This is a genomic window from Streptococcus sp. DD13, from assembly GCF_001578875.1.
Lineage (GTDB): Bacteria > Bacillota > Bacilli > Lactobacillales > Streptococcaceae > Streptococcus.
The window spans coordinates 1,058,777-1,103,579 of record NZ_KQ969506.1 but is presented as its reverse complement, the minus strand read 5'-3'; the positions used below and the strand labels follow the sequence as shown (position 1 = coordinate 1,103,579).

Sequence of the window (44,803 nt, the reverse complement as noted above, 5' to 3'; positions counted from 1 at the left end):
ACCGTCAAAGCTAACTCTCTCTACAAGCTGGTCTATGACAAGGACCAAGCGACTCCACCTACACCAGGGGAGACACCAAGTCCGAACCAACCAAACCAACCAAAGAAACCTCAGTCAGGCACACCAGCTCGTTCTCTTCCTGAGACAGGAGCGGAATGGCTCAATACCAGTCTTAGCTTGCTTGGGGTCCTCTTCTTTGCCGGAGCTAGCTGGTTGATCCTTAGCAAAAAAGGGAGAAAAGCAGGCAAGACCCTCTTGCTAGTCCTAGTCGGCTCAAGCCTCTTGGGTTATGGCTCAACAGCCGTTTCTGCTTACTCAGGGACAGCCCTGCAAGCCACTAGCCATTTGACCAAGGATACGGTCCTTACACCAGCAGAGATCGCAGGTTATCACTATGTTGGGGTCATCGAAGTGACAGAAGAGACACCAGCTCCAAGTCCAACCCCAGAAGCTAAAAAGGGTTCTGTCGTGGTCAACTATGTGACGACAGACGGGACGACTCTAGAGAGCGTCAAACTCTTGACAGATGTGGCTGTAGGCACAGACTATAGGACAGAAGAAAAGACCTTTGATGGCTATGTTTTCAAAGAAATGCAGGCTGACTCAGCAGCGACCAGTGGCCAAGTAGTCGAAGGTACGACTACTGTGACCTATGTCTACAGAAAGCTGAAGTATGGTGGCTTAGCGCTTCACATGACGATTGCCTTTGACTTTAATGCCAGGGCAATGTCGGGTCATTATGTACCGGCGGGTACAACGGTTAATTATCTCTCTGAAATCTCCAATGAGCAGACCCCGTTCTATGTGACCTTCCAAGGCAAGGTCATCGAGCCCACCTCAGTTAAAGATGGCCGGATTGAGTATAAGGATGTTACCCTCTTCAAAGTAGAAGGAGTGGAGGGAACTCCAATTCCGACTTATGATGTTCAAAAGGACCTGGTCTTCCACCATGGCGACAAGGAGATTCCAGCCAACAAAATCTACGACTACTTACTACCGATTCAAGATAAAATTCGCGATCGGATAAGAGCGCAGTACAATGGGGCAGGCTTTAACAACGTCTATTTGAGTAATATAGAGAACCAGGATAAGGGAGGCGGAGGAGTCATCAATTGGGATGGCACAGTGGCGACAACATTTACCACTCCTATTGCAGTGGCTCCTGTAGATGAACTGTAAGCGTTGGAAATAGATTAAAAAGAGGACGAGAAGTTCCTCTTTTTTGCTTAGGGAACCCTTTTGCAATGGCAATGCCTTATCCTGAATGATAAAAAAAGAGAGGTTGGGACCAAAGTCCTAGCCTCTCCATTGTTTTTGGAAGGTCGAGCAAGACGCAGTGGTTGAGTGGTCTCTACTAGGCTGATTTCATCCGCTTTTACAGCCCTACTCAACGGTGCGGAGACGACGAAATCGAATTCTAAGGAATGACCGATTTCTGTCCCCCTCTCTTGTGTGATGTGTTTTATTGACATTGTGGGCATCGTCCAAGGACGGTATACTGTTCTTTGGTCACGAGAAAACCAGTTTCTTCCGTGATTTCAGAGGCAATGGAGGGGTAAGGGATATCTACATCCACGATTTTTCCACAGGATTCACAGATCAAGTTGATATGGTGATGCCCCATATAATCAAAGTAAGTGATAGGATCATTGACCCGTTTCAATTCTGTGACAAACCCTTCTTCTACTAGAAGACGCAAGTTGTTATAGACAGTGGCGAGACTTAATGTGGGATAATCAACTAGTAAGCTTTTATAGATCATTTCAGCACTAGGGTGTTCATCGCTTGTGATGATGTAGGCGATGACTGCTCTTCGAGTTTCCGTCATTCGAATATTTTTTTCTTCAGGTGATCCACGATTTCTTGGAAATCCGATTCCTGGTGGGGATGGAGAGGATGGAGACGGCCCATTGCCGGCCTCCTTTCTATGGAGATGTATTTTTCTTTATTATACCTTATTTTGAAGAGATTGTCTTATAGATCTCTTGAGCGGATTTATCTCTAAGAACTGTACCCGTACAGATAGCCTTTTCTGTCCTTGTGACTTCATTTTTTTCTTGCTAAAATATTCCTATGACACGATATAAAGCAATTATTTCTTATGATGGGTTTGGATTTTCTGGTTTTCAACGACAACCTCATGCCCGCAGCGTGCAAGAAGAAATCGAAAAAACCTTAACTCGACTCAATCAGGGACGGCCTATCTCCATCCATGGGGCGGGTCGGACAGATAGTGGAGTACATGCTTTGGGACAGGTGATTCATTTTGACTTGCCCCAGGCGAGAGATGAGGAAAAACTTCGCTTTGCTCTCGACACACAGACTCCAGAAGATATTGACTTTATCAGCGTCGAAGAGGTATCAGAAGATTTTCACGCCCGTTATCACAAGCACCATAAGACCTATGAGTTTTTGGTAGATTACGGACGTCCTAAAAATCCTATGATGCGGCGGTACGCCACCCATTATCCCTATCCTTTGGAGATCGACCGTATGCAAGAAGCCATCAAAAAGTTAGTGGGAAAACATGACTTTACAGGGTTCACTGCGTCGGGAACGAGTGTAGAGGACAAGATACGCACCATCAGGGAAGCAGTCTTGACAGTCGATGAAAACAGGCATCTGCTGACATTTACCTTTACAGGAAATGGCTTTCTCTACAAGCAGATTCGCAACATGGTGGGGACTCTATTGAAAATTGGAAATGGTCGCATGCCAGTGAGCCAAATAGACCTGATCTTAGAGAAAAAGGATCGCAGTCTGGCTGGTCCTACGGCGGCACCAAATGGACTTTACTTAAAGGAGATACGATATGAGCAATGAGTTGATCTTAGCGATTTCAGGAAATGACATCTTCAGTGGTGGAGGACTCCATGCTGATTTGGCGACGTATACGACAAATAAACAACATGGATTTGTTGCAGTGACCTGTTTGACAGCGATGACTGAAAAAGGATTTGAGGTCATCCCTGTTGAGGACACGGTCTTTTCTCAGCAGCTCAACTCCCTTAAGGATGTGCCGTTTGCAGGGATAAAACTGGGACTTTTACCCAATGTCGAGGTGGCGGAGCATGCGTTAGATTTTGTGAAGGCGCATCCTGGGATCCCAGTGGTATTAGATCCCGTATTGGTCTGCAAGGAAAGTCATGATGTGGAAGTATCGGCCCTACGGGATGAGTTAATCAAGTTCTTCCCTTATGTCACGATTGTTACGCCAAACCTTCCGGAAGCGGAATTGTTGACCCAATCTAGTATCCAGACAGTAGAGGAGATGAAGGCTGCTGCGCAAAAACTTCATGCTTTAGGCGCGCCGTACGTGGTCGTCAAGGGAGGCAATCGCCTGAACAAAGAAAAGGCAATCGATGTTTTTTATGATGGAAAAGACTTCACTGTCTTTGAAGAAGCTGTCTTGGAAAAGAATAACACAGGAGCAGGATGTACCTTTGCCTCTAGCATCTCTAGTCAGTTGGTCGCTGGTCAAACAGCTTTAGATGCTGTTCGTCTCTCGAAGGACTTCGTCTATCATGCGATTCAGCAGTCCGATTCTTATGGGGTGGTGCAATATGACTAAATACAATACACAGGATGTAGCCCGCTTAGCGATCCTTGGGGCTTTATCAGCAGTGCTAGGCTTCCTTCTCAAGTTGCCGACACCGACAGGTCTCTTGACCTTGTTGGATGTGGGAATTTTCTTCACCGCCTTTCGTTATGGGAAACGAGATGCGGCCATTGTGGGAGGCTTGGCTGGATTTCTGATTGATTTGTTGTCTGGGTATCCTCAGTGGATGTTCTTTAGTCTTTTGATTCACGGGACGCAGGGATATTTGGCAGGATTTAAAGGGAAATCACGTCTTGTCGGCCTGACGCTGGCTAGTCTTGTCATGGTAGCTGGCTATGCCCTCGTATCCGCCCTCCTCTTAGGAGATGGTTGGCGCGCGGCACTGACAGAAGTTCTTCCCAATCTCTCCCAGAATCTAGTTGGTCTGGTAGTTGGTTATATCCTTCACCGGACTCTTCCTGAGAAATGGTAAACAAAATGAGAATGGAACAGATCAAACAAGAGACCCAGACGATTCTACTGGATGTCCTTGAGAAATCTCAACTTCGGTCGGGCCAGGTCTTGGTTTTGGGTTTGTCCTCTAGCGAGGTTGCTGGAGGTCAGATCGGGAAAAACTCTAGCTTAGAAATTGGGCAAGTCATTGTCAAAACAATTTTAGATCAGCTCGAGCAACGAGGGATTTACCTTGCTGTCCAGGGCTGTGAGCATTTAAATCGCGCCCTGGTAGTAGAAAGGGAGTTGGCAGAAAAAAAGGAATTAGAAATCGTCAATGTTCTGCCGACCTTGCATGCGGGCGGTTCTGGACAGTTAGCAGCCTTTCGCTATATGAAAGATCCAGTGGAAGTAGAATATATCACGGCACAAGCTGGCATCGATATTGGAGAGACAGCTATCGGGATGCACATCAAACATGTCCAAGTCCCACTTAGACCCTGTCTACGAGTGCTAGGAGGCGCCCGTGTGACAGCTCTGGCCAGTCGTCCCAAACTCATCGGGGGAGAAAGAGCGAGTTACCAACCGGATCCTATCCGCAAGCAATAAAAAAGAGGAAGTCAGTGAGAGCTGGCTTTTTTTGGAAAATCGGGTAACGAAGGACGCTCCTACAGTGACGTAGGGCTCAGATATGAAGCAGTCTGAAAGCGACAACCAGTCATTTTGGGCGGAACAAGTAGACAAGAAGAGGATGGACAGGCGGAGAAAAAGCGGTCCTATCCGGATGAAAGATGAAAAATCGAGAAATCAAGAGGGAATCGGAGCCGAACGGAATATCCATCTGGTAAGAGACTTTGAAAGAAAGGCGGAAAAACTTTCCTTTTTTGGGTTGTTATGGTAAAATTGATAGGATAATTAATTTATTTTAAGGAGAGACATACATGTCTGTATCATTTGAAACAAAAGAAACAAATCATGGCGTATTGACCTTTACCATTGCTCAAGATGCTATCCAACCAGAATTAACGCGCGTTTTTAACCGTGTCAAAAAAGATATCAACCTTCCAGGTTTCCGTAAAGGAAAAGTTTCCCGTTCTGTCTTTGACCAACGTTTCGGAGAAGAAGCGCTCTATCAAGATGCCTTGAATGCCTTGCTTCCAGAAGCTTATGAAGCAGCTGTAAAAGAAGCGGGTATTGCAGTTGTGGCGCAACCTTCTTTTGATGCTCAGTCATTGGAAAAAGGTCAAGATTGGGTGATTACAGCGTCAGTTGTCACAAAACCAGAAGTAAAATTGGGAGACTATAAAAACCTCACCGTTTCTGTAGATCTAACAAAAGAAGTGAGCGATGAAGAAGTAGAAGAACGCCTCAATCGCGAGCGCAACAATTTAGCAGAATTGACCATCAAAGATGGTGCTGCTGAAAACGGGGATACAGTGGTGATTGACTTCGTCGGTTCAGTAGATGGAGTTGAATTCGACGGTGGTAAAGGTGATAACTTCTCTCTTGAACTGGGTTCAGGACAATTTATCCCTGGTTTCGAAGATCAATTGGTCGGATCTAAAGCCGGTGATCAAGTAGAAGTAAACGTAACCTTCCCAGAAGATTACCAAGCAACAGACCTTGCAGGAAAAGCGGCTGTATTTGCGACAACCGTTCATGAAGTAAAGGCAAAAGAAGTTCCTGCACTAGATGATGAATTGGCAAAAGACCTGGATGAAGAAGTAGAAACTCTCGATGAGTTGAAGGCCAAATATCGTAAAGAGCTGGAAGAACGTAAAGAATTGGCTTATGATGAAGCAGTGGAAGCTGCAGCGATTGACTTGGCTGTAGATAATGCAGAAATCGTAGAATTGCCAGAAGAAATGGTACACGAAGAAGTTCACCGTGCGATCAATGAGTTCCTCGGAAACATGCAACAACAAGGGATTTCTCCTGAAATGTACTACCAAATTACCGGAACTACCGAAGAAGATCTTCACAAGCAATATGCGGAAGATGCTGAAAAACGCACTCGGACAAACCTTGTTGTAGAAGCGATTGCTGCTGCAGAAGGGTTTGAAGCAACTCCAGATGAAATCACTGCAGAAATCGAAGAACTTGCAACTACTTATAACATGGAAGTTCAACAAGTACGTGCTCTTCTTTCAGAGGACATGTTGCAACATGATATCACTGTGAAAAAAGCAGTTGAGTTGATTACAGAATCTGCATCTGTAAAATAAATCGAGATAGTAAAGAGTTGAAGGAGCTGGGAGAAACCCCAACTCCTTCGCTTTTCTTCTTTTCGATACCTGGCAGGAAGGGGGGTGCCGGAGGCAAAACCCTCACCTAGAGCTAGAAACAAACTATTTTTTGACTAATTCCCAAAATTGTCATACAATAAGAGGGAATGAGAAAAAGAGGAGAACGACTTTGGAATTTAAAGAATTTGCTGGTCAAGAAAAAAGTGAATTGTCCATGATTGAGGTGGCGCGTGCCATTTTGGAAGCGCGTGGACGCGATCATGAGATGTATTTCAATGATTTGGTAAACGAGATTCAAAACTATCTCGAAAAGGAAAACGAAGAAATTCGCGCCGCCTTGCCAAATTTCTATTCCGATCTCAATGTGGATGGAAGCTTTATTCCGCTTGGGGACAACAAATGGGGTCTACGTTCATGGTATGCCATTGATGAAATTGATGAAGAAGTGATTACCCTCGAAGAGTCGGATGAAGATGCACCGAAACGGAAGAAAAAACGTGTCAATGCCTTTATGGATGGGGATGAGGATGCAATCGACTATGGGAATGATGATCCTGAAGATGAGGACAACTACGATTCATCAGCAGATGACCAGTCCTATGATGAAGAAAACCCGGATGACGAAAAAGAGGAAGTGGAATCTTATGATTCTGAAATCAATGAAATTATCCCAGACGAAGATCTAGGAGATGAAGAAGTTGAACTGAACGAAGAAGACGATGACTACTCTGACGATGAGGATAATCTGGAAGTCTAATCAATTTGTCATTGACAAATCTGTATAAATACGTTAATCTATTTATCGGGCACCTCTTTTGAGGTCAGATAAGGGCTCCCTTGAAGAAGGGAGCTTTTTTGCTTTTAGAAGGAGAAATTATGACAAAATATATCTTTGTAACAGGGGGAGTCGTATCTTCCATCGGAAAAGGGATTGTGGCAGCCAGTTTGGGCCGTCTTTTGAAAAATCGTGGACTCAAAGTAACCATTCAAAAGTTCGATCCCTATATCAATATTGATCCAGGCACCATGAGCCCTTACCAGCACGGGGAAGTCTTCGTGACGGATGATGGTGCAGAGACAGACTTGGACTTGGGTCATTATGAGCGCTTCATCGATATCAATCTTAACAAATATTCCAATGTGACGACTGGAAAAATCTACAGTGAAGTCCTTCGCAAAGAACGTCGAGGTGAATACCTTGGAGCAACTGTCCAGGTAATTCCTCACATTACAGATGCCTTAAAAGAAAAAATCAAGCGTGCTGCAGTGACGACGGATTCTGACGTCATTATCACAGAAGTCGGAGGAACTGTTGGAGATATCGAATCTCTTCCTTTCCTAGAAGCGCTTCGTCAGATGAAAGCGGATGTAGGCTCTGACAATGTCATGTATATCCATACGACCCTTTTACCTTATCTCAAAGCAGCTGGGGAGATGAAGACCAAACCCACTCAACATTCTGTAAAGGAATTGCGTGGCCTAGGCATCCAGCCTAATATGCTTGTGATTCGAACAGAGGAACCAGCTGGTCAAGGGATTAAAAATAAACTAGCTCAGTTTTGTGATGTGGCCCCCGAAGCCGTGATTGAGTCGCTCGATGTGGAACACCTCTATCAGATCCCTCTGAACTTGCAGGCGCAGAATATGGATCAAATCGTGTGTGATCACTTAAAACTGGATGCGCCAGCAGCAGACATGACCGAATGGTCTGCCATGGTGGACAAGGTCATGAACCTTAAAAACAAGTCAAGATTTCCCTTGTTGGGAAGTATGTGGAGTTGCAAGATGCCTACATTTCAGTAGTCGAAGCCTTGAAGCACTCGGGCTATGCCAATGACGCGGAAGTGAAGATCAACTGGGTCAATGCCAATGATGTGACAGCGGAGACTGTCTCTGATCTCTTATCTGGGTCAGATGGGATCATCGTGCCAGGTGGCTTTGGCCAGCGTGGGACAGAAGGGAAAATCCAAGCGATCCAATTTGCACGGGAGAAGAATATCCCAATGTTAGGGGTTTGCTTGGGCATGCAGCTAACCTGCGTGGAGTTTGCTCGAAATGTACTAGGTCTTGAAGGAGCCAACTCAGCAGAGCTGGACCCATCAACTTCGTATCCAATTATCGACCTGATGCGGGATCAGGTAGACGTCGAAGACATGGGAGGGACCCTGCGCCTTGGTCTCTATCCTTGTAAACTAAAAACGGGATCTAAGGCTGCCCAAGCCTACGACCATCAAGAAGTTGTTCAAAAACGCCATCGTCACCGTTATGAGTTTAATAATGATTTCCGCGAACAGTTTGAAGCAGCCGGTTTTGTCTTTTCAGGGGTGTCGCCGGATAATCGTCTGGTAGAAATCGTGGAAATCCCAGAGAATAAATTCTTTGTCGCTTGCCAATACCACCCAGAATTGCAATCCCGTCCAAATCGACCAGAGGGGCTTTATACTGCCTTTGTGACGGCTGCGATTGAAAACGCCCGGTAAATCAAGGAATGGCTGGTAGAACGTTGCCTCTACGAGCTTAGGAAGATGTGAGGAGACTCGTTCCTTTGGGAACAGTCTCTTCTTGATTGGGACACCTCTTGGCCACAAAATAAAAAGTGCTTGTCAAGAACCAAAAAATTTGATAATATAGTACAGTATGTGGTGCTAGCACATCCGTTATATTAGATCTAATAGGAGGAAAACAGAAATGGCTAAAGTATGTTATTTTACAGGTCGTAAGACAGTATCTGGAAATAATCGTTCTCATGCGATGAACAAAACAAAACGTGCCGTTAAACCAAATCTTCAAAAAGTAACTGTTTTGATTGATGGTAAACCTAAAAAAGTTTGGGCTTCAGCTCGTGCACTTAAATCAGGTAAAGTTGAACGCGTTTAATGAAAAGCCGAAAGGCTTTTTTTTTTGAATCCGCAGGACTACTATAATTTTTTACAGGCTTAGAAAAATGTGATAAAATATAGTGATTAAAAAATTTGAGGTAGCAAAATATGACTGTAAAAATCAATACCAAGGATGGCCAAATTGAACTAACAGATGATGTGATTGCCACAGTTGTGGGCGGAGCAACGACTGAGATTTTTGGTGTTGTTGGCATGGCGAGTAAATCAGCCATAAAGGACAATTTCCAAGCGCTTTTGGGGAAAGAAAACTATTCAAAAGGAGTTGTGGTTAAAACAACTGCAGAAGGAAGCATAGCAGTGGATGTCTATACTGTCATGAGCTATGGGGTCAAGATTAGTGAGGTTTCTCGTAATATTCAAGAGCGCGTGAAATTCAACTTAGAAAACCAATTGGGCATACAAGCTGAGACGGTCAATGTCTACATTCAAAATATCAAAGTGGTGGGAGAATAATTGTGGGAAAGATTACAACCAGTTTATTTCAAGAAATGGTTCAGGCAGCCTCTACTCGCTTGAATAATCAAGCAGAGTACGTGAACTCTCTGAACGTTTTTCCGGTTCCGGATGGGGATACTGGGACCAATATGGGAATGACAATCACAAATGGTGCCAAGGAAGTGGCAGATAAGCCTGCTGCAACGGTTGGTGAAGTAGCCCAAATCTTATCAAAGGGACTCTTGATGGGGGCTCGTGGTAACTCTGGTGTGATTACATCCCAGCTCTTCCGTGGATTTTCCCAAGCCATCAAGGAGGAAGTGGAGCTAGACGGGAAAATGCTGGCACATGCCTTCCAAGGTGGGGTTGAAGTGGCTTATAAAGCCGTTATGAAGCCTGTTGAAGGGACGATCCTGACGGTATCTCGTGGCGCAGCGACTGCAGCCTTAAAAAAAGCGGAAGAAACGGACGACGCTGTAGAAGTTATGCGAGCTGCTTTGGACGGGGCGAATCGTGCTTTGAAGAAAACACCAGATCTTCTGCCTGTTTTAAAGGAAGTTGGAGTTGTCGATTCTGGTGGTCAAGGTCTCGTATACATTTATGAAGGTTTCTTGGCTGCCCTGACAGGAGAATACATCCAGTCCGAAGAATTCCAAGCAACACCTGCTGTGATGAGTGAGATGATCAAAGCAGAGCATCATATGTCAGTTGCTGGACATGTCGCAACCGAAGACATCCGCTATGGGTATTGTACGGAAATTATGGTAGCACTCGGTCAAGGGCCGACAGCTGTCAAAGAATTTGACTATGAAGATTTTTCAACATATCTCGGTGCACTCGGAGATTCCTTGATCGTGGTGAATGATGATGAAATCGCCAAGGTCCATGTCCATACGGAAGATCCTGGATTGGTTCTTCAAGAAGGTTTGAAATACGGGAAACTTGTTAAGGTTAAAGTGGATAACATGCGGGAACAGCATGATGCTGAGGTAGAAAAAGCTTCAGCTACGGCAAGCTTCCAAAAACCAACTGAACAAAAAGAGTATGCGATCATTGCTGTTTGTGCAGGTCAAGGCTTGACAGACATCTTTCAATCTCAGGGAGTGGATTATGTCATCTCGGGTGGACAGACCATGAATCCTTCAACCGAAGATTTTGTCAAGGCGATTGACTTTGTCAATGCCCGCAATGTCATTATCTTGCCTAACAATAAAAACATTTTTATGGCGGCACAATCTGCTGCTGAAGTGGCTGAAGTAGCGGTTCGAGTGGTAGAAACCCGGACCATTCCTCAAGGCTTTACGAGCCTCCTATCCTTCGAGCCATCTCAAGATTTGGATACCAACTTTGAAGCGATGAAGGCTTCTCTCAGTGAAGTCAAATCTGGAAGTGTGACGAATGCCGTTCGGGATACTACGATTGATGGCCTCGAAATTCACGAGCAAGATATCTTGGGGATGGTAGATGGGAAGATCGTTGCTTCCACACCAGACATGACAGAGAGCTTGCAACAAGCCTTTGCGGCTATGCTGGATGAGGATAGTGAAATCGTTACCATTTACGTTGGCGAAGAGGGAGACCAAGACTTTATTCAATCCTTCGCAGAAGCGTTAGAAGAAGAAAATGAAGAGATCGAAGTTGAAATCTATCAAGGAGATCAACCTGTCTACCCTTACCTCTTTAGTGTAGAGTAGTCTCCTGTCATCTAGTAAGTGCAAAAATAAATTCAACTAAGGGGAAAGAGCTCGGTTTCAGCCGGGCTCTTTTTCATATTTTGGCTTCTCATGAGAAAATGTTAGAAAAAGGAGATGAAAGACTTGACAAAAGAAAGCGATTACATTATACTATAAGTGTAAAGAAAAAGTAGTCAAAGGAGGTAAAAGTTCGATGATTCACTTTAACAAAGGAAGATATAAAAACGGAGACTAAGGTCTTGTCGTAAGCGAGTGTTGATATCAGGAGGTAGCGCCTATGTTACAATTTGATATTGGTCGCTATAAAAATGGTGACTAGAAAAGATAGACAGTAAACCTATTATCTTTACAAGTTGGTCCCTAAGGACAAGCAATCGGCTCATTGATACAGACGAATGAGCCAACATGAAGTACTTCATCTATTAACAATCCATAGAACTTTCCAGACGTGGAAGGCTACATTCCTTAAGGAATCTATCGGTTAGAAAAATAGAAACACACTAAGTAAAAGTAAAAAAGTACAATTGAATAGTAGATTCGGCCACCTACGAAGATGTAGGTGGTCTGTTTTTTGAAAAAAAGAAATATTTTTTAGAATTAGGCCGAAAATCCTGTATCAGCCCTTGCCAAATGATGTGAAAAAGAGTCATTATCCTAACTTTCAAAAAGGTCTTAAAACAGTTTGAAAAAGTCATTACATAAGAGTAAAAGAGAGTTTTTTAAGACTCTCTTTATTCGTCTAGCGTGACGGAAAAAGTAGACAACAACAGCTTTTATTATTGATTTTATAGTGATACTGTTAAATGTGTTTTAGTAACGTTTCACTGCCTTTTAATTAAGCGAATTTCTATCAAATTGCTTCATAATTTGGGTTCGAAGACGATTCATTCATTTACTTTGGAGTTGAAAATATTTACATGATAAAGGATATTACGGAAATAATGAAAGATCACAGCTTTTTCTAGTGTAGGTTCTCCTTGCTATCTTGTCAGAGTTTTGATATAATAAATTCTTGTGAGAAACCCTCACTTACTCATGGCGAACTGTCATGAGTCATTAGACCAAAAGGAGGAAATATCAATGGCTAAATACGAAATTCTTTATATTATTCGTCCAAACATTGAAGAAGAAGCGAAAAACGCTTTGGTAGCACGTTTTGACTCTATCTTGACAGACAACGGTGCAACTGTTGTTGAATCAAAAGATTGGGAAAAACGCCGTCTTGCATACGAAATCCAAGATTTCCGTGAAGGACTTTACCATATCGTGAACGTTGAAGCAAGTGACGCTGTCGCTCTGAATGAGTTTGACCGTTTGTCAAAAATCAACGGAGATATTCTTCGTCATATGATCGTGAAAGTAGACGCGTAAGATGATTAATAATGTCGTACTAGTTGGTCGGATGACCAAAGATGCAGAACTTCGGTATACAGCGTCCAACCAAGCAGTTGCGACCTTTACCCTAGCGGTTAACCGTACCTTTAAAAATCAAAACGGTGACCGGGAAACTGATTTTATAAACGTTGTTATTTGGCGCCAGCAAGCTGAAAATTTGGCAAACTGGGCGAAAAAGGGGGCTTTGATTGGGATTACCGGTCGGATCCAAACCCGGAACTACGAAAATCAGCAAGGGCAACGCGTCTATGTGACGGAAATTGTGGCAGACAATTTCCAATTATTGGAAAGTCGCACTGCGAGAGAAGGACAAGGTGGAGGTAGTCAATTTGCTACTGGCAATGATTCCTCTTATCAAGCTCCTGCTCAACCAACAAGACAACCTAATTTCGGTCGCGATGAGAGTCCGTTTGGGGCAACCAACCCCATGGATATCTCAGATGACGATCTACCTTTCTAAGGATAGGAACGAATTAAAACTATAAAGGAGAAATACACATGGCTCAACAACGTCGTGGCGGATTTAAACGCCGTAAAAAAGTTGATTACATCGCAGCTAACAAAATCGAATATGTTGATTACAAAGATACTGAGCTTCTAAGCCGTTTCATCTCAGAACGTGGTAAAATCTTGCCACGTCGTGTGACTGGAACTTCCGCGAAGAACCAACGTAAAGTAACAACTGCGATCAAACGCGCTCGCGTAATGGCTCTTCTACCATTTGTAAACGAAGATTAAAAAAAAGACCCCGACGGGTCTTTTTTTCATGAGCATAGAAATCAGAGAGCGAATTAAGACCCCGACGGGTCTTTTTTTCACGAGCTAGGAAACGTGAGAGCGAGGCAGGTCCGGTGGACCTTTTCACCCCGAGCCTAGGAATAGGAGAGCGAGTTGGGGTTCAGTGGACCTCTTTTTCAGACCCCGACGGATTTTTTTTTCACGAGTATGAAATCCAGGGGCGATTTGAGCTAGGTTTGGTCCTCTTTTCCTGGGAGAAAAATGTAAGAGTGAGTGGATCGCCTGTGTTATAACAATATTCGTATAAGTCTCTTGAAAGCCAATGGGACAAAACGTCAAAAATATTAGGGATTTGAGTCTATTTTCTCAAGTCCTTTTTGTTGGGTAAATTCTATATATAGTTTTAAACTATATCAAATCCTTGTTTTTTACAATTATACAAAATGTCGTTTCTTTGATACCATAATCTCAAGAAAAACTTTGGAGGACGCTTATGTCAACGACGATTATTGGTTTCCCACGTTTGGGTGAATTCCGCGAATTAAAATTTACAACTGAAAAATACTTTAGAAATGAAATTGCTGCAGACGAGCTTTTGGCAGCTGCCAAAGACTTGCGTGCCAAACACTGGAACATTGTGAAAGAAAAAGGCATTACGGAGATTCCTTCAAATGACTTTTCTCACTATGACAACTTCCTAGATGCAGCTTTCCTCTTCAACGTGGTGCCTGCATCTGTTCAAAACTTGGAGTTGACAGACCTTGAGCGCTACTTTGCCTTGGCGCGTGGTTACCAGGGAGAAAAAGGGGATGTGCGTGCCCTTCCGATGAAAAAATGGTTCAATACCAACTACCATTACATCGTTCCTAAATTTGAAAAAACAACAGAAGTTAAACTTTCTGGTCACAAGATCTTTGATGAGTTCCAAGAAGCCAAAGACTTGGGCTTGAACACACGCCCAGTTGTGGTTGGACCATTTACCTTCCTTCAATTGTCAGACTTTGAAGATGGTGTGAAAGCAGAAGACTTCGTAGACAGCTTTGTGGCTGCTTATCAAGAAGTGTTTGCCAAATTGGCTGAACTGGGTGCGACTCGTATCCAACTGGATGAAGCAGCTCTTGTCAAAGATTTGTCAGCAGAAGAAAAAGCTCTCTTCTTGAACCTCTATAACAAACTCTTGGCGGACAAGAAAGGTCTGGAAGTCTTGATCCAAACCTACTTTGGTGACGTGCGTGATATCTACGCTGACCTTGTCAATTTGCCAGTAGATGCGATTGGACTTGACTTTGTAGAAGGGAAGAAAACTCTTGAACTCGTTAAAGGTGGCTTCCCAGCTGACAAGACGCTTTATGCAGGGATTGTCAATGGGAAAAACATCTGGCGCAACAACTACGAAAAGAGCTTGGAAATTTTGAAACAAGTATCAGCTGAAAACCTTGTTTTGACAACTTCTTGTTCACTGCTTCATGTGCCATTTACAACGGCTAACGAAGAATTTGAACCAGCTATCCTCAACCACTTTGCCTTTGCAGTTGAAAAATTGGAAGAACTTCGTGACTTGGATGCGATCCGCAAGGGTCAAGGGGAAGAAGCTCTTGCAGCAAACAAAGAACTCTTTGCGACTGAGCGTGTGGGTGAAAATGCTGAACTTCGTGCCCGTATTGCAGGATTGACTGAAGCAGACTACACTCGTTTGCCAGCCTTCGCAGAACGGGAAGCCATCCAAGAAGAAGCCTTCAAACTTCCAGCTCTTCCAACAACAACGATTGGTTCCTTCCCTCAAACCAAGGAAGTGCGTGCCAAACGTTTGGCCTTCCGTAAGGGTGAATTGTCTCAAGAAGACTACGATGCCTTCCTTGCTGAGACTATCGACGAATGGATCAAATGGCAAGAAGAAGTTGGATTTGACGTTCTTGTACACGGAGAATTTGAGCGGAATGACATGGTGGAGTACTTCGGTCAAAACTTGTCCGGTTACCTCTTCTCTAAAAATGGTTGGGTACAATCCTACGGTATGCGTGGGGTGAAACCACCAATCATCTGGGGTGATGTGACTCGTCTCAACCCTATCACTGTCAAATGGTCTAGCTACGCACAAAGCCGTACTAATAAACCTGTTAAAGGGATGTTGACTGGACCAGTGACTATCCTTAACTGGTCATTCCCACGTGAAGATATCTCTATCAAGGATTCTACACTTCAAATTGCTCTTGCCATCAAGGATGAAGTTCTTGACCTTGAAGCTGCAGGCGTGAAGATTATCCAAATCGACGAGGCTGCTCTTCGTGAAAAATTGCCACTCCGTCGTAGCGACTGGTACGAAGACTACCTTGACTGGGCAATTCCTGCTTTCCGCTTGGTACACTCAACAGTAGCCCCAGACACGCAAATCCACACCCACATGTGTTACTCAGAATTTACCGATATCATCCCAGCGATCGACAACATGGATGCGGACGTGATTTCCTTTGAAGCGAGCCGTTCAAATCTTGAAATCTTGGACGAACTCAAAGCACAAAACTTCCAAACAGAAGTGGGACCTGGAGTTTACGATATCCACTCTCCTCGTGTGCCAAATGAAGGCGAAATCGACCACACGATCGAAGCCATTCTTGCTAAAGTACCAAGCAAGAAAGTTTGGATCAATCCTGACTGTGGTTTGAAAACACGGGGCATCAAAGAAACCAAAGAAAGCTTGATCAAGCTTGTTGAAGCTGCGAAAGCAGCGCGTGAAGCACTTTAAGAGGGAGCGACCTGACTACTGGGCTTGATCAGTTGGGACTCACCTCAGAGTTAAAAAAGAAAGGACCATTCACTCTATGAGCCAACATACACCAAGTCTATCCTTTGAGGTTTTTCCTCCCAATCCAGCAGTAGGCAATGAAAAAATCCTGCGTGCCCTGGATGACATGCAGGGCTTAGCACCACACTTTATCAGTGTGACGGCTAGCAATAATAAATACAATATCAAAGAGACGACGGTAGCTTTGGCCAATCATATCCAAAACGAGCTAGAGGTACCAACAATAGCTCACTTGCCAGCAATCTATCTCACCAAGGAATCCGTTGCAGAGACCTTACAAGAGTTAGATGAGGTAGGCGTTCACCGGATTTTAGCCTTACGTGGGGATATCATCCCAGATGTGGCGCCACAAAAGGACTTCCGCTACGCAACTGATTTGATTTCTTTTATCAAGGAGGAGCAACCTCACTTTGAGATTGTCGGAGCCTGCTATCCGGAAGGGCATCCCGATTCACCGAATCAGATTATAGATATTCAAAACCTCAAAAAGAAGGTGGATGCTGGCTGCTCCAGTTTGGTGACGCAACTCTTCTTTGACAATGAGCGTTTCTATGATTTCCGGGATAAGTGTATCTTGGCAGGGATTGATGCGCCCATTCATGCTGGAGTGATGCCCATCCTAAATCGCAATCAGGCCCTTCGTCTGCTCAAGACCTGTGAAAACATCCATCTCCCACGGAAGTTTAAGGCCATCCTGGATAAGTATGAACATGATCCAGAATCCCTCAGAGCTGCAGGACTTGCTTATGCTATCGATCAAATTGTGGACTTGGTCACTCAGGATGTGGCAGGGGTTCACCTCTACACCATGAACAATGCGGAAACAGCGCGCTATATCAGCGATGCCACTCGCTCCCTCTTTTACCATAGAAGAGATTTCGTTCTCTAATGTCAGAAGAGAGTGGGACAGAAATCGGTTATTCGTTAGCATTCGATTTTTGTCCCACCTCCGCACCGTTGACTAGGGCTATAAAAGCGGATGAAATCAGCCTAGTAGAACTCACCCAACCACTGCGTCTTGCTCGACAATCCAAAAACCATTGAGAGGCTAGGACTTTTGTCCCAGCCTCTTTTTGAATGCAATGATAAACGATGGAGTTGTCTGCCTTGGGGACCTGTAAAGGGATCGGATGGGTCTGTCTTTTTAGCTGTAGAACGGAACGTTCGGTCAAACTGTTTACTTTCGGTAAAATGCTTGAAAAAAACAAACTTTTGTTTTATAGTAAAGAAAGAGAGAATGGAGGCGTTTACAATGAAGGGAAAACTACGATTCAAGTTGTTTGGGCAACCCAAGGTTTATAAAAAAGATGTTGAAATTAGGTTTTCCTATTTAAAAATTGAGGCGCTTTTGTACTATGTGGCCGTCATGGGGGAGGTCAATCGTGATGAAATTGCAGGTCTCCTATGGGCGGATAAGAATAATCAGGTAGCGCGGAAGAACTTGCGCAATACGGTCTACCAAGCAAATAAAATACTGGGAGCGGATTATCTGATTTCTCCCAGCCGAAGTAGTCTAGCCTTAAATCCCCAGTATCAGGTCGAAGTAGATGTGGACGTCTTTGTCAGCGATCCTCTCAACAAACTAGCCGTCTATCAGGGGGATTTTTTAGAAGGTTTTTATGTCAAGGATGACTCGGAATATGAAAATTGGGTTATGAAGAAGCGTCTGGCCTTCCGCCAACTCTATATCGATTCTTCCTATCAAAAGTTAGAAGAGCCAGAACTAGATCGCTCAGATGTCGAACATCTCTTGATGCGGCTAATCGATCTAGATGAATTTGAAGAAAAGAACTACCAGCTCTTATTGCTCCACTATCAACAGGAGGAGCAATTCGGGAAATTTTTTGAGACCTATTATTCTCTAGTTGATTTGTTGGATCGGGAGTTGGGTGTGCGTCCAAATGATGCCATTGAGTCGCTTTATCAAGTTGTCTTGAAAGAAAGAAGGGCCGAACGTTACCATACATCCTCTAAAAGCCGACGACTTGGCTTTTGGGGACGCAAGGAAGAAATGGCTGTCTTAGAAGATTTTTTGAGCTCCATTGAAGAAGGGCGTGATCCGGGACGACTCTTGCTCTTGCAAGGTGATTTTGGGGCTGGCAAGCATCGCTTGCTGCACCAAGCCCTCTTGGGACGGCGCTATGCTTTTCAGACAGTGAAAGTCGATTGTCAAGCAGAAAAAAACCGGTCAGATCTTTCGCTGAGTCTCGTGGAAAGTTTGATGCGCCGAGAGGAAATGTCTTCGTTTGAAACGACGGATCCCCTCTTTCACCTCTTACAAGGGACTGCTGGCCTTCCCCTGCTCTTAATCTTTGAACAGATTGATCTGCTTGAAGAGGCCTCGATTTTATTTTTGGAGAGATTGCTAGATCAAGCCTTATCCGAGCGAGTGAGTGTCATCTTGAGTTTTCGCCAGAAATTACCAGCAAAATTGGCATCGCTTCTAGCGAAACTAAGAGTTGAAGAAGGGGTTGTGGAGCTAGATCTGAATGGGTTCACGGATCAGGATAGTCTGGGACTTATCCGTAGAGAATTGGGGGATATCGTCCCAGAAGCCTTGCAGTCGATGCTGGTGTGGAGCCAGGGGAATTTGTTTTTCCTGACAGAGTATATCCGGTTTTACCAAGAAAATGCACGATTTGATCCCCTTCCACCAGCCATTCGCTCTTATCTATCGGAATGCTGGGTCGGTTTAGAAGGTCAGGAAAGTGAACTTTTGTTTGTCTTGTCCTGTTTCCGAAAGGCAGTCCCTTTTAGGCTCTTGCTCGATTTGTTAGAGCTGGATCGGGTTTCCTTATCTCAGCTGGTTGATCGGCTCGTTGAAAGTAGAATACTAGAGGTCAGGGAAGAACACGATCACTTGCTGATCCAATTTCATCAAAAGGTCCTGGGGGAGTTTGCTTATCAGTCTTTGACCCTCACGAAAAAACGGATCCTCCATCAACAGATTGCGCTGAAATTAGAGGAGCAATTGAAAGAGCACGGGCAACTTTCTCTTCACAAGGAGATCGCCTATCAGTACAAGCAGTCAAAGGAAAATCTACAATCCTTGACTTATGAGCTCAACTATCTGGAAGGAATTCTTCAGTTTCATCAGGAACTCTTTCCTATCTATTATAAGGGAAGAGATGGGATGGAACGGTCAGGAGGCTATCGGACGGTGGATATCCTGGATCAATTGTCCTATATTCGCCATGAGTTGGGGGAGTTACAGGCTCACCATCAGCGGGAAAAGGAGTTTCGACTCTTGCGGATGCGCTTTTTGTATCTAGAGGGGCGTTATTATATCCGATTGGGAGATTACCAAAAGGGGATCCATGCTATTCAACAAGTCATTCAGATGGCTAAGGAGCTGGATCGTCTGGACTATTTGTTAGAAGCCTATCGACAGATGATTTATTACTGTATCCAGACGGAGAACCTGTCGGAGTTGGATTATTATTCGGATCTGGCTTTGGAAGATTCTGTTCGCGCCAATAACCATGAGGCGATTGCCCTGCATTTGCGGTTGAGAGGGGTCTATTTCCTCATCAAAGGGGACGAAGAGCAAGCGACTCGACACTTCTATCAGTCCCTGGATTGCTTCAGTTTGACTCGTTCGTTGCAACAGCACTATCCGATCCAGATCGCGGCGGCCTTGGATTATTTGGCAGAAATCGAGCAAATTCGGGGAAACTATACGGTGGCCTTGGCACACCAAGAAGAGGCCTTGCAGCTTGTCCAGAGGGAAAATATGGAATCCATCGCTATTGTATTTGAAATCGGACGAGGGATTAGTCACTATTTGATGGGAGATTTCAAACGCTCCAAAGAAGTGTTGGACCAAGCCCATCACGTCTTATCGCGGCTGAGCTTTCCCTGGAAGGAGGCCCAGCTAGAACTCTATCTGGCTCTTCTAGCCTTGGAGGAGAAAAATGAGGAGAAACTTCGAAGCTTTCTGGCGAAAAAAGAGCACCTTATGAACCGCTATGGGAATCCTAGGGATCGGGGACTGGTAAACTATTTTCTGGCCTTGCTCGCCTTTAAAAAGCAAAGAAATGAAGGAGATTTTCCTTCTCTCTTAGAGGAAGTGACGGGAGACTTCTCAGCTTACGCCAAGGTCGCACGGCAGTATTTGAATCCTTACAGGGACAAGTATTTTGTAGAAGAGCTCGATGCGATGGAGATAGATCTGAAGTCTAGATAAATAACAGGAAGTTCAAACCATCCCAGTTGCCTCAAAGTCATCCGTCAAAGAGACTAAGGGCAAAAGATGTCTTATGTGGGATATTTTATTGATTCCATTTTTTAAGGTGAGGAATAAAAAAAGCGAACAAGCTAGGGTTCTGTTGTCAGAGAACGTCAGCTGTTCGCTTTTTATCATGGAGGGTGGAATTTGATTCCGGCCTCTTTTGGGATTAGCAGTCGATTTTATCTTTGTGCTAAGACTTGACTGATATAAAAGATCAAGGTGGCCGCTAGATTGGCTGTATGGTTGTCGATGTCATGGGGCGGAGAAACTTCTACTAGGTCAAAGCCAATGAGTTTTCCGGACGCGGCGAGGTGTTGGAGTAGGACCAAGGCTAACTTGGGGTCCACTCCGAGAGACTGGATCGCACTGACACCAGGGGAAGATCCGACTGCAAAGCAGTCCATATCGATGGTCAGATAAAAGGCAGTCTGGTCTTCCAAGAAATCATCTAGTTGCTCACAGATCGCGGGATAGCGCATCTGGTAAAGATCCTGTCCTGTAAGGAACTGGATAGATGGATGCTTGGCGACGTAATCAAAGAGAAAGAGATTGTTGCAATGCTCCTGAATCCCCAGGGCGAGATAGGAGAAATCTTGACCAGACGTCTTTGCATGATCGGACATTTGGCGAAAGCCTGTTCCAGAATTTGGTCCGGTTTCCTCATAGGGTCTTAGGTCGAAATGAGCATCAAAATTGATGACAGCCAGCTCTTGCTCCTTTGGGAGGGACTGCTTGAGTCCAAGATAGTGGCCATAGGCGGTGCCATGTCCACCTCCTAAAACAACGGGAAAGAGGTGTAAGCTTCGCATACGCTGGACGGCTTGAGCAAGACTAGTTTGCAACTCGTCCAGTGAGCGGTTGGGGCCATCGATATTTCCAACGTCATAGACGGCTACATTGTCCGCCCAGTGCCAGGGCAGTTTGGCGATTTGGCTACGGATAGACGTTGGCCCCTCGACCGCCCCGACACGACCGTTGTTGATGTAGACTCCTTTGTCACTTTTGAAGCCCAAGATCCCAAAGGCGACCCCTTCAAAGGGGGTCAAGCGGTCATCTGTCAAATCCAGAAACTGCATGCGCATGCCCCATTTGGCGGTATAGGGGTTGTCCTCGATGCTTCCTTGGTAGTAGGGGTAAGTCAGGGGGAAGTAATCTGCTAATTTCATAGGGCCTCCTTATCTGTGGGTCTTTCCTGGCCTGTCTCAGCGTGTGTAGACAGGTGGAATTCTCTTTTATGGCCTGCTTCCATTGTAGCAAAATAGAGGATGAATAGGGAAGGAATTTCAAAAAATCCTGCAAGAAAAAGGGAGCGCCGGATCGTCTGTTTACGATCGCAGGCTCTCCCTTTTTGAAGTTGACCATGTTTGGGACTTCGTCTTTGTCTCCCTAGTACTGGATACTAAGATCGACTTCTTTTTCGATGCTGTCTAGGAAGCTAGGGTCTTCAATCACGGCAGACACCTTGTTGAGTTCATCGTAGATTTCGATGTCCTTGTCAAACTCGATGAAGGATACAGCAGCCCGTACCTTTTCATAGGCTGGTTTGGTTCCCTTACCAAGGGCATGGTTTTCAGGCTTGAGGTCTAGAGCTTGGCAGGCAGCCATGATTTCAGTTGCGACGATCCGACGAGAGTTTTGGAGAATTTCTGCGGCTTTGCGCGCTGCAATCGTTCCCATGCTGACAAAGTCTTCCTGGTTTTCACACGATGGGATGGAGTCTACACTAGCTGGATGTGCCAATACCTTGTTTTCAGATGCAAGGGCTGCGCAGGCATACTGGGTAATCATGAATCCAGAGTTGAGACCAGGGTGTTTGACTAAGAAGGATGGGAGTTTGCTCAATTGGCTATTCACGAGGCGTTCCACCCGACGTTCGGAGACATTGCCGATTTCGGAAAGAGCGATACCGAGGAAGTCAAATGGCTGTGCCATAGGTTCTCCGTGGAAGTTTCCTCCGGAGATGACATGACCTTCTTTAGTGATGATTGGATTGTCCGTGACAGAGTTGATTTCGATTTCAACTTTTGATTTCACATAAGCAATCGAATCCTTGCTGGCGCCGTGGATTTGTGGGATACAGCGTAGGGTATAAGGGTCTTGGACCCGTTGTTGGGTGGCTACGGTTGTGTTGCCACTGCCTTCTAGGAGATTGCGGATGTTTCGTGCGGTTGCTAACTGTCCACTTTGAGGACGAATGGTATGGAGGTCTTCTTCAAATGGACTAGTGATGCCATTGTGGACTTCCATAGAAAGGGCACCAGCCACGTCTGACAGCTTGAGCAACTGGATACCATCGTAGGTCGCAAGAGCTCCGATTGCTGTCAAAACGGTAGTCCCGTTAATCAAGGCCAGGCCTTCTTTAGCAGCAAGTTTGATGGGCTCGATACCAGCTTTTTCAAGAGCTTCACGACCTGGGAGCAATTCTCCCTTGTAGTAGGCTTGACCCAATCCCAACATTGGAAGAACCATGTGAGCGAGGGGAGCTAGGTCACCCGATGCTCCGAGCGATCCTTTTTCAGGGATGAATGGAACGACTCCTTTGTTGAGCAATTCAAGCAGTTTTTCAACTGTGGAGAGACGGATACCAGAGTAGCCTTTGAGTAGGGAGTTGATCCGGATGAGCATGATGGCACGAACCGCATCTTCTGGAAGAGGATCACCAAAACCTGAAGCGTGTGTACGGATAAGGTTTTCTTGGAGTTGCATGGTGTCTTCTGGGGAGATGCTGACATTACAGAGAGAGCCAAATCCTGTGGTCACCCCATAGACTACGCGTTTTTCACGAACGATGTCATCTACAATCTTGCGGGATGCGATGACGGCTTCTTTTGCTTCTGAGTCCAATTCGCATTGAACACCGTGGCGAGCAACAGCAATGACGTCTTCTAATGTTAAGCTATTGCCGTCTAGATGGATTTGAGTTGTCATAAAAGACCTCCTAGTCTTAGACGTGTGAGTGTGTATGGTGATGGGTGTGGGTTTTGTTACCATGTAAGATGTAGTAAACCGAGCTAGAGATCACTAAACCTGCAGCACCATAGACAAAGTTCATGAGATTATCCCCTGCAATCATAAGCAGACTAACCAAGACTGCTAAGACAGGGATGACAGGGCCAAATGGCACACGGAAGGTGACTTTCTTTTCTGGATACATCTTTCTCAGCTTGATTACAGCGAGTGCAGTTGGGATGTATTGGAAGAAACGGAAGACGACACTAAAGGCGGCGAGAATCTCGAAGGATCCGGAGAAGAGTAAGACGATGGCGATCGCTCCAGAAATCAGAATAGCAATCACTGGGGCCCCTTTACTGTTGGTTTCACCTAGTTTCTTTGGTAGCATGTTTTCGTCCGCTAGGGCCGCACCGAAACGAGGGACCATGATGGATTCACCGATATTCAAGCCGGTAATGGAGATGAGAGCACCGTAGGTAACAAGAGGAGCGCCAACAGGGCCGATCATTTCGACAAAAGCATCTTGAACGGGAGCCCCTGTCTGCATAATCCGGCCACCAATCATGGCGATGGTTCCTGCGATGATCAACATGTAGAGAATGGAGACGATACTAATCGAACCTAGAATCGCACGAGGGACATTCTTTTCAGGATTGCGCATTTCCCCTGCTACGATTGATAGGGTTTCAAATCCGATAAAGCCATAGAAGATATAGATGGCGGTACTAGCGACAGAGTTGAAGAGATTGCCACCTGCTTCGAGTTGTAGAAATGGTGTGAAGTTGCCCCGGCTGATCCCTCCTGAGATAAAGAAGATCGCGCAAAGGGAGAAGGTAACGATCGGAATGAGTTTTGCGACAGTTGCGGTGAGGGTGAAGATCTTAGAGGTCTTAATCCCTGCGATGTTCATGAGACTGAGCAAAATCACCATGCTAATACTGATGATGAGCTCATTTCCAGCGAGTGCAGGGAAGGTAATCACCACCATCTTTGCAAAACCAGCTAGCATGGCAGCCCAAGCGATGATCGTAACTGCCCAGCCTAAAAGACCGACGTTAAAAGCGGCGAAATCTCCAAAAGCGGCCTTGGTATATTGCATGGCACCACCGTTTTTACCGACATAACCCGCTGTTTCAGCCAGACAGGCGGATAACAGCATGACTAAGATGGCAACGCCGAGCATGACCGCAAGAGAGGCAGGGCCTAGGCCAGTATAGATTTTTTGTGGCAGGAGGAAAATTCCTGAGCCAATGACAGCATTGATCCCGTAGAGGGTTGCACCAGCAAAGCTAAATTTGGCTTTTTCTTGCTCCTGCACCGATTGTTTGTGTGCATCTTTCATCATTGTTCTCCTTTAAGAGAGTGTACGAAGTGCAGTCCAAATCGCACAAGGCTGATTAGAAGACTGCAGGGGTAGAAACAATAACGGAATGATCTGCTGGCAAGAGTCCTGTTCAATGACAAGAAGCTCTTGAGCATGTAGTAAATAGGTCTCGTCCTCTACCTTGAGATGCAGGTCCTCCAAGGCATAAATCAACTGAAAACGAGCCTTGCTGTCGACCCTATCTTGGGGAGCAATGCTTTTCATCTCTCCAAGATAGTTTGGCCGATAAATGAGATTAAAGTCGTGACACTGTCCCTTGCTACTCATCGGATCACCCCCATCAAAATGATAGGTTTGATAGGCTGGGAGACGGGTGTATTGACTGGTTTTTCTATTTTCCAGTAGGATTTCTTGGTCAAGCGTCATGAGAATCCGCTGAAATCCATGGAGTGGTGTGAAGTGACTTTCAGCTACTTCGATCGAAGCAGTGGATAAGCGGAAGTCAAACTGACGTTCTTTATAATCGCCATCTGGAGGATAGAGGTAGAGTTCTCGCGTCTTGCCACCAGACCAATTGGACTCGTGGTAGTCACGAGGGATAAGGTGTTGAATCGTTCCCATGGTGCTTCCTAGAATAGGCCGGTGATATTTCCTTCGGCATCGATATCAATTCGTTCACTTGCTGGAGTTTTTGGTAAACCAGGCATGGTCATGATATCGCCTGTCAAGGCTACGATGAATCCAGCTCCGGCAGAGACTTTGAGTTTGGAGATGGTCACAGTAAAGTCTTTTGGTGCTCCCAAAGCTTTTGCCTGGTCGGAGAAGGAGTACTGAGTCTTCGCCATACAAATTGGCAAGTTAGAAAAGCCTAAGTTTTCTAGTTCTTTCAACTCCCGTTGTGCAGCTGGAGTCAGCTTGACAGCTCGTCCTCCATAGACCTTGGTGACGATCTTTTCGATCTTCGTCAGGATACTGTCTGAATCTTCATAGACAAATTGGAAATGATTGTCTTTGGAACTGAGTTCGATAACCTTTTCTGCCAAGTCCTTGCCACCAGCGCCTCCGTTTGCCCAGACATCTGAGATGACGACATCGACTTGACGTTTTTCACAAGCAGCGTAAACGGCAGCCAGCTCAGCTTCTGTATCCAATGGGAACTTGTTGATCGCCACAACCACCGGTAAGCCATACACTTCCTGGATATTTTCCAGATGCTTGTCCAGATTGGTCAATCCTTCAACGACAGCCGGTACATTTTCTTGGCCCAGATCTTGTTTGCTGACTCCACCGTGCATCTTGAGGGCGCGAATGGTAGCCACCAGGACAACGGCGTCTGGTTTGAGCCCTGACATCCGGCATTTGATGTCAATGAACTTTTCGGCTCCTAGGTCCGCACCAAATCCTGCTTCTGTCACTGTATAGTCCGCATATTTGAGGGCTAATTTTGTCGCCAGAACACTGTTGCAACCGTGGGCGATATTGGCAAATGGACCGCCATGGATGATGGCTGGATTGTGTTCCAAGGTTTGTACCAGGTTTGGATGGATCGCATCTTTTAGGACAGCAGCCATCGCACCACCCGCTTTGAGATCTCCCGCTGTAATCGGCTCACCAGAGAAGCTATATCCGATAATAATCCGGTTTAAGCGCTCTTTGAGGTCCAGGATATTTTCAGAGAGACAAAGGATGGCCATGATTTCTGACGCCACCGTAATGTCAAATCCGTCTTCACGAGGGACTCCGTTGACCTTTCCTTGCAGGCCATCTACGATGTGACGCAGTTGACGGTCATTCATATCCACTACCCGTTTCCAGGTAATCCGTCTGCTGTCAATCCCCAGCGCATTGCCGTGGTGGATATGGTTGTCGATGAGTGCGGCTAAGAGGTTGTTGGCAATGCCGATCGCGTGGAAGTCCCCCGTGAAATGGAGGTTGATATCTTCCATCGGTACGACCTGAGCACGTCCCCCACCAGCTGCACCGCCTTTGATCCCAAAGACTGGCCCTAATGAAGGTTCCCGCAGGGCGATGATGGCTTTCTTACCCAGAGCACTCAAGGCATCGACCAGTCCGACAGATGTCGTGGTTTTTCCTTCGCCAGCAGGGGTTGGGGAAATAGCGGTGACCAGGATCAGCTTTCCATTTGGTCGGTCTTTCAGACTTTCAAGCTGGTTGGCGTCAATTTTGGCTTTGTAATTGCCATAAAGAGAAAGGTGTTCTTCTTCGATACCGAGCTGGGCCGCCACTTCCTTGATGGGTTTTAATGGGACAGAGTTGGCAATTTCAATATCTGTTAACACGTTAGCATCCCTTCTTTCTTTTGAATGGTATTAGGTGAGACTAGATAAGATGGTTTGGTAGATATGATCAGCGAGTTGCCCTCCTTCATCCAGCAGGGCTTGTCCTTTTTCTTGGTGGTCTTGGACAAAGTCTGTATCTTTGATGCTGGACAGGTTGATGAGGACATTGAGCCAAGCTCCTTGTAGTCCTGCTTTGAGGTTGAGGGCTGCGACTCCAAGGTCACTGGCTGCATTGGTATTGGACTTACCGATTGCCTTTTGGGTGACGAGGAGGCTTTCGTGGATCAATTCCATCATGTGATAAGGCGAAAGCGTCGCATTTTTTAGAGCTTCCTGTAGGGCCTGGCTTCTTTTTGCCTTGTCTTCCTCTGTTTCCTTGGGAAGGCTAAAGACGGCTGAGACCTGATTGAAGGCTTCTGTATCTTTGTCAATGGCCTCTAAGAGTTCGTCTTGAAGCTGCTGGCTTCGGTCTCGGATGGCTGTGATTTCTTCTTCAAATTCGGCGTATTTTTTCTTTCCGATGGTTAATTCACAGACCATCTTGGTAAGGGAGATCCCATTTGCCGCAGAAAGAGCGGCTGCAGAGCCCCCGCCAGGTGCGGGAGCGCTGGAGCCTAGGACTTGAGCAAATTCGGTAACGCTGAGTTCAGTTAGTAACATCGTGACCTCCTAGCCCAAGAGATGGTTTTCAAGAACTTGCTTACCATAGTCGAAATCTTCGATTTGCAAGTAGTATTCTGCTGTGTCGATCAAGGCCTTTGCTGGGGTCAAGCCGATGACTTCAGATCCTAAGATGCCGACACCATAGCGTTTGGCTTCGAAACGAACGGTCTCAAAGACACGATAGAGAGGGAATTTTTCGAGATTCACCATGTTGATGGAGACTTGAGCGATATTGCGGTCTTCTAGCATGACCCCGATAGCCTTACAGTAAGTGTAGCCACCGCTCGATCCACGGATGATTTTCGCGATCTTACTTGCGATTTCGAGATTATCCGTATCGAGGTTGATATTGTAGGCCACGAGGGGCATCCGAACTCCGATCGCAGTGACGCCAGCAGTTGGGTGAATCTTGCGTTCTCCAAAGTCAGGGGCCCAATCTTCTTCCAAGAGTTTTTCAGGCATACCTTCAAATTGCCCCTTGCGGACTTTGGCGAGATTTTTGCGTTCAGGACGGGTCGCTGCGTCTTCGTAGAGGAAGATTGGAATGTTCAATTCTTGATTGACCCGAGCGGCGACAGCTTTTGCGATTTCGACACATTCTTCAGTCGTGATGTCTTTTACCGGGACAAATGGGCAAACGTCCGTAGCCCCCATCCGAGGGTGTTCGCCTTGGTGCTTGGTCATATCGATGTGCAAGGAAGCGTATTGGATCAATTGAAAGGCAGCTTCTTGGATCGACTGTTCATCACCAACGAGGGTAAAGACACTGCGGTTGTGACTGCTATCAGAAGAGTAGTCTAGGAGGGTTACACCTGCAACGCTACGGGCGGTATCTGCTAGACCTTGGATGACTTCTTGATTGCGTCCTTCTGAAAAGTTTGGAATACATTCAACTATTTTTGCCATAATTTCTCCTTTGGCTCTATTTCTGTAGGATTAGTGAAAGAGTCCTGCGACAGCTTCCTTGACCAGATCTTCATCTGCCAGATAAGGGATCGTGATGTGATCGCTACCTTGGTGGCTGTGGTTGTAGGCGATGGCTGTTTCGATAGCGTGTTCATTACGAGCCCAGTTTCTCCGTGCAACCCCACCCATGGTATCCCAGGCGATGGCTGATTTGATAATTTCATCGATGCGATGGCTGCCATCTAGGACTAGACCGAAGCCACCATTGATCGCTTTACCGATACCGGTACCTCCACCATTGTGAAGGGCAACTAAACTCATGCCACGTGCTGCATTTCCGGCATAACATTGTACAGCCATATCTGCGGTGACATTGGAACCATCCTTGATATTGGAAGTTTCGCGGAATGGTGAGTCGGTACCAGATACATCATGGTGGTCACGACCAATCATGACAGGACCAATCTTGCCTTGGCGCACGAGTTCGTTGAATTTCAAAGCGATATTGACCCGACCCATGCAGTCTTGGTAGAGGATACGGGCCTGCGTTCCAACGACGAGTTGATTCTTTTCAGCATCGCGGATCCAGTTGTAGTTGTCACGGTCTTGGTAGCGACGGTTTGGATCGATCACGTCCATCGCTGCGTGGTCTGTTGCGACCAAGTCTTCATGCTTGCCACTGAGGCAGACCCAACGGAATGGACCATAGCCATAGTCAAAGAGAAGAGGTCCCATGATGTCTTCTACATAGGACGGCCAGATAAAGCCGTCCTTGTCATCCAAGCCGTTCTTGGAGATTTCCTTGATACCAGAGTCGTAGATGGCTTTCATGAAGGAGTTACCATAGTCGAAGAAGTAGGTTCCCTTTTGGGTGAGGGTCTTGATGGCTGCAAAGTGGCGAGCCAGGGTTTCGTCGACGAGGCGATGGAAGCGTTCTTGGTCTTCTGCCAAGAGGCGGGTCCGTTCTTCAAAGGAAATGCCAGCAGGGCAGTAGCCTCCAGAGTAGACATTGTGACAAGATGTTTGGTCACTTAAGAGGTCTACATGGATGTTTTCTGCATTGACATATTCTAAGAGATCGACGATATTTCCGTGATAAGCGATGGAGGTAGATTCTTTAGCAGCCAAGGCTTTTTGTGCCAAATCCAAGGCTTCCTTAGGCGTTTCAGCTAATTCTTTGACCCATCCTTGAGAGTGGCGGGTTTCAATCCGGGAAGCATCTACTTCAGCAATGATGGCAACCGCATGAGCGATTTCAGCTGCCTTGCCTTGAGCCCCACTCATTCCTCCAAGTCCGGAGGAGATGAAGAGTTTACCAGTCAAGTCCCCATCATCAGCGACTCCTAGTTTGAGACGACCAGCATTGAGAAGGGTGTTGAAAGTTCCGTGAACAATCCCTTGAGGTCCGATATACATCCAACCACCTGCTGTCATCTGACCATAGTTGGTCACACCCATCTCTTCAGCGACTTCCCAGTCTTCCATATTGTCGTACTCACCGACCAACAGGCCGTTGGTGATGATGACCCGTGGAGCTTCTGGTTTCGAATGGAAGAGGCCAAGGGGGTGACCCGATTCGACCACGAGGGTTTGATCATCTGACATGACTTCCAGGTACTTTTTGATCAAGCGGTATTGCATCCAGTTGGCACAGACAGATCCTGTTTCCCCATAGGTGACCAGTTCATAAGGATAAAGGGCGATTTCAAAGCTGAGATTATTATCAATCATGACTTGCATCGCTTTCGCAGCTGTGCAGTTTCCCTTGTATTCATCGATTGGTTTGCCATAGATCCGGTCTTTTGGACGGAAGCGGTAGCCGTAGATCCGTCCCCGCGTTTTGAGTTCTTCTAGAAATTCAGGGATCAATTCCTTATGAAAGCGCCGTGGAATATACCGCAGAGCGTTCTTGAGAGCTACTTCAGTCTGAGCTTGCGTCAGTCGGAAGCCACGGTCAGGTGCCCGCCGGATACCTTCTTGGAAGACCGTTTTCTCAGGAAGTTGGTCAAAATCCAGCTTCACAGTCATAGCTGCAGCAATTTCGTTTTCATCATAAAATGCCATAGCAGCAACCTCCTTATTGGTTTTGTATCTTTTTTACCCTTATTTTAAAAAAGAAACATCTAAGAAAAGTCAAAAATCTGGAAAAATGAAAAAAAGTTAACAAGAAAGATAAATTGATACTTTTTGACTTTTTTTTGACTTTTTTAGACTAGAATAAAAGAGATCACAAAGACAGTTGATGGAGCTGTCCAGCACCACAATTGTTGAAACAGAAGAACTTCTTTCTTATAATAGAAGAAAAAAAGCAAACGCAAAGGAGAAAAAATGACAGCAGATCTGATTTTAACCCATTTCAACCAAGTATTTTGCCCCCGTGATGTCGGTCATCCTTTGTTTGGAAAGGCGATGGCGACGGCGACGATTCTAGAGGATGGCTATATCGCCCTAAAAGATGGGAAGATTTTAGCAGTTGGACAAGGAGAGCCAGACGCAGCCCTCGTCGGACCAGAAACGGAACTTCGTTCCTATGAAGGGAAGGTAGCGACCCCAGGTTTGATTGATTGCCATACCCATCTGGTCTACGGAGGAAGTCGCGAGCATGAGTTTGCCAAGAAGCTGGCGGGTGTTTCTTATCTAGATATCCTAGCCCAAGGAGGTGGGATCCTCAGTACGGTCCGGGCGACTCGGGCATCGGACTTTGCGACTCTTTATGACAAGTCAAAACGGCTGCTAGATTATATGCTCCAACATGGCGTGACGACAGTGGAAGCTAAGAGTGGCTATGGTCTCGACTGGGAGACGGAGCATCGACAGTTAGAAGTGGTGAAAAAGCTAAACCAAGACCATGAGATAGATTTGGTTTCGACCTTTATGGCAGCCCATGCCATCCCAGAAGAGTACAAGGGACGCTCCCAAGCCTATCTGGATGAGATCATCAAGGACATGCTGCCACGAGTGAAGGCAGAAAACTTAGCGGAATTTTGTGATATCTTTTGTGAGAAAGGGGTCTTTACGGCTGAGGAATCCCGCTACCTGCTCTCCAAGGCCAAGGAGCTCGGCTACAAACTGCGGATTCATGCCGATGAGATTGCTTCGATTGGCGGAGTGGATGTAGCAGCAGAGCTAGAAGCTACTAGTGCAGAGCACCTCATGATGATCACAGACGAGGGCATCGAAAAGTTGGCAAAAGCCAAGGTGATTGGCAATCTCCTGCCTGCTACCACCTTTAGTCTCATGGAAGACACCTATGCCCCAGCTCGCAAAATGCTAGATGCGGGCATGGCTATTACGCTTACGACAGACAGCAATCCAGGCTCTTGCCCGACAGCCAATCTCCAATTCGCCATGCAGTTAGGCTGCTTTATGATGCGTCTGACACCGATTGAAGTGCTCAATGCCGTGACCATTAATGCCGCTTACTCCGTGGACCGGGCGAGCACGATCGGTTCCTTTACCAGAGGCAAACAGGCGGATATCACCATATTTGACGCACCAAATCTTGATTACCTCTTTTATTTCTTTGCCACCAACCTCGTCACCCATGTCTACAAGCATGGTCGGCTTGTCCTGGGTCAACAGTAGGAGATGAGCAAAGTGGTTTTTCGCTTCTGTCTGGGAGCGAAAGGCAGACAGAGACGGGAGTCCCATATCCATCAACCCTTACTGCGCGTGAAAGTAAGGGTTGATTTTCATTTTATTTTCACCTCAAATGATTGGAAAGATTTCGCCCGTTGTGTTATACTGTAGGTGCAGAAATGTACGACTCTATTTACAAGGAGGCAAGATGATGCCAATATCAACTTTTCGTCGCTTAGTAGCTCCTAAAAAGATCCTAGGATTACTAGCTACGATTCTATTTACAGTAGGCTTTTGGTCCCTCTCCGCTTTCGCAGCGACAGGGGATTGGTCCGCACTCAAAACTGCTGACCAAGGAGGTCCGAATGTCGCTTATGTGGACAAGGAAAGCTTGGACAGTACAGAGCTTGCGCAGCTCCGCCAACTGACTACTGGTGAAGTTATCCAAGCGAACTGGCGCTATAAGCTGGTCTATGCCAAGGATGAAACCAAGGATTCCAGCTCTTCCTCCAGTTCTTCCAATCCTCCATCTACGACCTCTACCCCACCATCTACAAAGGATGAGCAGGTCAAGAGGACGCCAGAAGGCCAATTGCCACAAACTGGTGAAGACACTATGGTGATGATTTCTACCCTCGGACTGGTCTTTCTGGGAGGAGCTTTTGTCCTTGTCTTTCGTCGCAAAGGCCGGGGTGTAAAGGGGTTGGTAGTCCTCTTATTAGCTACTGGAACCCTGAGCCTAGGGACAAGTGCAGTTAAGGCCTACTCCGGTACAGCGCTCAAGGGAACAACCTTGCTCGCAACTGGTACAGTCATCACACCGCCTACCATTGATGGGTATCACTATGTCGGTGTCATCTCTACCGCTTCTGGTAGTGTCATCGCCCGTTATGTGGATACCGATGGTCAAGAGATTGCGGACAGTGTCACCGTAGCAGATGGCCTAGAAGTCGGTACGACCTATGCCACAGAGCAAAAAGTGATCGACGGCTACCAGTTCAAGGAGCTTGCAACGGATTCTGCAGCTGCCTCTGGGACCGTCACTGACAGCACCCAGACTGTAACCTATGTCTATGACAAGTTAGGGACCTATACCCTCAACCTCAGCTTGCGTCTGAATGGTTGGTTTACAGTGATCAATACAGGGAAAACAGACTATGATGGAAAGACTATTGATGTGTTTGGTAAAATAGTCAATGCAGATAAGCCTGTGTCCATCGCTTGGAAGGGACAAGAAATCACCCCAACCAAAGGAGTAGATGAAAAAGGTGCTTCCTATCTCCAGTATGACCTACCGATCTATACCTCCCAAGGAGTGGTTGGTGAAGCTATTAGTGGCTACCCGACTACCGATGAAATCAAGGAAAACCTGACCATCACCTATGCAGGGACGACTTACCATCCAGATGAGTTTGTCAAGGCTTATACAGCCGTCAGCCAAAGAACCATTCTTGAAGATTTAACAAACATTCCTTTTTATTCAGATACAGAAAGCAACTCCAACACCTGGTCTATGAGTTATCCGACAGCTCCAGGAAACTACGCTGCTACTCCTACGACCCAGTCCGTCACTTTTGTCTCAGAAAGTTTCCCTTGGTCAGCTTTGTAAGAAGAGGATATTTTAAAGTCCATTCCTTTCAAAAGAGCTCAAAAAAACAAGCACCTATGGGTGCTTGTTTTTAATTAGAAGGGAGCGGCATGGCCGGGTACGGAGTATGGCTATATTCCAATAATTCCTGTAACCGCTGGTCGGTTTCTTATGTATATTTGCGTCAGCGCATATCCTACCGCTTTTTGATGTGTGGACCTTTTGCGACCAACCCTGCGAAACGATGCTGGCTGCTTGGTTCGAAGCCAGTCGAAAGCTTTGTGAAAGTAGTCAAATCTTGCGTGAACAGTCCTCAGCTGTTAATGTTGGGGGGAGCACGAAATGACGGAGATAGCGATTGAAGACCAAAGCAGGCCATTTCTTAAATAAAAAATCCCCAGCTCAGAGTCGAGCTGGGCATTCCTCTTAGTAAGTTTGCAAGGCGCTTTGGATATTGTATCGCTTGCGGATATAGTAGCGAAGTCCAAAGGTAGCGGCTCCCAAGATGAGGGAAACCAGCGGGTCCAAGATAGGGTTGATAGTGGTTGGAAGGAGTACTAAAGCCATGGAGATGATGGACCACAAAATGGTGACCAAAAGGACCAGTCCAATGGCTGTCCAAAAACGAGGCTTCTGCCCAGTCTTACCAGATTGATGGCGGTAGACATAATAGTACATGAGGTAGAGACCACCCCCAAAGCCAATGGACATGACAACAAGGGAGAGCAGTCCAAAGGTCCCAGGCTGACCAAAGAAGCCCATCGCTCCGGTCATCAGGGCTAGGAGGGCCAGCATAAAGAAGCTCGCATCCATCCACATCAACCACGGGTTGGTATTTTTTTGATTTTTTTCTGCCTCACTTTTTCGAGAGGTGTCTTCTAGTAGACGAGTCGCCCACTCTGTCGGTGCTCCAAATAGGGCGCGTGCAGTATAGCCATCCTTTTGCTTGTCAAGAATGACAGGAAGGATCTCGTCCAAGGCTTCTTTAATCTCTTGGTCAGACTTGCCAGCCTTGATCAGGGTGTTGGTAGCGATATGGATGAATTCTTGATTCTTTTTTGTAAATTGCGACAGTTCGATGTGGGACATATTCTTCTCCTAATCTGGGGTTCGTTCTTAGAACCAGCGTTTCTTGATAAAGTAAAAAGTGAGGGATAAACTGACAGCAAAGGCTGCTAAGATCACCAACCAAAAAGCATGAGGGAGGTCATTAAAGGGAAGCAGGTTGTCCTTAAAGTTCATCCCATAGGCTGAGAAAATCATGGTCGGGATCGACATGACAATGGTCACCAGCGCCAGCGTCTTCATGATGGTGTTTTGATTATTGGAAATCACGGCCGCAAAGGCATGGGTCATGGAATTCAGGATGTTTCCGTAGATGTCTGCCATCTCAATGGCCTGCTGGGTTTCGACCAGTGTATCGTCTAGCAGGTCCTCGTCTTCCTCGTATTTCCGGAGGATCGTGGTGGAGTTGGCTAGTTTTTTAGCGATTCGCTCATTCATCTTCAGCGAGGCCTTAAAGTAGACGATGGTCTTTTCCAGCTCCATCAGGTCGATCAATTCCTCATTTCGAGTCGCTTCATGGAGCAAACTTTCGATTTCCTCACTTTTTCGATCGATACTTCTTAAGGCAGACAGGTAGAGTTGAGCATTTCGGTAGAGGATTTGAAAGACAAAACGAGACTTCATAAAGGTATAGAAGTTTCGTTGCCTTCCATGGATGAAGTGATCCAAGAGTGGAAGCTTCTCCAGACAGGTCGTGATGATGGCGTCATTGGCTAGGATGATCCCGAGCGGAATGGTGACATAGTAGGTCTTGTTGTTTCGCTCTTCCGTGATGGGGATATCCACGATGATCAACTTGTAGTTTTCTTCGTGGACGATCCGGGAGGTTTCCTCAGCATCGAGCGGGGCCCGCAAGTCCGTGATATCAATCTGGTACTCTTCGGCCACCTCCATCGACTCACTCTGAGATGGATTGACCAGATTAATCCAGACACCTGCAGGGTAGTTCTGTACTTCTTCCAGACTGGTCATGCTGGACAAAAAAGCTTGTTTCATGGTCTTCCTTTCTAAGAGTTTGGATAAGGTCGGCGCAACCTGAGAAAGAAGCAGAAAAGACCAAAACCTTTCTCATCTTTCCTTCAAAAACGTACTCTCTATTATATCAAAATCATCCTTAAAGGAAAAGATTTATTTAGGATTGTGCTATAATGAAGGGGAGATTCATCAAGGAGAAATCATGCAAGATAAGATTGTGATTCATGGGGCTAGGGCCCATAATTTAAAAAATATCGATGTGACGATTCCGCGAGATAAGCTAGTGGTGGTGACGGGACTTTCTGGATCCGGCAAGTCCAGCCTAGCCTTTGATACGCTTTATGCAGAAGGGCAAAGGCGATATGTCGAGAGCCTCTCGGCTTATGCCCGTCAATTTTTGGGCAATATGGATAAGCCTGATGTGGATTCGATTGAAGGTTTGAGTCCGGCCATTTCCATCGACCAAAAGACGACGAGTAAAAATCCTCGTTCGACGGTGGGGACTGTGACGGAGATCAATGATTACTTACGCCTCCTCTATGCCCGAGTAGGGACGCCTTATTGTATCAATGGGCACGGTCCTATTGCAGCCTCGTCAGTAGAGCAAATCGTAGATGAGATTTTGGGATTGCCTCTGGGACAGCGCCTTCAAGTTCTAGCACCGGTCGTGCGCAAAAAGAAGGGGCAGCACAAGACCGTCATCGAAAAAATCCAAAAGGATGGCTATGTCCGGGTGCGCGTGGATGGGGACATTTACGACGTGACGGAAGTTCCCGAACTGTCTAAGAGCAGACAACACACCATCGAGGTCGTCGTAGACCGGATTGTTCTCAAAGAAGGGATTCGTTCGCGCTTATTTGACTCAGTAGAAGCAGCCCTGCTACTAGCAGAAGGGTATGTCGTTATCGATACTATGGACGGGGAGGAGTTGCTTTTTTTCAGAGCATTATGCCTGTCCGGTCTGTGGCTTTACGGTGCCGGAATTGGAGCCTCGCCTCTTTTCTTTCAATGCCCCTTTTGGTTCGTGTCCGGACTGTGACGGCCTGGGGGTGCGGCTGGAAGTTGATTTAGACCTGGTGGTCCCGGATCCAAGCAAGAGCCTGCGGGACGGAGCTTTGGCCCCATGGAACCCGATTTCGTCCAATTATTACCCTCAAATGCTAGAGCAGGCTATGGAGCAGTTTGGAGTAGACCTCGATCAGCCCTTTGAATCTCTGACAGAGGAAGAAAAAGAGTTGATTTTCAGTGGTTCCAAAGGGAAGGAATTCCACTTCCATTATGAAAATGACTTTGGGGGTGTCCGAGATATTGATATTCCTTTCGAGGGCGTCTTGACCAATATTAACCGGCGTTACCATGAGACCAGCAGTGACTTTACCCGCAATCAAATGCGCAACTACATGAATGAGCTGACCTGTGCCACCTGTCATGGCTACCGTCTTAATGACCAGGCCTTGTCTGTCCGTGTGGGAGGGGAATCCGGTCTTCATATCGGTCAAGTGTCGGATTTATCCATCGCGGATCATCTGGCCTTGCTGGAGGAGCTGACCTTGTCTGAGAATGAAGCGACGATTGCGACACCGATTTTAAAGGAAATTCGAGATCGCCTTAGCTTTCTGAACAACGTCGGGCTCAATTATCTCACTTTATCTCGTTCTTCTGGGACCTTGTCGGGTGGGGAGAGTCAGCGGATTCGCCTGGCCACCCAGATCGGCTCCAACTTGTCGGGTGTCCTCTATATCCTAGATGAGCCCTCCATCGGTCTTCATCAGCGGGACAATGATCGCCTGATTGACAGTCTCAAAAAGATGCGGGATTTAGGGAATACCCTGATCGTCGTTGAGCATGATGAAGACACCATGCGACAGGCTGACTACCTGATCGATATCGGACCAGGTGCAGGTCAGTTTGGAGGTGAAGTGGTGGCTGCGGGGACTCCGGCACAAGTCGCTCGAAACAAGCAATCTATCACAGGGCAGTACCTTTCGGGCAAGAAGGAGATTCCCCTTCCTGAGGAGCGGCGCAAGGGCAATGGCCGTTTCGTCGAGATCACAGGTGCGACGGAAAATAATTTGCAAGATGTGACCGTCCGCTTTCCACTAGGAAAGTTTATCGCTGTGACCGGGGTCTCTGGGTCAGGAAAGTCCACCTTGGTCAATACCATCTTGAAACGGGCTCTGGCTCAAAAGATCAATCGCAATTCTGAAAAGCCCGGAAAATTTAAGAAGATCACTGGAGTCGAGCATCTGGACCGACTGATTGATATCGATCAAAGTCCGATCGGTCGGACACCACGGTCCAACCCTGCGACCTATACGGGAGTCTTTGATGATATCCGTGATTTATTTGCCCAGACTAACGAAGCCAAGATCCGAGGGTACAAAAAGGGACGCTTCAGCTTTAATGTCAAAGGAGGACGCTGCGAAGCCTGTTCGGGAGACGGGATCATCAAGATCGAAATGCACTTTTTACCAGACGTCTTTGTCCCTTGTGAAGTCTGCCATGGACGTAGGTACAATAGTGAGACCCTAGAAGTGCATTACAAGGGAAAAAATATCGCAGAAGTCTTGGATATGACCGTGACCGATGCCTTGGAGTTCTTCCAGCATATCCCAAAGATCGAGCGCAAGATTCGGACGATCCAGGATGTAGGCCTTGGCTATGTTACTCTTGGCCAACCTGCGACCACCCTCTCTGGAGGAGAAGCGCAGCGGATGAAGCTAGCTTCAGAGCTCCACAAGCGCTCGACCGGCAAGTCCTTCTATATCTTGGACGAGCCCACTACGGGTCTTCATACCGAGGATATTGCGCGCCTGATCAAGGTCTTGGAGCGCTTTGTCGACGACGGAAATACCGTCTTAGTGATCGAGCATAATCTCGATGTGATCAAAACGGCAGACCATATCATTGACCTAGGGCCAGAAGGGGGCGTCGGAGGTGGCCAGATCATCGAAACGGGCACCCCAGAAGAAGTCGCTCAGCAGCCGACTAGCTTCACCGGCCAATACCTCAAAGAAAAACTTCATCTCTCGTAAAAGGAAGCTCGAAAGAGCTTCTTTTTTGTCCTATTTGATTCGAATTTGATTCGAAAAAAAGATTGACAAAGAAAATCGGGGGGGGGGTAAAATAAATGTGTAAAATACACTACAAGCCTTTTGAGGCTCGTCTTACAAGGAGAAGATGACATGACACAAAACGAATGGCTCGACTATTTTCGCTTTGTTCACCAGAGGGACCCGCGCCCGGAGGAATACACCACAGCGCTCCAAGCGGGCGAATTTACGGTGGAGCCACCCAGACAGCCAGTTCCTCCACAAGGCCCAACAGCGCCCTATGGGCAGCCCCAGCAAGGACCATATCAGATTGATCTGTCTACTACAAGCCCCGTACACCAGGGTTATGCTCCTACAGGAGGTATTCCGCAGGGTTTGGAACCGAAGAAGAAAAAGAGCAGAAAGAAGCTCTTCCTTACTCTTCTGTTGATGGGAATTGCTCTGATAGCAGGGCTTGGATTCTTTGCTCTATCGGGAGGTCTGGACAAAATCTTGCATCCGACTCAAAAGCTCTATTACCAGTTTCTCTCTGGACCTGAATATGGAGATTACAGATTGACTGTCGTGGCAGATGGTTCAGGGAAAATCGAGACGGTTCAACTGGTCGTCATTGATGATCTTAGCCAGACAAGGGGATCCTCTGGGATTCGGTTTAAAGAGGAGTTGGACCAACTCCATCTGAGTGGGATGAAGGCGGAAGAGGTCACATCTTCGGGATTTAGACGGGTAGAAGTCACGCTGGATATGGCGAAAGTCAATATGAAAGAAGTAGATGAAAAACTTACGGATATAGTGCTTAAAGAGCTGGTCGATACAGCATGGAAGAGCCAGACGCTTGCTCAGTTTGAACAAGATAAAAAGAAGACATATTATTTCCTTGAAGCAGAATTTCAAAAAGTTCCAAATGGCAAATTTAAAAACCTGCCAGGGTATACAGAGGAATAAGGGCACCTTCCAGTTTAAGCCCTCAAGGGTTGGCAAAGAAATGAGGCCTTTTCGAGGCCTTTTTCTGTTGAATCGATAGCAATTCCCCCTAAATAGTGCTACAATAGAGCTAGTAAACTCAGGAGGAAATCGATGGAAGCATACTTAGAAAAACGATTGGCCAATTTTGAAGCAGCACTGGAAAAGTCTGGTGTGGATGGGATCTTGGTCACTAATTTAACCAATATTTACTACTTGACAGGGTTTTCTGGGACCAATGCGACCATCTTTATCAGTGGCAAGCGTCGTCTCTTTGTCACAGACTCCCGCTATACCTTGATTGCTAAGGGGGTCGTGAAGGGGTTTGACATCGTTGAAACCAGGGAGGCCTTGAAAGAAATCGCTCAGATCATTGCACCGGATGGTCTATCCCAAATCGGCTTTGATAGTGAAGTCACTTACAGTTTTTATCAGCAGTTAACCAGCAGTTTTCCCGGATATGAATTAAGGTCGCTGACGAATTTCGTCGAAGAGCTTCGGGTAATCAAGGATCAGCATGAGATTGAGACAATTCGCAAGGCTTGTTCCATCTCAGACAAGGCGTTTTTGGATGTCTTGGACTTTATCAAGCCAGGCAAGACCAGTGAGCTTGAGGTCGCCAATTTCTTAGACTTCCGCATGCGCGAATATGGTGCATCTGGTATTTCGTTTGATACCATCATCGCTAGTGGTTCCCGCTCTGCTATGCCACATGGCCGGGCTAGCGATAAAATCATCCAGAGTGGCGAGAGCCTGACCATGGATTTTGGTTGCTACTACAACCACTATGTCAGTGACATGACTCGGACCATCCATGTAGGACAGGTATCAGACCAAGAACGGGAGATTTATGAAATCGTTCTACGGGCCAATCAAGCCTTGATTGAGCGGACAAAGGCGGGTCTTTCCTTCCGAGATGTCGACAGCATCCCCCGTCAGATTATCGTAGATGCCGGATATGGACCAAACTTTACCCACGGGATTGGACACGGGATTGGCCTAGACATTCACGAGATTCCCTACTTTGGAAAGAGTGACCAAGTCCTCCAGGCTGGAATGGTCATTACAGATGAGCCAGGGATCTATCTAGATGGCCAGTACGGACTGCGCATCGAAGACGATCTGCTCGTGACCGAGACCGGATGTGAAATCCTAACCCTAGCGCCAAAAGAACTGATTGTGATTTGAGCTATCGAGCTTTTTATGGTACAATAAAACGAATCAATTTGAAGAAGAGGTAAATGAAACAACATGATTGAAGCAAGTAAATTAAAGGCCGGAATGACCTTTGAAACATCTGATGGAAAACTCCTTCGTGTCTTGGAAGCAAGCCACCACAAACCTGGGAAAGGAAATACCATCATGCGGATGAAGCTCCGTGATGTCCGTTCCGGTTCAACTTTTGATACAAGCTACCGTCCAGAAGAAAAATTTGAACAAGCCATCATCGAAACAGTTCCTGCCCAGTACCTGTATAAGATGGATGATACGGCTTATTTCATGAACACCGAAACCTATGACCAGTATGAAATTCCGGTGGCTAATGTAGAGCATGAATTGCTCTACGTCCTTGAAAATGGCGATGTTAAGATTCAGTTTTATGGAACAGAAGTCATTGGTGTGACCGTTCCAACGACAGTCGAGTTGACAGTAACCGAGACACAACCATCGATCAAAGGAGCGACTGTGACAGGTTCTGGGAAACCGGCTACCTTGGAGACTGGCTTGGTGGTCAACGTACCAGACTTCATTGAAGCAGGTCAAAAATTGGTCATCAACACAGCAGAAGGAACCTACGTTTCCCGAGCTTAATCAAGACCCTTCTCTAGAAAGGATTTCTTATGTCAAATGTAAATCTTGGCGAGATTGTCATCGCCCCTCAAGTCTTGGAAGTGATTACTGCGATTGCTTCTGCGAAAGTAGATGGGGTTCATTCCTTGCGCAATAAAAGTTTAACAGATAGCTTTTCAAAAAATGCCCGTAGTCGTGGGGTCTACCTCCAGGCAGATGAAGAAGGAAATCTAACAGCGGATATCTATGTTTACTTGCAATATGGCGTCAATGTACCCGCAGTTTCCATGGAGATCCAGCGTGCAGTTAAGACAGCCGTTGCCAACTATGCGGACATCTCTGTGACAACTGTTAACATTCATGTGGATGGGATTGTTCCAGATGAAACTCCTAAACCAGCCATCGAGGACTTGTTTGGAGAGGACTTCTCAGATGAAAGCTAATCTAGCAGATACCCGCCATGTTCTCCGCCAGCGGGCCCTTCAAGCCATCTTGTCGATTGAGTATGGTCAGGAGCCCCTTGCAGCAGCCCGGTTTGCCTATACCTATGACAAGGAAGAGGAGCAGGAGATTGAACTTCCCCTCTACCTACTGAATGCCGTCAGTGGTGTGGCAGAGCATTTATCAGAGTTGGATCAAAAGATTTCCAACAAATTAAAGGCTGGATGGACCATTGACCGTCTTACCTTGATTGATAAAAGCATCTTGCGTCTAGGTCTCTATGAAGTTCTCTATGACGATGAAACACCTGGACGGGTCGCCGTAAATGAAGCTGTCGAACTCGCCAAAGAGTACTCAGATGAGCACTCTAGCAAGTTCATCAATGGAATCCTAAGTGGATATATCGTAGATTAAAAAGACCCATTGGGTCTTTTTAGTTCTTTGTCAGCTTGTAGCAGGTTGATGACATGCTAGCACCAGGAGAGGACGCGTTTCGCCTTCTCTTTTTTGATGTGTAGAGCGATCAAAATCCGTTTTTTGAAAGTTGTCACAGGTGCAAAAATCAGAGGTGTTTTGCTTGATGACTTGAATGATGTGCTTGGTGGTTTCGGGTTTTGCAAATCTAAATGCCGGTATTTTCTAACCTATCTCCAAATAGAAAGAGGCTGGGACAAAAGTCCTAGCCTCTTCTTTGTTTTTGGCTTGTCGCGCAAGACGCAGTGGTTGAGTGCGCTCTACTAGGCTGATTTCATCAGCTTTTACAGCCCTACTCAACTGTGCGGAGGTGGGACGACGAAATCGAATTCTAACGAATGACCGATTTCTGTCCCACTCTCTGATTTGTCATGGGATTTTACCTGTCTTTACAAGGTGATGCGAGTTTCAGATGAAGGATCAAAGAAGTGGCCTTTCGCAACGTTGAAGGTTAAGTTGACACTTTCACCTGGTTCGTGGAAGTCGCGAGCATCGACGCGAGCTGCAAATTCCGCTTGGCCATTTTTGACATAGAGCATGGTTTCTGATCCGAGAAGTTCAGAGACTAGTACTTCGGCGTTGACACTAGCATTTGGATAGACATCTTGAACAATTGGGCGACTAGAGACGTCCTCTGGTCGAATGCCAAAGATCACTTCCTTGCCATCATAGCCAGCCTCTTTCAGAACTTTTGCTTGTCCATCTGTGATTTCAATATCCATCCCATCTTGGTTTGAGATACGGTTGCCATTTACTTGAACGGTGAAGAAGTTCATGGCAGGGCTACCGATAAAGCCAGCAACAAATTTATTTGCAGGTTCATTATAGAGTTCTTGCGGTGTACCGATTTGCTCGATACGACCGATGGTACCAGAGCCATCAGGATTTTTCGTCGAACTCATGATAACGATCCGGTCAGCTAAGGTCATAGCTTCGGTTTGATCATGGGTAACGTAGATAGTAGTCGCACCGATGCGACGCGTGATTTTGGCAATCTCAGCACGCATGGAAACCCGAAGTTTGGCATCCAGGTTGGACAATGGTTCATCCATGAGGAAGACTTTGGCATCCCGGACGATGGCGCGTCCCATTGCTACCCGTTGACGTTGTCCACCAGAGAGGTCTGCTGGCTTGCGATCTAAGAATTCTGTTAAGCCTAAGCTTTCAGCCGCCTCGCGAACTCGTTTATCGATATCGTCCTTTTTGTACTTCCGAAGTTTCAGGCCAAACGCCATATTGTCGTACACGGTCATATGAGGATAGAGGGCATAGTTTTGGAAAACCATGGCGATATCCCTGTCTTTTGGAGATTTATCGTTGACGATTTGGCCATCGATATAGAGGTTTCCTTCTGTAATTTCTTCCAAACCAGCGACCATCCGCAAGGTAGTCGATTTCCCACATCCAGAAGGACCAACAAAGACGATAAATTCCTTGTCCTTGATATCGATGCTGAAGTTTTCGACGGAGTAATGGGTACTATTGGGATATTTTTTATAGATATTTTCTAATTTTAAGGTTGTCATAATCTTCCCTTTCAATGATACAAATGCGGGAGGAGCGAGGATGAAGAAGTCTAGAATCTTTTCATCCAGGCCACTCTATTTAACAGATCCACCTGTCACACCTTCAACATAGTATTTTTGCATGAAAATGAAGAGCAAAGTGATTGGAATCGCGATGAGGATAGCCCCTGCGGTAAAGGGCAGGAACCATTCATTAATAGCATCTTGGTTGAGCATTTGATAAAGCCCTAGCGCCACGGTGTATTTGTCCTTGACGTCGCCCAGGATGACAGAGGCAAAGATGAAGTCCACCCAAGGTCCCATAAAGGCCATGAGGGCAGTATAGACGATGATTGGTTTTGATAGCGGAAGCGTGATTCGCGTAAAGATCTGGTAGCGAGTAGCTCCATCAATCATCGCTGACTCATCTAGCGAATACGGAATCGTGTCAAAGAAGCCTTTCGCAATGTAAAATCCTAGGGCTGCTCCAGCAGAGTACACCAAAATCAAAGAGGTCAGGGTCTGGGTCAAGTTCAAGGCCTTCAAGATGTAATAGACAGCAATCATGGACATGAATCCAGGGAACATGTTGAGCACCAAGGCGAGTTTCAAGAAGCCATTGCGGTGTTTGAATTTGATCCGGCTAAGAGAATAGGCCATTCCTACCGTGATCAGGGTAGACAAGACACAGGTGCAGGCTGCCACGATGAAGGTGTTGAGGAACCATTTTCCAAAAGGATAGGCATCACTCGTAAAGAGCTTGATATAGTTCTCAAAGGTATAGGTTTTAG

The 44,803-nt window shown here is 46.2% G+C and carries 35 protein-coding genes and 4 pseudogenes; 25 read left to right on the top strand and 14 right to left on the bottom strand.

Annotation, left to right across the window (positions count from 1 at the left end):
* Nucleotides 1-1,179 (top strand): MucBP domain-containing protein (locus STRDD13_RS05150; protein ID WP_156471250.1); only part of this gene is annotated, 1,179 nt, incomplete at its 5' end.
* 283 nt (nt 1,180-1,462) lie between these two features.
* Here STRDD13_RS05150 and STRDD13_RS05145 read toward each other — a convergent pair.
* A pseudogene (locus STRDD13_RS05145) lies at nt 1,463-1,911 on the bottom strand (Fur family transcriptional regulator).
* Nucleotides 1,912-2,073: 162 nt separating this feature from the next.
* On the opposite strand from STRDD13_RS05145, the gene truA reads away from it, so the two are divergent.
* From truA to STRDD13_RS05060, 16 genes and pseudogenes are all read left to right on the top strand, one after another.
* On the top strand, nt 2,074-2,823 hold the full coding sequence (gene truA / locus STRDD13_RS05140) for a tRNA pseudouridine(38-40) synthase TruA (protein ID WP_067102730.1): 750 nt from the start codon (nt 2,074-2,076) through the stop codon (nt 2,821-2,823).
* Nucleotides 2,813-3,571 carry a bifunctional hydroxymethylpyrimidine kinase/phosphomethylpyrimidine kinase gene (locus STRDD13_RS05135; protein ID WP_067102728.1) on the top strand — a complete coding sequence of 253 codons (759 nt, stop codon included), beginning with the start codon at nt 2,813-2,815 and terminating at the stop codon, nt 3,569-3,571. Before truA ends, STRDD13_RS05135 begins: the two co-directional genes overlap by 11 nt.
* Entirely contained in the window at nt 3,564-4,031 is a 468-nt protein-coding gene (locus tag STRDD13_RS05130) for an ECF transporter S component (RefSeq protein ID WP_067102726.1), read from the top strand. Before STRDD13_RS05135 ends, STRDD13_RS05130 begins: the two co-directional genes overlap by 8 nt.
* Before the next feature lie 5 nt (nt 4,032-4,036).
* Nucleotides 4,037-4,600 (top strand): TIGR01440 family protein, encoded by a 564-nt coding sequence (locus STRDD13_RS05125; protein ID WP_067102724.1) that lies wholly within the window; start codon nt 4,037-4,039, stop codon nt 4,598-4,600.
* 332 nt (nt 4,601-4,932) lie between these two features.
* Entirely contained in the window at nt 4,933-6,216 is a 1,284-nt protein-coding gene (gene tig / locus STRDD13_RS05115) for a trigger factor (RefSeq protein WP_067102719.1), read from the top strand.
* 190 nt (nt 6,217-6,406) lie between these two features.
* Nucleotides 6,407-6,994, top strand: coding sequence for a DNA-directed RNA polymerase subunit delta (gene rpoE, locus STRDD13_RS05110; protein WP_067102717.1), 588 nt, complete (start codon nt 6,407-6,409; stop codon nt 6,992-6,994).
* A 119-nt stretch (nt 6,995-7,113) separates the two neighbouring features.
* Nucleotides 7,114-8,717 (top strand): annotated as a pseudogene (locus STRDD13_RS05105) (CTP synthase).
* A gap of 208 nt (nt 8,718-8,925) precedes the next feature.
* On the top strand, nt 8,926-9,114 hold the full coding sequence (gene rpmB, locus STRDD13_RS05100; RefSeq protein WP_006146171.1) for a 50S ribosomal protein L28: 189 nt from the start codon (nt 8,926-8,928) through the stop codon (nt 9,112-9,114).
* Between the two features lie 110 nt (nt 9,115-9,224).
* Complete coding sequence (locus STRDD13_RS05095) at nt 9,225-9,590, top strand: Asp23/Gls24 family envelope stress response protein (protein ID WP_067102715.1); 366 nt, start codon at nt 9,225-9,227, stop codon at nt 9,588-9,590.
* Between the two features lie 2 nt (nt 9,591-9,592).
* Entirely contained in the window at nt 9,593-11,266 is a 1,674-nt protein-coding gene (locus tag STRDD13_RS05090) for a DAK2 domain-containing protein (RefSeq protein WP_156471249.1), read from the top strand.
* Between the two features lie 1,080 nt (nt 11,267-12,346).
* Nucleotides 12,347-12,637, top strand: coding sequence for a 30S ribosomal protein S6 (gene rpsF / locus STRDD13_RS05085; protein WP_067102713.1), 291 nt, complete (start codon nt 12,347-12,349; stop codon nt 12,635-12,637).
* Between the two features lies 1 nt (nt 12,638).
* Nucleotides 12,639-13,121: a single-stranded DNA-binding protein gene (locus STRDD13_RS05080; protein WP_067102711.1), complete on the top strand. Its 483-nt coding sequence runs from the start codon at nt 12,639-12,641 to the stop codon at nt 13,119-13,121.
* 38 nt (nt 13,122-13,159) lie between these two features.
* On the top strand, nt 13,160-13,399 hold the full coding sequence (gene rpsR, locus STRDD13_RS05075) for a 30S ribosomal protein S18 (protein WP_002939250.1): 240 nt from the start codon (nt 13,160-13,162) through the stop codon (nt 13,397-13,399).
* Nucleotides 13,400-13,892: 493 nt separating this feature from the next.
* Complete coding sequence (metE, locus tag STRDD13_RS05070) at nt 13,893-16,142, top strand: 5-methyltetrahydropteroyltriglutamate--homocysteine S-methyltransferase (RefSeq protein ID WP_067102709.1); 2,250 nt, start codon at nt 13,893-13,895, stop codon at nt 16,140-16,142.
* Nucleotides 16,143-16,218: 76 nt separating this feature from the next.
* On the top strand, nt 16,219-17,091 hold the full coding sequence (gene metF / locus STRDD13_RS05065; RefSeq protein ID WP_067102707.1) for a methylenetetrahydrofolate reductase [NAD(P)H]: 873 nt from the start codon (nt 16,219-16,221) through the stop codon (nt 17,089-17,091).
* Between the two features lie 363 nt (nt 17,092-17,454).
* Nucleotides 17,455-20,388, top strand: a complete 2,934-nt coding sequence (locus tag STRDD13_RS05060; RefSeq protein ID WP_067102705.1) for an ATP-binding protein — start codon at nt 17,455-17,457, stop codon at nt 20,386-20,388.
* A 224-nt stretch (nt 20,389-20,612) separates the two neighbouring features.
* Here the strand turns inward: STRDD13_RS05060 and hutG are convergent, their stop codons facing one another.
* From hutG to STRDD13_RS05020, 8 genes are all read right to left on the bottom strand, one after another.
* The gene (gene hutG / locus STRDD13_RS05055) at nt 20,613-21,599 is read right to left on the bottom strand and encodes a formimidoylglutamase (RefSeq protein WP_067102702.1); all 987 of its coding nucleotides are present in this window, start codon (nt 21,597-21,599) and stop codon (nt 20,613-20,615) included.
* Between the two features lie 220 nt (nt 21,600-21,819).
* Nucleotides 21,820-23,361: a histidine ammonia-lyase gene (gene hutH, locus STRDD13_RS05050; RefSeq protein ID WP_067102699.1), complete on the bottom strand. Its 1,542-nt coding sequence runs from the start codon at nt 23,359-23,361 to the stop codon at nt 21,820-21,822.
* A gap of 16 nt (nt 23,362-23,377) precedes the next feature.
* Nucleotides 23,378-24,727 carry an APC family permease gene (locus STRDD13_RS05045; protein WP_067102696.1) on the bottom strand — a complete coding sequence of 450 codons (1,350 nt, stop codon included), beginning with the start codon at nt 24,725-24,727 and terminating at the stop codon, nt 23,378-23,380.
* A gap of 12 nt (nt 24,728-24,739) precedes the next feature.
* The gene (locus tag STRDD13_RS05040) at nt 24,740-25,330 is read right to left on the bottom strand and encodes a HutD family protein (RefSeq protein WP_067102693.1); all 591 of its coding nucleotides are present in this window, start codon (nt 25,328-25,330) and stop codon (nt 24,740-24,742) included.
* 8 nt (nt 25,331-25,338) lie between these two features.
* On the bottom strand, nt 25,339-27,009 hold the full coding sequence (locus tag STRDD13_RS05035; RefSeq protein WP_067102690.1) for a formate--tetrahydrofolate ligase: 1,671 nt from the start codon (nt 27,007-27,009) through the stop codon (nt 25,339-25,341).
* A 30-nt stretch (nt 27,010-27,039) separates the two neighbouring features.
* Nucleotides 27,040-27,669, bottom strand: a complete 630-nt coding sequence (locus STRDD13_RS05030) for a cyclodeaminase/cyclohydrolase family protein (RefSeq protein ID WP_067102687.1) — start codon at nt 27,667-27,669, stop codon at nt 27,040-27,042.
* Between the two features lie 9 nt (nt 27,670-27,678).
* Nucleotides 27,679-28,578, bottom strand: a complete 900-nt coding sequence (gene ftcD / locus STRDD13_RS05025) for a glutamate formimidoyltransferase (protein WP_067102684.1) — start codon at nt 28,576-28,578, stop codon at nt 27,679-27,681.
* A gap of 30 nt (nt 28,579-28,608) precedes the next feature.
* Nucleotides 28,609-30,642, bottom strand: a complete 2,034-nt coding sequence (locus STRDD13_RS05020) for a urocanate hydratase (RefSeq protein WP_067102682.1) — start codon at nt 30,640-30,642, stop codon at nt 28,609-28,611.
* A 264-nt stretch (nt 30,643-30,906) separates the two neighbouring features.
* Between STRDD13_RS05020 and hutI the strand changes: the two genes are divergently transcribed.
* Nucleotides 30,907-32,163: an imidazolonepropionase gene (hutI, locus tag STRDD13_RS05015; RefSeq protein WP_067102679.1), complete on the top strand. Its 1,257-nt coding sequence runs from the start codon at nt 30,907-30,909 to the stop codon at nt 32,161-32,163.
* A gap of 202 nt (nt 32,164-32,365) precedes the next feature.
* Nucleotides 32,366-33,766 (top strand): MucBP domain-containing protein, encoded by a 1,401-nt coding sequence (locus STRDD13_RS05010; RefSeq protein WP_067102677.1) that lies wholly within the window; start codon nt 32,366-32,368, stop codon nt 33,764-33,766.
* A gap of 405 nt (nt 33,767-34,171) precedes the next feature.
* On the opposite strand, the gene STRDD13_RS05005 is transcribed toward STRDD13_RS05010, so the two are convergent.
* Together STRDD13_RS05005 and STRDD13_RS05000 are read right to left on the bottom strand one after the other, a co-directional pair.
* Nucleotides 34,172-34,834: a DUF1129 domain-containing protein gene (locus tag STRDD13_RS05005; protein ID WP_067102674.1), complete on the bottom strand. Its 663-nt coding sequence runs from the start codon at nt 34,832-34,834 to the stop codon at nt 34,172-34,174.
* Nucleotides 34,835-34,861: 27 nt separating this feature from the next.
* Entirely contained in the window at nt 34,862-35,806 is a 945-nt protein-coding gene (locus STRDD13_RS05000; RefSeq protein ID WP_067102671.1) for a magnesium transporter CorA family protein, read from the bottom strand.
* Nucleotides 35,807-35,987: 181 nt separating this feature from the next.
* Here STRDD13_RS05000 and uvrA point away from each other — a divergent pair.
* The 6 genes and pseudogenes from uvrA to nusB all read left to right on the top strand — a co-directional run bounded on the left by uvrA (nt 35,988) and on the right by nusB (nt 42,447).
* A pseudogene (gene uvrA, locus STRDD13_RS04995) lies at nt 35,988-38,820 on the top strand (excinuclease ABC subunit UvrA).
* 150 nt (nt 38,821-38,970) lie between these two features.
* Complete coding sequence (locus STRDD13_RS04990; RefSeq protein WP_067102668.1) at nt 38,971-39,783, top strand: hypothetical protein; 813 nt, start codon at nt 38,971-38,973, stop codon at nt 39,781-39,783.
* A gap of 132 nt (nt 39,784-39,915) precedes the next feature.
* Nucleotides 39,916-40,989 (top strand): M24 family metallopeptidase, encoded by a 1,074-nt coding sequence (locus STRDD13_RS04985; RefSeq protein ID WP_067102665.1) that lies wholly within the window; start codon nt 39,916-39,918, stop codon nt 40,987-40,989.
* 63 nt (nt 40,990-41,052) lie between these two features.
* Nucleotides 41,053-41,613 carry an elongation factor P gene (gene efp, locus STRDD13_RS04980; RefSeq protein WP_067102663.1) on the top strand — a complete coding sequence of 187 codons (561 nt, stop codon included), beginning with the start codon at nt 41,053-41,055 and terminating at the stop codon, nt 41,611-41,613.
* Between the two features lie 29 nt (nt 41,614-41,642).
* The gene (locus STRDD13_RS04975) at nt 41,643-42,035 is read left to right on the top strand and encodes an Asp23/Gls24 family envelope stress response protein (protein ID WP_067102660.1); all 393 of its coding nucleotides are present in this window, start codon (nt 41,643-41,645) and stop codon (nt 42,033-42,035) included.
* Nucleotides 42,025-42,447: a transcription antitermination factor NusB gene (gene nusB, locus STRDD13_RS04970; protein WP_067102657.1), complete on the top strand. Its 423-nt coding sequence runs from the start codon at nt 42,025-42,027 to the stop codon at nt 42,445-42,447. Before STRDD13_RS04975 ends, nusB begins: the two co-directional genes overlap by 11 nt.
* Nucleotides 42,448-42,503: 56 nt before the next feature.
* Here the strand turns inward: nusB and STRDD13_RS08985 are convergent.
* From STRDD13_RS08985 to STRDD13_RS04955, 3 genes and pseudogenes are all read right to left on the bottom strand, one after another.
* A pseudogene (locus STRDD13_RS08985) lies at nt 42,504-42,651 on the bottom strand (ISL3 family transposase); the annotation flags it as partial.
* Between the two features lie 245 nt (nt 42,652-42,896).
* Nucleotides 42,897-44,033, bottom strand: coding sequence for an ABC transporter ATP-binding protein (locus STRDD13_RS04960; protein ID WP_067102650.1), 1,137 nt, complete (start codon nt 44,031-44,033; stop codon nt 42,897-42,899).
* A gap of 75 nt (nt 44,034-44,108) precedes the next feature.
* On the bottom strand, nt 44,109-44,803 hold a 695-nt coding region (locus tag STRDD13_RS04955), incomplete at its 5' end, for a sugar ABC transporter permease (protein WP_067102647.1).

Excerpts from the sequence above, each read along its gene's own strand:
- truA (WP_067102730.1), top strand. The coding sequence starts at position 2,074 with ATGACACGATATAAAGCAATTATTTCTTATGATGGGTTTGGATTTTCT.
- STRDD13_RS05060 (WP_067102705.1), top strand. The coding sequence starts at position 17,455 with ATGAAGGGAAAACTACGATTCAAGTTGTTTGGGCAACCCAAGGTTTAT.
- nusB (WP_067102657.1), top strand. The coding sequence starts at position 42,025 with ATGAAAGCTAATCTAGCAGATACCCGCCATGTTCTCCGCCAGCGGGCC.
- STRDD13_RS05045 (WP_067102696.1), bottom strand. The coding sequence starts at position 24,727 with ATGAAAGATGCACACAAACAATCGGTGCAGGAGCAAGAAAAAGCCAAA.
- metF (WP_067102707.1), top strand. The coding sequence starts at position 16,219 with ATGAGCCAACATACACCAAGTCTATCCTTTGAGGTTTTTCCTCCCAAT.
- STRDD13_RS05080 (WP_067102711.1), top strand. The coding sequence starts at position 12,639 with ATGATTAATAATGTCGTACTAGTTGGTCGGATGACCAAAGATGCAGAA.
- hutH (WP_067102699.1), bottom strand. The coding sequence starts at position 23,361 with ATGACAACTCAAATCCATCTAGACGGCAATAGCTTAACATTAGAAGAC.
- STRDD13_RS05030 (WP_067102687.1), bottom strand. The coding sequence starts at position 27,669 with ATGTTACTAACTGAACTCAGCGTTACCGAATTTGCTCAAGTCCTAGGC.
- tig (WP_067102719.1), top strand. The coding sequence starts at position 4,933 with ATGTCTGTATCATTTGAAACAAAAGAAACAAATCATGGCGTATTGACC.
- STRDD13_RS05010 (WP_067102677.1), top strand. The coding sequence starts at position 32,366 with ATGATGCCAATATCAACTTTTCGTCGCTTAGTAGCTCCTAAAAAGATC.
- STRDD13_RS05130 (WP_067102726.1), top strand. The coding sequence starts at position 3,564 with ATGACTAAATACAATACACAGGATGTAGCCCGCTTAGCGATCCTTGGG.
- rpmB (WP_006146171.1), top strand. The coding sequence starts at position 8,926 with ATGGCTAAAGTATGTTATTTTACAGGTCGTAAGACAGTATCTGGAAAT.
- STRDD13_RS05135 (WP_067102728.1), top strand. The coding sequence starts at position 2,813 with ATGAGCAATGAGTTGATCTTAGCGATTTCAGGAAATGACATCTTCAGT.
- STRDD13_RS05095 (WP_067102715.1), top strand. The coding sequence starts at position 9,225 with ATGACTGTAAAAATCAATACCAAGGATGGCCAAATTGAACTAACAGAT.
- STRDD13_RS05020 (WP_067102682.1), bottom strand. The coding sequence starts at position 30,642 with ATGGCATTTTATGATGAAAACGAAATTGCTGCAGCTATGACTGTGAAG.
- efp (WP_067102663.1), top strand. The coding sequence starts at position 41,053 with ATGATTGAAGCAAGTAAATTAAAGGCCGGAATGACCTTTGAAACATCT.
- rpsR (WP_002939250.1), top strand. The coding sequence starts at position 13,160 with ATGGCTCAACAACGTCGTGGCGGATTTAAACGCCGTAAAAAAGTTGAT.
- ftcD (WP_067102684.1), bottom strand. The coding sequence starts at position 28,578 with ATGGCAAAAATAGTTGAATGTATTCCAAACTTTTCAGAAGGACGCAAT.
- rpsF (WP_067102713.1), top strand. The coding sequence starts at position 12,347 with ATGGCTAAATACGAAATTCTTTATATTATTCGTCCAAACATTGAAGAA.
- STRDD13_RS05005 (WP_067102674.1), bottom strand. The coding sequence starts at position 34,834 with ATGTCCCACATCGAACTGTCGCAATTTACAAAAAAGAATCAAGAATTC.
- STRDD13_RS04985 (WP_067102665.1), top strand. The coding sequence starts at position 39,916 with ATGGAAGCATACTTAGAAAAACGATTGGCCAATTTTGAAGCAGCACTG.
- STRDD13_RS04990 (WP_067102668.1), top strand. The coding sequence starts at position 38,971 with ATGACACAAAACGAATGGCTCGACTATTTTCGCTTTGTTCACCAGAGG.
- STRDD13_RS05125 (WP_067102724.1), top strand. The coding sequence starts at position 4,037 with ATGAGAATGGAACAGATCAAACAAGAGACCCAGACGATTCTACTGGAT.
- STRDD13_RS04960 (WP_067102650.1), bottom strand. The coding sequence starts at position 44,033 with ATGACAACCTTAAAATTAGAAAATATCTATAAAAAATATCCCAATAGT.
- STRDD13_RS05040 (WP_067102693.1), bottom strand. The coding sequence starts at position 25,330 with ATGGGAACGATTCAACACCTTATCCCTCGTGACTACCACGAGTCCAAT.
- STRDD13_RS05000 (WP_067102671.1), bottom strand. The coding sequence starts at position 35,806 with ATGAAACAAGCTTTTTTGTCCAGCATGACCAGTCTGGAAGAAGTACAG.
- hutI (WP_067102679.1), top strand. The coding sequence starts at position 30,907 with ATGACAGCAGATCTGATTTTAACCCATTTCAACCAAGTATTTTGCCCC.
- STRDD13_RS04975 (WP_067102660.1), top strand. The coding sequence starts at position 41,643 with ATGTCAAATGTAAATCTTGGCGAGATTGTCATCGCCCCTCAAGTCTTG.
- metE (WP_067102709.1), top strand. The coding sequence starts at position 13,893 with ATGTCAACGACGATTATTGGTTTCCCACGTTTGGGTGAATTCCGCGAA.
- hutG (WP_067102702.1), bottom strand. The coding sequence starts at position 21,599 with ATGAAATTAGCAGATTACTTCCCCCTGACTTACCCCTACTACCAAGGA.